A 57,671-nucleotide genomic window follows, 5' to 3' on the forward strand; every position below is an offset into this window, starting at 1 on the left:
GACCTGGGACGGGATGTGTTTTCGCGTGTGATTCACGGCGCACGAATATCGTTGTGGGTTGGATTTTTTTCCGTCATTGGTTCGATTATTGCTGGAGCATTGCTCGGACTGGTTGCGGGGTTCTATGGGAAATGGGCGGATATGCTGATCTCACGTCTGTTTGATATTTTACTGGCGTTTCCAGGCATCTTGCTGGCGATCGCGATTGTCGCAATTCTGGGCCCTTCTTTGCAGAATGCATTGCTCGCCATTGCCATCGTGAATATTCCAACGTATGGACGGTTGGTGCGGTCGCGTGTACTTAGCTTGCGGCAGGAGGAGTTTATTACATCAGCACGAACATTGGGAGCGGGCAACGGACGAATCTTGTTTCGGCACATTTTACCAAACAGTCTTACTCCACTTATTGTGCAAGGTACACTCGGAATCGGTACAGCGATTATCGAGGCAGCGGCGCTTGGATTTCTAGGTATGGGCGCACAACCGCCAGATCCGGAATGGGGCAAGATGCTTTCGGATTCACGCCAGTATATCCAAAAGGCACCATGGACGCTCATTTTTCCCGGTCTCTCCATTATGTTGACGGTACTTGGTTTCAATCTCATGGGTGATGGCCTGCGTGACACTCTTGATCCAAAGATGGCGAAGAAATAGCCGATTTCACCCAACCGTCCCGAATATCCATTCGTGGCGGTTTTTGTATTGCTGGAGCAAGTGCGTTACACTGTGAAGGGTGGTTGTCCGTATAGAAGTTTAATCGTTTTTTACAGAGTGAAATCAATCATTTTGTTAAAATAAGCCTTTCTGTATTGACACCCAATTTTCCCATATGTTATATAAAAAGAAGGGTTTAGCACTCTTTCTATATGAGTGCTAACAGAGTGACGAATACACACCACTACATATGGAATGGTTTTATCGAAAATATGGCTCAGTACGCCCATACTTTCAACTGGATCATTCAATACCCAAATTCGAAAGGAGCACTTCATTCATGGCGATTAAAAAAGAATTTCAGGCAGAATCCAAACGTTTGCTGGATATGATGATCAACTCCATTTACACTCAGAAAGAAATTTTTCTCAGAGAGTTGATCTCGAACTCCAGTGATGCCATCGACAAAATTTATTACAAAGCACTGACAGACGACACACTCGTCTTCAACAAAGAGGATTACTTCATTAAGCTGACAGTAGATAAAGATAACCGTACGCTTACGATCACGGATACCGGGATTGGTATGACACAGGAAGAGCTGGAGAATAACCTGGGTGTCATTGCGAAGAGTGGTTCCCTGGCCTTCAAAAAAGAGAACGAAGCCAAAGACGGCCATAACATTATCGGTCAATTCGGGGTAGGTTTCTACTCGGCGTTCATGGTGGCGGACAAGCTGACGGTAACGAGTAAAACGCTGGGCAGCAACGAAGCGTGGAAATGGGAATCCGAAGGTGCCGACGGCTACACGATTACACCTGCGGAGAAAGACACCGTGGGTACAGAAATCGTTCTAACAATTAAACAAAACACCGAAGAAGACTCGTATGATGAGTTTTTGGAAGAGTATCGCTTGAGATCCATCATCAAGAAATACTCTGACTTCATTCGTTATCCGATCAAAATGGATGTGACCAATCACCGTCCGAAGGAAGGTACGGAGAACGAGTTCGAGGATTACAAGGAAGAACAAACGGTCAATAGCATGGTGCCGATCTGGCGTAAAAATAAAAGCGAACTGACTGAAGAAGACTATACCAACTTCTATATGGAGAAACGGTACGGTTTTGACAAACCGCTGAAACATCTGCACATTAGCGCAGACGGCGCTGTAGTGTACAATGCGATCCTGTTTATCCCGGAGAATACACCGTTTGACTACTATACCAAAGAGTATGAAAAAGGGCTCGAACTTTACTCCAACGGTGTATTGATCATGGATAAGTGCGGCGACTTGTTGCCAGATTACTTTGGTTTTGTCAAAGGTATGGTGGATTCCGAGGATCTGTCTCTGAACATCTCCCGTGAGATGCTTCAGCATGACCGTCAGCTGAGCCTGATTGCGAAGAACATCAAAAACAAAATTAAAGGCCAATTGCAAAGCCTGCTCAAAGACGAGCGCGAGAACTACGAGAAGTTCTATCAAGCGTTTGGTCGTCAACTGAAATACGGCGTATACAGCGATTATGGCGCAAACAAAGACACATTGCAGGATCTATTGCTGTTCACGTCTTCTAAAGAGAACAAGCTGGTGAGCTTGGATGAATATGTTTCCAGAATGCCGGAAGATCAGAAGTATATCTATTATGCTGCGGGTGAGTCCATCAGCCGGATCGAAAAACTGCCACAGATCGAAGGGGTGTTGGAAAAAGGGTACGAAGTGCTCTACTTCACCGACGATATCGATGAATTCGCGATCAAGATGATCATGAACTACAAGGAAAAAGAGTTCAAATCGATCTCCAGCGGTGATCTGGGTATCGAAGACAGTGCAGAGAAGGAAGAGAACGAAGCACAGGACAATGACAACAAGGAATTGTTCGAAGCCATGCAGGCTCAATTGGCAGGTAAAGTCAAAGCGGTGAAAGCGTCCAAACGCCTTCGCAGCCATCCCGTATGTTTGTCCACAGAGGGCGAACTGACGATCGAGATGGAAAAGGTGCTCAAAGCTATGCCGAACAGCGGCGATGTTCAAGCGGACAAAGTGTTGGAGATCAACGTGAACCATGATGTATTCAAATCGTTGAAAGACGCTTTTGCGCAGGATAAAGAGAAGCTGAGCTTGTATACGAGCCTCTTGTATCACCAAGCATTGCTGATTGAAGGATTGCCGATTCAAGATCCGGTAGAGTTTACGAATGATATCTGCAAAGTGATGGTGTAAGTCTGTTAGATATAAGATATAAAATTTAGTTTGCAGTTTGACCCGACAGGACGTTATTGGCCTGTCGGGTTTTCATATATATGGAGGTTCTTAATTCTATGCACAGACACTAGTCTCGCAGGGTATAATAAATAGAGAGAGTGTGGTACATCAGTAGTTGATGTAAGAAGAGATGACATGACAGACGGATTTTGCTTTTCGAAACCGCAGATGTTGTGTATAATCACTCAAAATAGAGACAGTCGGCTAGGAGTGATTCACATGCAATGGCATGATCTGAGAGAACATAGACAATACCCTGAACTTACGAAACTGGAAGGCTCTCGTGCGGCGTATGAGCGCGACTATTCGCGATTGATTCATTCCCCAACGTTCCGGAGATTGCAGGGGAAATCACAAGTGTTTGGTGCAGGCACAGGGGATTATTACCGGACACGTCTGACCCATTCCCTTGAGGTGGCACAGATTGCACGAGAAGCGGCGAGAAGTCTGCTACGGCATTACCCGGAGGTAGATTGGGGCCGGGCAGAGAGCCCTGGACTGATCATAGATTCGGAAGTTGTAGAATGTGCAGCGATCGCACATGACTTTGGTCATCCACCTTTTGGACATAAAGGGGAAGAAGTGCTTGATGGTATTTTAGACGATCTGATCAACAGCGAGACGAAGAAGATTATGAAAAAAAGTCGGGCAGCAAAAGCTCCTAAGGCTGAATCCGACGTGCGAGCAGAGTTGAAACGGAAATATGAGCATTTTGAAGGCAACGCACATAACTTCCGCCTGATCATGTATTTGGAGAAACGTGAAGATATCGATGGACTGAATTTGTCGGATGCTGTGCTGCTAGGGATCAACAAGTACCCGTACCCTGGAACAGAAAGCAAAAAAGGCATGTACCACCACGAGTGGCAGTACATTCGTGAGATTCGGGAGCGCTGGAACATCCCGGCAGGCAAGAAAACGCTTGAAGCACAACTGATGGATCTATGCGATGATATTGCGTATTCCGCACATGACCTGGAGGATGGCATTAAGGCAGGCAAAATCGAGGTGCATGAGCATTTTCTGCAAGACCAGCATATCAACAGGCTCATCGTAGACAAAATTACTACACTTGAAGATCTGTTCTGGAAGGGCTGGACAAGGGAAGCAATCGCGGAAAAAGTGGAAGAAGTCCTCGCATCGTTCCTGCGCATCTGGAATGAGAAAATGCCTTTCTGCGAGCATGATTACTCGCGTACTCGTCGTGAGGTAAAGGCCTATTGGGTCAGTCTTTTCGTAGGCAGTCTAGGAGTCATCGATGAAGGGGATTGGAAAAAAGTAACCTTTGTCCGCGAAGGCGTAGAAGACCTCGACATGCTGCGCACCGTGAGTGTACTCAAGAGTTTCGCCTGGGTGACGATGATTCGGGATCTGCGTGTTCAGCGCTTGCAGAAGCGCAGTGAGTGGATGATTAAACGGCTCTGGGATGCATTTCTCGATCCAGAAACTTCAAAATCCATCATTCCTTCCGATTGGTTGCAACGATATGAGAAGGATCAAGCCAAAGCGCAGCCAATCTGGACTTGGGAACATATGGTGATTGATTATATTGCTGGGATGACCGATGCATTTGCTGAGAAAATTTATAATGAACTTTACGGCCTGAAGGTCGGTTCGATCTATGATCTGGACTAATGCAGGAAAGAAGTGGGGTATCGACACCCAAGATCGTTCTGGAGAAAAGTTTAGTCTGGGCGTGTTGGATCTCGTTCCTAGACTGAATGGGGCATCCGCTGAGCACGCTCTTCAGCAAGCAGTACTGTTGGCTCAACAAGCTGAAGCATGGGGATATAGACGATACTGGACTTCTGAGCATCATGATATGGCTGAACTTGCTTCTGCTTCTCCTGAGGTGCTGCTGTCTCATATTGGTGCAAAGACAGATACCATTCTGCTTGGGTCGGGAGCCGTTCTTCTTCCGCATTATAGTCCGCTCAAGGTTGCGGAGTCGTTCCGCCTGCTGGCCTCGCTCTATCCGGGACGGATCGAGCTTGGATTGGGAAGAGCGCCGGGCGGAGGGCCTCATGCAACGATGGCGCTTAGTGGAAATTATTTGCAGCATGTCTCCGATCTGCCCGCCAAACTGGCTTCGCTTACCGAGTTGCTGGAAGATCGTTTTGCGTATGAGGATGTTATGGTTACAGCGCGTCCGGTCCCGGAAATTCCATTATCTCTATGGATGCTAGGTACCAATGTCAAAAGCGCAGTATATGCTGCACAGTTTGGTATGGGTTATGTTTTTGGACAGTTCATGAGTGATTCGGACGGGGTGGAGGCTGTACGCCGTTATCGAGAGGAATTCGTGCCTAGTGCCGGGCTGAAGGAACCCGAAGTCATGGTGGCAGTCAGTGCAATGTGTGCGGCAACGGAGAACGATGCTATACATTGGAGCATGGAGATAGCGAGCCAGCGCAAAGGAAATCGTGACACAAACGAGCGAGAAAATAACATGGATACGGTCAAGGGCAGCTCTCAGAGTAATTCTTCCAACAAAGAGGATAAAGAAGTGCAACGGCATGTTGCCGGCACACCCGAACAAATATGGCAATACATTCGGCAAGCAGGGCAACGGCTAAATACCAACCGCATACTCGTGGTAACGGCTGGTCCTGATTATGAACGCAGGCTGGAGTCCTATCGTTTGCTAGCTGGGCTTCGGTGAAATTGTTGAATCGTTTTTGAAAAAGAGATAAATGTAGAATGAGTTAAAGGGCAAATTGAATCTGATTAAACCTAATCAAGTGTTAGGTGATGCTAAGGTGGCTATGAGCTGCAGATCTGAATAATACAGGTCTTGCAGCTCATTTCTCATTCAATAAAGTTCAACAAAATTTCACGGATTACAGCGTCTAACGACAAAAGAATGCTATAATACTTTATCGCTATCATGCAGATATATTATATTAGAGTGTAATTTGCAAGGGGCCAATAGATGGGTTTAATTGCGAGAAAAGCACTAAATTGTAAATGTGGCGAAAGTTGTCATTAGGAGGAAATTATATGTTTAGCCGATTTAAAATCAAGAGTATCGGTCTGCGTATCAGCATCGCGTTTTACTTGTTAATCCTCTGTTTAATCATTTTAAGCGTTACCATTATTGGCCGAATGAATTCAATTGAGACCAATACAAATGATATTACAGGTAACTGGATGCCTTCCATCCAAGAAATTAACCGATTAAATTACACAACGGAGCATATTTTGTCCCTAAGTTATCGTTATTTTGACGCTGAATCAGCTGACAGGCCAAAGATTAACGAAGAGCGTACCAAATTTATTCGTGAAACTGCACAAGCTATAACCATTTATGATAAACAGAAAAAGTCTGCGGAAGAAACGGAACATTGGACAGCGTTTAAGGAGAAGTGGGAAGGATATCTGAAAATTAACTCGCAGGCGATTCGATTGAGTGACGAAGGAGAGACGCAACTTGCTAAAGAAGTAGCTGACAAAGGTGCAGAATCCTTTGATACCATGCAAGTCGATCTGGATTATCTCGTCAACTATAATCAGCAGCAATCGGATATTTCGGCAGCTCAAACGATTCGTTCCGTTCAAGATGGCAGGTTGTCTGTGATCATAGGTGTGCTTGCGATGATTATCATTACTGCCATATTTGTTCCTGTCATCCGTACACAGGTGGTTAAACCTTTGCTTCGTGTCATCAGTGCGGTTAAATTGATCGCGGAGGGTCAATTGAACGTGCAGGATGTACATACCAAACATGAAGATGAAGTGGGTGCCTTGGCGAAAGCAGTCAATGAGATGAAAGGTAACCTGACCTCGATCGTGCTCAATGTAAGGCGTGTAGCTGAATCGGTAAATCGTCAGAGTAGCGAACTGGCCATTGCTTCGGAAGAAGTGAAGATCGGTAGTCAGCAAATTGCAATCACAATGGAGGAATCGGCTAAGGCGGCTGAGAGTCAGGCTCAGACTGCTGTGGAGTCGGCTCGCACAGTGGAAGATTTGAATATTCATATTCAGCAGCATGCGGAACAGGGGAATCAGCTTCGTACGATGTCCAATCAAGTGTTGGAGCAGGGACAGAGCGGTCGCAAATCGATGGAAGAATCCGTGCAACAGATGCAGCAGATTGCCAGCGCAGTGTCTTCCTCAATGAGCAAAATGGAGCAGTTAAACCGTAAAAATGAAGACATTTCCAAACTGGTTCTGGTCATTCATGACATCGCTCGTCAAACGAATTTGCTGGCGTTGAATGCTTCGATTGAGGCGGCACGGGCTGGAGAGAGTGGACGCGGTTTTGCTGTTGTAGCATCGGAGGTCAGGAAATTGTCTGAGGCAGTTCAAGCTTCCGTTGAAGAAATTACGACCATCACTCAGGATATTCAGCAAGATTCACAGGGTGTAGTGAACGAGTTACGTGTTGGTGTTCAAGAAACGGAATTAGGGCAGGAGCGTATACTTGCTTCAGGCCAGTTGTTCAGAACCATCAATACATCAGTTGAAGGTATGGTGGAGGTTATTGGTACCATGTCAGAAGGACTTTCAGGTATGGAAGAGAGCAGTGGCCAGATGAATGATTTCAGTCAGCAGATTTCTGCAGTGTCTGAACAATCGGCGGCTAGTGTGGAGGAAGTCTCTGCTTCGGCTGAGGAACAAGTCGGTTCTATGGAGACCATCAGCAGTAATATTCAAACGTTAAAAGAGTTGTCTGACGATCTTCTCACATCCATTGAAAAGTTAAAAGTATAAGCCGTTCTTTATAATAGAAGAAACAGGGTAAAACGATTGTTTGAACAAGGTGGATTTGTCGTCAAAGTTTGAGTTTAAGACCAGGTCCTAAAAATGAAGTTGAAAGGGATATCCAGCAATGGGATCCCTTATTTTTTTGAATTGAAAAGTAGAACCAAGAAATGAGGGGGATTATGATGGCAGCTACATATATATACATCTTTGCCTGTCATGAAAATGAACGTGAGTTATGCCATCTTGAATTAAGTACATTGCTTAAGGCAGATTCAGAAATGCGCATTACCAGCGGTTCTTATATTAGGTCTGAGCGATGGATCCCGCCGGGAAGAAGTCCATTTATTCATGGACGGCTGAATGTATTGGGTGAAGGAGGCTCGATTACTGAGCTGCTACCTATAGCGCGAAACATTCGTTTACAGCAAGATGAGACATTTAAGGTGGTTTGTCTGAAGGCAGGGGATACTCCACCTGACTATGCTCAGGCACGGAAGTTTGAAAAAGACATCGGGATGTGCATCCATGGGAAGGCTCAGATGAAGCGACCTAAAGTGACTTTCGGACTAATCAAAACAGGCCAAAAATGGATCTTGGGTCAGTGGACAGAATCGGACAAATCGTGGCAAATCCATCAGCAGAAGCCGCAAAACTACTCTACAGGTTTCGGTGCCACCTTAGCAAGGGCGCTGGTAAACGTTGCTGTTCCAGTGGTGGAAAACTATCGATTGCTTGATCCATGCTGTGGAATGGGAACGGTGGTCATTGAAGCTTTATCGATGGGGATTGATACAGTAGGCAATGATCTTAATTCACTTGCGGTGCGCGGGGCAAGAGTTAATTTACCTCATTTCGGATATGATGCCAATCGAATTACTTTGGGAGACATGAGGGATTTGGAGGGGATGTATGATTCGGCAATATTCGACATGCCCTATAATCTTTGTTCTATTCTTCCCGATCAAGAGCAGCGAGAGATGCTCCAAAAATTACGCAAGTTATGCAAACGAGCTGTCGTTGTTTCCACAGAGTGGGTGCAGGCTCACTTGCTGGAAGCGGGATGGACGATAGAAAAGTACATAACGGTGCGTAAAGGCACATTTGTACGCCATGTCTGGGTATGTATGTGATGATCGGGATATGTATGCAAATATACGATAGAGTGCATAATAAACACTCCACGAAGGAAGAAAGTATCCCTTGTGGAGTGTTTTTTGTTCCGATTTGATTCAGCATGATCAGCCATCATGTTGAACAAGTTGCATGGGAACGGATGTTTGTGTTAATATTTATGACTATAATCGACAAGGTTGAGCGGAAGAGTTTTACCAGCAACGTAGGCTTCCAGATTTTTGATGAAAATATCGAGAGCGCGATGGGTATATTGTTCCGTGCTTCCTGCGATGTGAGGTGTAATTAACACATTGTCCATGCCCCATAGCGGGTGGTTTGCTGGAAGAGGTTCCTCTTCGAATACGTCCAGAGCAGCGAAGGCAATTTTACCGCTCTGCAGGGCATCCAGCAACGCCTCCGTGTTTACGCTGGGGCCGCGACCTACATTGACAAAACATGCATCAGTTTTGAAATGGTTAAAGGTTTTCTGATCGTAAATATGCCGGGTTTCGTCGGTCAATGGCAGAATGTTAATTACATAGTCACCTTGGCTGATAGCTTCATGGAGTCCAGACATATCATACATACGGTCTACATGGGGTACGTCTTTTCCAGAGCGTCGTACTCCAATTGTACGCATGCCCAGTGCTTTTAATACACGGGCTGTTTCTGTACCAATCTCGCCGACTCCGACGATCACAGCTGTCTTACCATGCAACTCTGGCAGTGCTTTGCCGGGATTTTTCCATTCAGCTTGCTGCTGATACAGCATAGCTTGTCTCAACCAGCGGCTGTGGGATAACATCATGCCCAGAATGATTTCTGTAATAGGAATGGCATGAACGCCGTTGGCGCTGGTCACCTGAATATTTTTATGTTGTAGCTCCGCGAATGGGAGATTATCTACACCGGCTGACCAGACCTGGATCCATTTCAAAGGGCTGTCCTGATGCAGTGCATGTTCAGTAACAAGGGGGGACCAGCCCAGTATGATTTCGGCCTCTTTTAATTCAGTAGGTTCCAGATCCTTTGCTTTACCCACTTTGATCGTGTATCCTGGCGCCGCCTGCTGGATCTGTTGCTGTTGTTCTTCGGATAAAGATGGAAAACATACGATTTTACCCATAATGTGTGTGCCTCCTGAGATCGATGAATTAGTCTTGTCAAGTGTATCAGATTCAGTGCATCAAGTGCATGGAAATGGAAAATGCAGGAATGAAGTCTGATATGCAAAATCCATATTGTGTGTCACTCTATATTTACCCAGCTTGAAATGATATGCATAGTTATGGAATAATAGAGCGAACTTTAGAGAGGTGTATGCAATGATTGCCCAAAAACTTCAAGAACATGCCTCCAGACGGGAACGTCTGTTTATTGCTGTGCGTCTGCCTGAATCTATTCAGCAGTTTCTTTACATGCAGGCACAGTTAATACGGAACAAGCTTGATTTTCGTAAGTGGACAGACCATAGAGATTATCATATTACCTTGCAATTTCTGGGAGATACATTGATGAGTGATGTCGGTCATCTTCGAGCAGCTCTGCACAAAGTGGCCGCCGATGTTCAGACGTTTGACTTGCAGCTATCGGAATGGGGAACGTTTGGTCTGGAGAAAACGCCGAAAGTTCTCTGGAGGGGTGTTAACGGAGATATAGAGCGATTACATCACTTACAGCAACAAATTGTAAAGGCTACAAAAAGTTTAGGTTTTGAAGCCGAGTTAAGACCTTATCGTCCACATGTTACTGTAGCCAGAAAATATCTTGGATCACTTCCTGGTATGGATCATTATGGAGTTTCCGAAATCGTTACAGAACATGTTTCACATGGAAATTCATGGTCAGTAGACGGTTTTGTACTTTATGTGACAAGGCTTGGACAAACGCCAATGTATGAGACGGTGGATACGTTTTCATTTTCCTGAAAAACTTTTAAATGCCATAAACTCACATTGACATTGTGTTTATCCCTATGTAATATTAGCCATCGTTATTCAAATTCTTTTTTTTTGGTTACTAAGATTAGGGAATTGTTTCGATAGGAGGAATCTTCGAATGGAAATTATAAGTAAGAATCGTTGGGTAGCACCGATGTTGTCTGTGCTGCTTGTATGTATAGTGGGGGTAAATGTCGTTCAAGCGACGGGGAAGTGGAATGAAGCGAGTGAAAGTAAACAGATGACGGAGCTTGCGTCTTCGGCGCATAATAGCCCATCATTGCCGCAAGAGCAGAGGCGCATGATGGAAGATGGGACAAGTCTATCTTCTGACACGTCTGGACAATCCGTAACATGGACTAATGCATTGCCGGCAAAAAACTGGCTTTTGACTGCTCAGGAAGAGCGCGAGCAACAGGAAGCTGCGGCTAAACAAAAAGCCCAGGCTATAGCTGAAGCGAAAGCAAAAAAAGAAGCTGCTCTGAAATTGGCTAAAATGGAACATGCCAAAGCGGCGGCTGCGATGTCAACTCCCCCCCAAAAACTTTACTTTACGCGGACCAAACTTTTGAATCAGGAAGATGCAAAACTCGCAACCTGGTCTTACAGTGTGTCCGATAAAGAGCTGCATCTGCTACAAAAAATAGTCATGGCAGAAGCGGAAGGCGAACCGTACAAAGGCAAAGTGGCAGTTGCCAACGTTGTCTTAAACCGGCTACGGTCAGCCAATTTCCCCGATACCATTTACAAGGTCATCTATCAAAAATCACAGTTTAGCCCTGTGGCGAATGGACGACTAAAACGGGTAACCCCGAATGAAGATAGCATCAAAGCTGTGAATGCTGCGCTGAACGGGCAGAAGGAAGTGTCTGATGATACGTATTATTTTTTATCTTTGACACTTGCTGATGATTTGACAGTGGCTCGTACGAAGAAAGAAGTAAAAACGATTGGGCATCATACTTTTTACAAGTAAAAGGCCTCAAAATTCTGCAAACAGGCAGGGTAGTTAACTATGTGAGCGTCACATAAACCCTGAATTTTGTGAAAATGCAGTTTTATTTCGGCGTTTTTGTGATCATCTTTAGTTGTAATTTACCCATTTTTTTGGTAGATCATACGATGAAATGCAACAAAAATAAAAAAGGTTCCCCTTCATTTTCAGAAGGGGAACCTTTTTGGCATTTTCGTATAGTTTAAGTACTTGATTGATTGTTTGTTGAATATTACGTCCTCAGACCGATGCTGTGGCCTCTTAGAGGGATTATAAAGGGAGTCTGGTACCAGACAAAGGTCTGGTTGCAATACTCGCTGAGAAACGCTCTAGAGACGTAGTTGTAACTTCTGTCGTTGCAGGGAACAGCAAATCGTGAACAGCTTGAGCACAACAGGTCGGATCATAAGCAGGTGAATGTCCTGTTATATACCTTTTGTTCTTCTTAGGCAGACTACCCTGGTTGGGCTGATTTTCAGACAACTCCCGGAATCGATTCGTTATGACATCCTTAGAGTGAATGATCTCTCCATATCCGGCTTGTACAAAATATTCGCAGTTCTCCTCTTCCTGTCCTGGCAGTGGAGGGATAAAGAGCATTGGAAGGCCTTTAGCCATCGCTTCCGTACATGTCATGCCGCCTGGCTTGGTGATCAGGACGTCTGAGACATCCATGAGTTTGCTGACTTCCTTCGTGTATCCCAGAATACGGATGTTGGGATGCTGGAAGCATGGGATTTCTTTCATTTTGTCAATCATCTTTTGGTTGCTTCCAAGGCAGAAGATTAATTGAACCCTGTCTGCCCAAGATGCGAGAGTTTTCATATGTTCCTCGTCAAAAGAAAGCCCCCAACCGCCCCCCATAAGCAGAGCTGTTGGCATATTTTGCAGTCCCATTTCTTCTCTGAGCTGCACCTTATCCCCGGACTCCCAGAAATCAGGATGTACAGGAATGCCTGTAATCTGAATCTGTGAGGAGGGAACCCCCCGAATCTCTAACAAGGCTTTAACTTGAGGAGTGGAGACCAGATATTTGTTTACCTCAGGGTTGATCCACGTTCCATGCACGTCATAATCCGTAATTAAGGTATATAGTGGAATATTTAGTCCTTGGCGCTTAAGTCTGGAAATAACCGCGTTGGGAAACGGATGTGTGCAGATCACGATATCCGGCTTTAATTGGGATACGACCTGCGCCGTCTGGGTATAGAAGATACGGTGCAACGCCAGTTTGGTTAAGCCGTTCAAAGATTTGTTGTACTGTGTGCGGTACAACAGGCTGACAAGTTTGGGTTGAACCGATAGTGTCTTTCGATATGCAGAAAAGATCAGCGGAGCGACGGTCGGATTCAAAAATTTCCCAAGTTCAATAACACGACTATGAACATGAGGACTAACTTTTTTGATGCCATGTGCCAGAGCATGAGCCGCCTGTGTATGACCAGTACCGAATCCTTCTGATAATAAGAGCACTCTTGGTTTTCGCATGAGTTCACCTTTATTCATAAAGTTTGAGTTAAAATTAAAATTTTGAATGAGAACAGTTTCGTACGCTTTAAGTAGGGACAGTTATGCTAGGTTTGTTACTAATGAATATACAGCAAAACACGGAATCATGTTTCATCCAAAAATATTTACACCGTATAACCTGATTTGAGACAGCAAACTTCAGTTATATGCGGATTGTTTGAGTCATCTTACACTATAGACGACGACGCTGACAGTTTCCACTGCATTTCGGTTAAAAAATATTAATACATTTTTTTATTGTTAGGCTTGCAATCTTATTTTTAAGATGATATTGTAGTTTTTGACCAAATGACCATTTTGTATTTTCGGTCATTTCATAGAGAGCGATAGTAAGAATCACTCGTCATATTTATATGAAGCAAGGAGGGGATAAGATGGCTCCGATCGACAGGAGACAGCAGGTGATTCATGCAGCCGCCCAGTCGTTTGCCATGTTTGGATACAAAGCGACTACGATGGATCAAGTGGCCAAGATTGCCAATGTAGGCAAGGGTACGATCTACACCTTTTTCACGAATAAAGAGCAGTTATTTGATCAGATCCTGGTGGAAGTCATTCAGGAGATGAAAAACATTGCGCAGCGTGAAGTGCATCAGGAAAGTGCTTTTTTTGATAATCTGTTTCGTGTGCTCGATGCGCTGTTGGAATTCCGCCGTGATCACGAGTTACTCGTGAAGTTGTCACAGGAGTTGAAGGATTTTGGGACATTGCAGGCCAAGGAAGGTCTGGAAAAAGTGGAGAAAGTCATTTCCGATTTTCTGGCCCGTGAATTGGAGAAGGCAAGAGCTGGGGGAGAAATACGCGATTGTGATCCGCAAGTCGTCGCTTTTATGATGATTCGATTGTATATTGCATTAACCTCAGACTGGAGTAAACATCATGATCCGCTTAGCAAAGAGGAAATCAAGAACTACTTTCGTCTTTTCTTAATGGAAGGCATAGCTGCAATCACCCCGGTTAATTGAAACTTGTCGAAGGACAAGTTTGTTTTTTGCTCTGGATTGACCGTTTGAGAGATTTGGTCATCACGTATTTCGGTAAAAATTCCAGAGATTTTCATTCTGTTTTCATATTGGTTATTCCTGCTGTCTAGCAGAGAGATTAAGGGGAGAAAATGACATGAAATCATTAAACGTGTTTTTCAAGGATTTGGGATCAGCCGTGAGAAACCCGAAGGTGTTGATCCCTGTAATTGCCATATTATTTATACCGATCCTTTACAGCGGCATTTATTTGGCGGCTTACTGGGACCCATACGGTAATGTGGATAAACTGCCTGTAGCCGTAGTTAATCTGGATAAAGGAGCCGAACTGGAGGGGAAATCACTTCATGTCGGTAAGGACCTTATCGATGAGCTGAAGAAAAATGAAGATTTCAAATGGGACTTTGTCAGTGCTACTCAGGCAAAGGACGGCATGCAAAACGACAAGTATTACATGCAGATTACGATTCCAGAGAACTTCTCTTCCCAAGCCACAACATTGCTTGATGATAAGCCTGCACCAGCAGAATTGATCTATGAGCCAAACGGTAATTATAACTTTGTAGGTGCACAGATCGGTAAAACGGCAATTAAAGACCTAAAGGCTAAAGTTTCAGCCAAAGTTACAGAGTCTTATGCAGAAACGTTGTTAGACAAGTTCTCCGAAGTGTCGGACGGCTTGGCTGAAGCAGGCAACGGTGCCGGAGATTTGAAGACTGGTGCTGGAAAACTCGACGACGGGGCTGTGAAACTTAAGGATAATCTGGCTAAGCTAGCATCCGGCACGTTGAAACTTCAGGATGGATTAGCACCGTTAAGTAACGGAGTTACTGCACTGCATAATGGAGCTTCGAAACTTGAAAACGGAACGACAAGTCTGGTTTCAGGTTTACAGCAACTTCATGAAGCAGCTACGGGTCAGCTGCAAAGTGGTGCTGACCAGTTGAAGAACGGCAGCGACAAGCTGGCCTCTGGCCTTCAATCTTCATTGGATGGCACAAACAAGCTGCAAGCAGGTCTGCAATCATCCGAACAAGGCAGTGCGAAGCTGTCTGACGGTCTTCAATCGGCAGTGCAAGGCAGTGGAACATTGGCAACCGGCCTGCAATCCGCTGTGGATGGCAGCAATAAAGTTGCCGATGGCGCACAGGGAGTAGCAGCCGGATTGAAACAACTGGCCGCAAGTAACCCGGAACTGGCCGCAAGCGCTGATGTTCAAAAGCTGATTGCAGCGAGTCAGGCTGTTGCTGACGGCAGTGCACAGCTGCATGAGAGCGAGCAGAAGCTGGCACAAGGTGCGGATCAACTCCACCAAGGTAATCAGCAACTGGCTACGGGTGCAACTGAACTGCATGGAGGTCAACAACAACTGCTTGCAGGTGCAGCTCAACTGGTTGACGGACAGAAGCAACTGCTTGCTGGTGCTGGACAGCTTAGTCAGGGTGGAGCAAAGCTCTCCGACGGCTTGAAACAATTCAGCAGCAAATTGGGTGAAGCAGCCACTGGCGGTACACAACTGGCAGCTGGTGCGAAACAGCTAGGTACAGGTACGGCTGCATTACAGACAGGTGTTGGTAAACTTAGCGGCGGTGTTTCATCTCTGGCTGACGGTTCCAAACAGCTGGGTGATGGAGCCGGTAAACTGGCTAATGGTCTTACAGAACTGAAAGACGGTTCTGGTGAACTGGCCACGAAGCTGAAAGATGCAGCTCAGAAAACATCCGAAGTGAAGAAAACAGATGAAGTTGTGAATATGTTTGCAGAACCGGTGAGTTCTTCCGAGAACAAGGCAGAGAACGTAAGTAATTATGGAACAGGCATGACACCATTTTTCCTGTCCATCGGTCTGTTCGTAGGATCACTGATCTCTACTATTGTCTTGAAAATGCGTGAAACGTCTGTACCTGGAGCAACAGGCTGGAATCGTTTCGTAAGCCGCACACTGATATTTGGTTCGGTGAGCATCTTCCAGTCCGTTATTGTAGCGAGCTTTATGCTTTACGGTCTCGGACTGGAGACACATAGTACAGGACTGTTTTATCTGTTTACGATTATAACGGGTCTGACCTTCATGCTGATCGTTCAGGCGCTGGTTACTTGGCTTGATCTGCCTGGACGTTATGTGATCATCCTGCTATTGGTCTTTCAGCTTGCAGGGAGTGCGGGTACATTCCCAGTAGAACTGATTCCTTCATGGCTGCAATCCATTAGTCAGTGGCTGCCGATGACACACAGCATTATGGGCCTCAGAGCGGTTGTCTCCAGTGGTAACTTCAATGTGATGTGGCATCAGGCTGAAATACTTAGCATCTATGCAGCTGTATCTGTGCTGCTGACGCTGACGTACTTCCTCCTGAACGGCCGACGTACAAAGAAAGAAGCTGAAGTAGCAGAAAGCGGTCAGCCTTTGACAGTTTAATGAATGAAGCAAGAAGATAATTCGCACAACTTTCTGCAAAAAAAGTTAAAGCATATGTATCGAAATTATGCAATATAGTAGTCAAATAGTGCAAATGGCCTGCGGCGCGAAAATAAGCTGCAGGCCATTTTGTATTCAATGCTATGAAAATAGAAAGTTATATTGGAAGCTGGAGCATGAAAATTGCGAAAATATGGTCAAACGTAGGCTGGATATGGAACGATTTTCTTTTATCAGCAATTAAAATCAGTTGTGCTCTGCTATAAAACGTGTATAATTATTCGAAAAAGAGATGTTTTTAAACGTCAACACACTAAAGCTGTACTGCAAAACAATTCTTATCAGAGGTATTAAAAAGTTTAAATTGCGCTGATGTTAGGTCGGTGTTAAAATAATAGAACTATATCAAAAAACGTCGCTCCATCTTGAGTAGTCGTGCCAGCGGCTACGTGTTGTTGTATATATGCTGTTACCGGATTACCGGCGTCAGTCCTTCGCAATAATCGCGGTCCTTACCGCAATACCAGGCTTACAACAGATGGCTCAAGCTGTCACCTCTCCATCTCAGCAGGCAGGCTTATCTCAAGCGAAATGCCGGCTCCTCCCGTTTCATTGTTGCCTGTTGTTATGTTCTTGATCTTTCCGAAATACTTCATTATAGAAAGGTTGCGTTCCATGAGACACATCGGATTACCTCCAAAACAAGGTCTGTATGACCCACAATTCGAAAAAGATGCATGTGGTATGGGTTTTGTTGCCAACATCAAAGGAGTACCTTCACACGATATCGTTAGTCAGGCACTGACCATGCTCAGTAATATGGAGCACCGTGGGGGTCAGGGAAGTGAACCGAATTCCGGTGACGGAGCAGGCATCCTGATTCAGATTCCACATCGTTATTTTGCAAAGGAAGCAGAGCGACTCGGTTTTGCATTGCCTGAACAGGGATTTTATGGCGTAGGCATGCTGTTCTTGTCTCATGATCCGGCAGTTCGTACTGCACATGAAGAGAGCCTGAAGAAGATTATTGAAGAAGAAGGACAGACCTTCCTGGGCTTCCGGGATGTACCTACGTATGATGAGATGCTGGGCCGTTCTGCACTGGCAGCGAAGCCTTACGTACGTCAGGTATTTATCGGAAGATCGGATGAAGTGAAAGATGAGCTTGCATTTGAACGCAAATTGTATGTCATTCGCAGACGTGCTGAACTGGCCATTCGTTATTCCGCAGACGAGGCGGAAGGAGAATCCTTCTACCTGCCGAGCTTGTCTTGCCGTAAAGTGGTCTACAAAGGCATGCTGACAACCGAGCAGGTGGGCAAGTTCTATCTGGATCTGCAGGAAGAACTGGTTGAATCCGCGATTGCACTCGTACACTCCCGTTTCAGTACGAACACCTTCCCGAGCTGGGAACGTGCTCACCCGTATCGTTTCATGATCCACAACGGTGAGATCAATACAATGCGTGGTAACGTGAACTGGATGCATGCGCGTCAGTCCTTGTTCGAAAGCGAACTGTTCGGCGATGACATTGCAAAAGTAAAACCGGTCATTAATCCGGACGGTTCAGATACAGCAATGTTTGATAACACGCTGGAATTCCTGTATCTAAGCGGACGCTCCCTGCCACACGTGGCGATGATGATGGTTCCTGAGCCATGGAGCACCGATGAAGGTATGGACCCTGCGAAAAAGGCGTTCTACGAATACCACAGCACAATGATGGAGCCATGGGATGGCCCTGCGGCTATGGCATTTACGGACGGTTTACAGATCGGGGCTACGCTTGACCGTAACGGTTTGCGTCCTGCCCGTTATTATGTAACGAAGGATGACCGAATCATTCTTTCTTCCGAAGTCGGTGTTCTGGATATCGCACCGGAAGACATTCTGTACAAAGATCGTCTGCGTCCAGGACGGATGTTGCTCGTAGATACTCAAGAGGGCCGTATTATCTCTGATGAAGAAGTCAAAGCGCTCATTGCTTCAGAGAATCCTTACGAAGAGTGGCTTGAAGAGCACTTGATGGATCTGAACGAGTTGCCGGAAGCACCGGAGCTTCCAGACCCTAAACATGACAATGTTACGCAACTTCAACTTGCATACGGATATACATTTGAAGAACTGCGCAAAGTGCTGGAGCCAATGGCATCCACAGGAATGGAAGCTACAGGCTCCATGGGTTATGATGCACCGCTGGCTGTTCTGTCCGATCGTCCGCAACGCCTGTATAACTACTTTAAACAGATGTTTGCACAGGTAACCAATCCGCCGATTGATGCGATCCGTGAAGAGATCGTTACCTCTACAGCGACAACGATTGGTCCGGAGCGTAACCTGCTTAACCCTGAACCGGAGAGCTGTCGCCAGATTCGTCTGGATACACCGGTATTGTCTAATGAAGACTTTGCGAAGATCCGCCACGTTCGTCGTCCGGGCTTCCGTTCCATGACGATTCCGATCTTCTTCACCGCAGCAGAAGGAGCCGAAGGGTTGCGTAAAGCGATGGACTTGCTCTTTGAAGCAGCAGACCGGGTCATCGACAAAGGACACAATATTTTGATTTTGTCTGACCGCGGTGTGGATGCCGAGAATGCAGCAATTCCGGCGTTGCTGGCTGTTGCAGGTCTGCATCACCACCTGATTCGTCAGGGTACAAGAACAAAAGTCAGCATTTTGCTCGAATCGGGAGAACCGCGTGATATTCACCACTACGCATTGCTTCTGGGTTATGGCGTAAGCGCGGTTAACCCTTATCTGGCATTTGAAACGCTGGATGATATGATTCAGCAAGGTTTGCTGCGCGGCATTTCCCATGAGAAAGCCGTGAAAAACTACATTAAAGCCGCAACTAAAGGCGTTATTAAAATATTGTCCAAAATGGGTATCTCAACGATCCAATCGTATCGCGGTGCTCAAATTTTCGAAGCGGTGGGTCTGAAATCAGATTTCGTTGACCGTTACTTCACTTGGACACCTTCACGAATCGGTGGTATCGGTCTGGAGGAAGTAGCAGCAGAGGCGCTGACACATCACAACCGAGCTTTCACAGATAAGGACGGCAATGATAAAGTGCTGGATTCCGGCGGTGAATACCAATGGCGGAACGACGGGGAAGAGCATTTGTTCAACCCGCAAACGATCCACACATTGCAACACGCTGTACGTACGGGCGATTACAAGCTGTACAAAAAGTATTCCAAACTCGTACAGGGTGAGAATGATCAACTGCTCACCATTCGTTCCATGCTGAAACTAAAACCGGTCGGAGCATCCATTCCGCTCGAAGAAGTAGAATCCGTAGAAAACATCATGCGTCGTTTCAAAACGGGTGCGATGTCCTTCGGTTCAATCAGTAAAGAAGCTCACGAAGATTTGGCAATCGCCATGAACCGTGTGGGTGGTAAATCCAACACTGGTGAAGGCGGAGAAGACCCGGCTCGTTTCGTGAAAGACAGCAATGGGGATTCCCGTCGCAGTGCGATCAAACAAGTTGCATCCGGACGTTTTGGTGTAACTTCCAACTATCTGGTCAATGCTGACGAGATTCAGATCAAAATGGCACAAGGGGCTAAACCAGGTGAAGGCGGACAACTGCCAGGCCGTAAAGTATATCCTTGGGTAGCAGAAGTTCGCGGCTCTACACCAGGTGTAGGTCTGATCTCACCGCCGCCGCATCACGATATTTATTCGATTGAGGACTTGGCAGAATTGATCTATGACTTGAAAAATGCTAATCCGCGTGCCGAAATTAACGTGAAGCTGGTATCAGAAGTCGGTGTCGGAACGATTGCTGCAGGTGTAGCTAAAGGTCGTGCGGACATTATCCTGGTCAGCGGTTACGACGGCGGAACGGGGGCATCTCCTCAAGGTTCCATCCGTCATGCCGGTATGCCGTGGGAGCTTGGACTTGCAGAGACACATCAAACGTTGATGCTGAACAATCTGCGTGATCGTGTTGTTCTTGAAACAGATGGCAAAATGCTGAACGGGCGCGACCTGGCTATTGCTGCGTTGCTTGGAGCAGAAGAATATGGTTTCTCTACTGCACCACTCGTAGCACTGGGCTGTATCATGATGCGTGTCTGCCAAATGGATACTTGTCCAGTTGGTGTGGCAACACAAAATCCGGAACTGCGTAAAAACTACATGGGAGATCCTGAACATGTCGTGAACTTTATGCGTTTCGTCGCAGAAGACATGCGTGAGATTATGGCTGATCTTGGTTTCCGTACCATTCAGGAAATGGTTGGACGTACAGATTGCCTCGAAACGGTAGAAGCTGTGGATCACTGGAAGAAAAAAGGTGTGGATCTGTCTGTATTGCTGCATGTGCCTGAACTGCCGGAAGGCGCTGCACGTTACCGTACACAGCATCAGAATCACCAATTAGAAGAAACGCTGGATATGCAACAACTCGTGCCACTCGCACAGCCAGCTATTGAATCCGGTCAACCTGTTGAAGCGGTTCTTCCGATTACCAATGTGAACCGTGCAGTGGGTACCATCCTAGGTAGTGAGATTACACGTAAATATGGTCTTGCTGGTTTGCCTGAGGATACGGTTAAATTTAAATTTGTTGGCTCAGCTGGACAAAGCTTTGGTGCTTTTGTACCAAAAGGCATGACGCTCACGGTAGAAGGAGACTCCAACGACTACGTAGGTAAAGGATTGTCAGGAGGTAAGCTGATTGTTATGCCTTCACCAAAAGCGACATTCGAAGCGGAGAACAACATCATTATCGGAAACACCGCTTTATATGGGGCGACTAGTGGGGAAGCGTATATCCGCGGTATTGCCGGAGAGCGTTTCGCTGTACGTAACTCAGGAGCCAAAGTGGTTGTTGAAGGTTTAGGCGATCATGGCTGTGAATACATGACAGGTGGGCGTGTCGTAGTACTCGGCGATACAGGTCGTAACTTTGCAGCAGGGATGTCCGGAGGTATTGCTTACGTGTATGATCCAAAAGGCGCATTCCTGCAACGCTGCAATCTGGAAATGGTTCTTTTGGAGCGTGTCGAGGATGCTTCTGAAAGTGAAGATTTGCTTGGCATGATTCAACGGCACGTAGCACTTACGGGAAGTGCTGCAGGTCAGCGTATCCTGGATACATGGCAGGATTCCCTGAATCAATTTGTGCGTGTCATTCCGAAGGACTTCAAACGTATGACGGAACAGATCGAGCGGGTACAGGCGACAGGTCTGACAGGTGAAGCCGCTTTGCTGGCCGCATTTGAAGCGAATATGCGTGAGCTTGCGCGCACCGGAGGTTAATGTTTCGTTTATTTTCCTAATTAAAAGAAAAGCTTTAAAACAAAAGGAGTCTTATAGCCGCCAGAACGGCGTTATAAGGCTCCTTTTTGCTTTCGACAAAATTAGAACCCGCTCAAAAAACGTTATCGCCATGAGACGACAACATCGAGGAACGTTCTAAAGTATAATTAGGTTTAGTTTTTGGAGTGCAGAGAAAGTATTAAGATAAGAGAGGTTAGCGGAATGAAGATGAAGCATCCAAACATGGGCGATTCTAAGCCGACAGGTAACAAAGTCGAAGCAACCCGGATGGACATCATGAAAGTTTTACTGCAATGTGGAATCGACCCGGAGCGTTTGAAACATTTCGTATCCTCCGACAACAAGCGTACATGAACCAGTGCACACCAAGGAATGGAGGGAATTATGATACACAAAAAGGCCCAGAAACCGGAGCAGGAAGTACTCGGAAACTGGGTTTTCTTTTCGGGTATCGTATGATTAATCCATACTGCGTTCCATTCGTACAAAAGCGATAAAACGACGAGCTTCTTCCTCCGTTAAAGGTTTACCATCAATCATCAGATCAAAGCGCTCTAACACTTCCTTATCTGACAATTCAAGCGCATCCACGAATTCACGCACGTCTTCATCCATAACCATATCACTTTGCTTCGTACGTCCAATCAAATAATCAATGGACACATCGAAAATGTCAGCAAGCCGCGTTAACACCTCGAAATCCGGTTTGCGCCGGTTTTTCTCGTAGTGGGAAAGAGCCGCTCTGGTAATATGAATGGAGTTCGCAAGTTCTTCTTGAGTAAGTCCCCGCTGTTCTCGTAATTCAGCAATGCGATTTCCGTAGCTCATAAGCTATTTCCCCCTGAACACCATCATATATATTGAAACAATCCTGAGCCAAGTTTTTGATCAGGGAAGCTTTCCTGCAAAGGTACTACGCCTCATTCGTCTCATATACTTCACTTCTTAAATAGGTCTGTCTAAGGACAGCTCATATTGTCGTAAATCAAAAGAACCATGTCCAAATACCGCTTGACATGATACGTATTGTATCGTAAATTGAACGTATGGAGTTACAAAATGTATCATTAAATAGTATTTTAAGTATTTCCTCATGGACTGAGCGTTATACCTGCTAAAAGTAAAAGAGTCTCGCCCATGCTGGCCAATCCATTCTAAAGGAATGAAATCATGAATTCAAAAATTCTTCAGGAATGGGCCGATCTGAAACCAAATGTCCATATGTACATTCAGGAGTTTCATGGGAAAATGGTAGATCGCAAAAGACGTCCCGTCCTGTTGCTTGGTATGGATACACAAGCGATCACTTTCCTGAGCGACCTGAACTTACCCGTATTATCAGAAATGGTACTAGGTTTGGATGTAGAAGACAGCCGTGTATGTGTCAGGCTTCATGCCAAACTGCAATGGAAACAGCCTTTTGGAGAGTTGATATTGTATCATTCAAACTTGCATATTCAGAAAGAGCAAACACTATATATAACTGGACAGTTAAACAGAATGCTTACTGAAGTTGAATTTGAGGCGGTTCCCCGTTCTACATATGGGAATGCAGCAGATCCATCTCCACAGTTAAAGCCGTATCGTTACATTGATTTTACCATATAGGATGAGGGTGAATCTGAACAATTTCTGAACAAGCATGTACTTAACGCCATTTTACTATATTTCGTAGCGTTATGCATTAGTTCTTTAACACCAAAAGCATTTGCGCAATGAATAAAGGGGCGAGGAGGAGCATACATTGAGGAAGTTTGGATATGGTTGAAATGCACTGCCACATATTATTCGGTCTGGATGATGGTCCTGTTCAAATGGAGCAGTCCGTTGCGATGGCTGAGAAGGCAGTAGCTTCAGGAATTACCTCCATTATTGCAACTCCGCATCACCTGAACGGACATTACAACAATGAACCAAAGGTAGTCAATCAGGCTGTTCATATGTTTCGTGCTGAGCTTGCCAAACGAAATATCCGTTTGCAGATTGATCCCGGTCAGGAGATCAGAGTGCACGATGGGCTGATTGAAGACTTGTATGCAGGAAAGTGCTGCACACTGGCCGGTAGTCGTTACATGTTGCTGGAGTTACCCTTTGGTCATATTCCCTCACAGTTCCCCGGAATACTGCACGAACTGCGAATCGCGGGAATTACCCCTATTATCGCTCATCCGGAACGTAACCTTGTCATTTTGAAAAAGCCATTGCTGCTGTCCGATTATTTGATTCAAGGTGGACTATGCCAGCTTACGGCGGAATCATTCACTGGGCTTTTCGGGCGAAAAGTTCAGAAGTGGTGTTTTCATTTTTGCAAAGAAAACGGGTTTCATTTCATTTCATCAGATGCACACGATACGAAACATCGAACGTTCAAGCTGGATGTTGTATATCCGTTGCTTGAACGGCGGTTGGGCCGTGGCTATATTCAACATTTTCAAGATAATGCACGATCCATTTGCAATAATCAACGTATTTCAGCTGTGATACCAGCCAAGAAAAAGCGAAGCTTTTTGTTCTGGTGAACAGCTGCTGATGTACCAAATACATAGTCACATATCATGGCTGACTTATATGGGAGGAAAATCGAATGGAACTCAAAGAGTATTTACACATTTTACGTAAACGCATCTGGATTATTGTTGCCTTCGTAGCTGTGGCTTGTATTGGTGCAGGTGTCAAAAACTACTTTTTTACTGTACCGATCTATGAAGCAGGCGCCAAATTAATCGTCAACCAGGCATATAATGCCCAAGGTGTTCCGAGTTTGGATATTAGCACGATTCAGACGAACATCAAAGTGATCAACTCCTATATGGAGATTATTAAATCTTCTGCAATCCTCGATAAAGTGGCATCGACATACCCCGATCTTGGTATGACCGGGAATCAATTAGGGCAGAACATCCAAGTTTCCACCGCCAATGAGTCCCAGGTTATGAGTCTAACAGCTACGGGGCTATCATCCGAAAAAGCCGCAAAAACCGTAAACGCAGTTGCGAAAGTGTTTAAATCTCAAATCCCCGTAATTATGAAAGTAGACAATGTCACGATCCTAAGTGAAGCGAAACCTACGGATTCCTCCAATCCTATTAACGTCAACCCCATCATCAATATTTTGATTAGCTTTATTGTCGGACTGCTACTGGCAGTAGGGTTTATATTCCTGCTGGAATATTTGGATGACACCTTGAAAACGGAAGATGAATTGGAGAAAGAATTAAATCTTCCTGCACTTGCTGTCATCTCCAAGATTAGAAAAGAAGAGAGCCGTATATCCAAACAGTCATCCATATCTCAAAAACAGGTAGGTGATGGACAGTATGTCACGATTAACCAATGAACGAGTAGGCCTAGTAACGATGGCTAATCCCAGATCTAATTCCTCCGAAGCTTATCGAAAGCTACGCACCAATATTCAGTTTTCATCCATAGACAGTCAGATTCAGACGATCATGATTGCCTCGGCATCATCAGGTGAAGGGAAAACAACGACGATTGGTAATTTGGCAGTCACTTATGCGCAGGAAGGCAAAAAGGTTCTGGTGATGGACACAGATTTACGTAAACCGGCAGTACATCTGATGTTTAATATACCCAATCATGTAGGACTGACCAGTGTGTTATCAAGTCAATACCAAGTGACCGAAGTGCTTCGAGAAACCGGAGTAGAAGGTTTACATGTTTTGTCTTCCGGGCCGATTCCTCCTAATCCTTCGGAGATGATTGGTTCACGTAAGATGACGGCACTCCTTGAGGGTTTAAAGGAAGAGTACGATGTTATTTTGTTCGATACACCGCCGGTTCTGACCGTGACCGATGCATTAATTATCAGTTCCTTGTGTGATGGTGTCATTCTTGTGGTGAATGCAGGCAAGGTGAAAAAGGATCTGGTCAAAAAGGCGAAAGCTCATCTTGAACATGTGAACGCACGTATTCTGGGCGCTGTGCTGAACAATGTGCAGATACCCAAAAGCCGCAATAATAGTTACGGGGAAAAATAACAGGCGTGAGAATTTAATTCCCTTTTTAAATCATCTTAAAAGGTCATGTCTACTATACCTCTATCATGGTAGGCACTCGGTCACACTGTGGGTAGTGTACCTTAGACGTGTATCGTCAGGGGTGTGATGTGAGGAGGGGTTCAATGCCCTATTATGAATCATTTATTTCATGTTTTCATGGTTTTATGAGGTCAAATAAAAAAATGGATAGGGTGATATCTATGACAAAGGTGAGAAAAGCAATTATCCCTGCTGCTGGATTGGGGACCCGTTTTTTACCTGCTACAAAGGCAATGCCTAAAGAAATGCTCCCTATTGTGGACAAACCGACTATCCAGTACATCGTTGAAGAGGCAGTCGCTTCCGGGATCGAAGATATTATTATCGTGACGGGCAAAGGAAAACGTGCGATTGAAGATCATTTTGATAGTGCGTTTGAACTGGAGCATAACCTGCTTGAGAAAGGAAAGCTCAGTTTGCTGGAAGAAGTCCGGAAGTCCTCCAACGTGGATATTCATTACATAAGACAGAAGGAAGCCCTTGGACTTGGGCATGCGGTCTGGTGTGCCCGTAATTTCATAGGCAATGAACCTTTTGCTGTACTGCTTGGTGATGATATCGTCGTTTCAGAAGTACCGTGCCTGAAACAGCTAATCCAGCAGTATGAAAAGGTAGAGCAGTCGGTACTTGGCGTGAAAACGGTAAGTCCGAGTGAAACATATCGCTATGGGATTATTGATCCACTGCACACAGAAGGACGCTTATCTTCTGTAAAGAGTATGGTTGAGAAGCCGCCACTAGGTTCGGCACCGTCCAACCTGGCAATTATGGGACGATACATTTTGACTCCGAAAATTTTCGAATATCTGGAAGAGCAAAATGTAGGCGCAGGAGGCGAAATTCAGCTTACAGATGCGTTGCAAAAGTTGAATATTGATCAAGGAATCAGTGCCTATGACTTTGAAGGTTCCCGCTTTGATGTAGGGGAGAAGCTGGGGTACATCCTTACAACTTTAGATTTTGCACTCAAAAATAAAGAGTTGCGCGCACCGGTGTTGATGGCGATTGAAGAGATTCTAATGAAGGAACAAATGAATCAAATCCTTGTAGCTGGAGGGGATAGTCTGTGAAGCTATCAGGACCGGAATACTTTGGGAGTGGGGAAACCTTGGTTAAAGAGGGGAATGCCGCAGTACTTGAGCAGCCATACTCACAACGTGTTGGCGGGTATACGGATGTGATGAAGCCATTGGTCGATTTTGTTATCGCCATTCTGTTACTGCTGATCACATTACCGGTCATGCTGCTTTCAGCTATTTTGATTAAACTGGATTCCAAAGGGCCCGTGATCTTTAAGCAGGAACGGTACGGGAAAAACGGAGTCAAATTTAACATCTATAAATTTAGAACGATGCGTACGGACGCACCGAAATATGGCCTTTCGCCAACGACCAGTCATGATCCGAGGATTACACGACTGGGCAGAATATTGCGCAAGACGAGTCTGGACGAACTGCCGCAGCTGCTTAACATTATCAAAGGGGATATGAGTTTTATCGGCCCGAGACCTGAAATGAAACGGATTGTGGAGGAATGTTATACCGATCTGGAGCGCAGACGGTTTCTGGTGAAACCGGGAATTACGGGATTGTGGCAGGTGAGCGAGGCTCGCAAGGAGCCTATTCACCATAATCTCCAGTATGACTTCCACTATATTTCCAATGTCTCTATGAAAATGGACATCACCATCATTTTTAAAACCATCGGCGTCATGATTAAAAGCAACACCTTTTGACCATTTTGGATCATAATTTGGAGTGTGATGTAATGAAACATATTGTAGTGACAGGTGCTGCCGGATTTCTTGGCTCTCATCTCGTGCAATCCTTAATTGGCCAGGGTCATCAGGTTACAGGGATTGATAATCTTTCAACAGGTATGATCCGCAATCTGGCAGAGGTTATGGAGAACCCTCATTTTGTATTCCATGAAGCAGATGTTACACTTCCCGATACAATGGATTTTTTCGTTGATCAGCAGGTACATGAAATCTATCATCTGGCTTCGCCTGCTTCACCGAAGTTCTATCAAGCAGATGCCATCGGCACGATCTGGGTGAACACGCGAGGAACCTATCATATGCTGGAACTGGCCCGGGTCAAAGGTGCCAAGTTTTTGTATTCCAGTACAAGTGAAGCCTATGGCGATCCCGAGATTCATCCGCAGCCGGAGAGTTATCGAGGCAATGTAAATACGTGGGGGCCACGAGCCTGCTATGACGAAGCCAAACGGTTGGGCGAAGTTTTTTGTTATGAATACTACACGAAACAACGTGTTTCCGTGAAGGTTGCGCGTATTTTTAACACGTATTCTTCCGGTCTTCGTAATGATGACGGCAGGGTGATATCTAATTTTGTAACGCAGGCGCTGACAGGTCAGGATATTACGGTGTATGGGGATGGTTCACAGACCCGATCCTTCTGTTATGTGGATGATAACATCCGGGGGTTACAAGCTTTCATGGCAGAAGATCGGGCTGATGGAGAGATTATTAACATCGGCAATCCTACAGAATACACAATCCTTGAGGTTGCTCATTTGGTGAAACAACTTACGCAATCGGACAGTAGGGTTGTATTCTTGCCTTTACCTGAAGATGATCCGAAGGTTAGACGTCCAGTGATTGATAAAGCTCGTGAAATATTAAACTGGGAGCCGGAGATTGGTCTGGAAGAGGGATTGAAACGCACGATAGAGCATTATCGATCGATGTTGCAGGTACAGGAAACTGGATAACACTGAACTGCTAACAATGAAGCTGAATAAAAGCGAGTTGAGAACCGTGCAAACTATATTGATTGCTCACAGTTTATACCCACCCCATATTATTGGGGGAGCCGAGATATCGACACAAATTCTGGCCCAGACGCTGGAGTCCAGTTATGACGTGAAAGTCATTACCGTAGGTGGACACAAGGAGGGCGGGGTGCAGACGGATACAGTGAACGGGATTGAAATCTCGCGGCTACCGTTTAACAATCGGTATTGGATCGGTGATACAGCAAGGCAGGCCAGCACTTCTGACAAAGTATTATGGCGCATCCAGGATATTTTTAATGTGAAGCAATACCAGCATATTAAACAATATCTGATGAGGAAACGTCCTGCCCTGATCCACACTCAGAATATTCCGGGACTAAGCCTTGCGATCTGGAAAGCGGCTTTTGAACTGAACATTCCGGTTGTGCATACGTTGCGGGATTTTTCGTTAATTGAGCCCATTGCAATCTCGGCATACTCCAGGTTCTACAGACAGATTTCCAAACATTACAGCCGCAGGGTTTCTTCTGTTATTGGCATATCCGAGCATGTGCTTAACAAGCATATCGAACTGGGATTTTTCGCGCACGCGTCCAAACATGTCATTCATAACATTGTTGAGCGTGATGATCAGGTTCAGCATGTCAATGCGGGGAAAACGGTTCGTCACCAGCAACCCCTTCATGTTGGATATTTTGGACAATTAACCGAGGTCAAGGGTGTTCAGTATCTGATTGAAGCGGTGCAAAAACTCGATCAGCAGATCGTGGGAAAGCTGTTCATCCACGGGGATGGTCCTCTGCTCCATACATTACAAGAACTCGCAGGGACTGATTCCCGGATCGTGTTCGTGGGCAAAATCGATAAAAAGGAGATCACTTCCCAGATGAAAAAGATGGATCTTACCATTGTACCTTCCACCTGGGATGAACCTTTTGGCAGAGTAGTCATTGAATCGTATCAAGCAGGTACGCCAGTCTACGCTTCTAAGGTTGGGGGTATGCCCGAGATTTTGCTGGATGCGGACACCTTCTCCTTCACCGCTCATCGTGCCGATGCGATCCGTGATGCAATCCTCCATTACTATTCATTATCTGAAGCTGAAAAAAACGAATTAATGCTACGATGCTGCGAACACAGCCTATCCTTTAATGAAGATTATCTTCTCACCAGACATGCGATCATCTACGAGAAGTTAATTGGAGGTGAAGGTTAAGATGTACATGAATCCTCTGAACGTCAAATCGTCATCATTAGTTCAAGCGAGGTCTGCTGCTCCTACCTCTTCCATCATAATATTGATTCATGTCTTACTCCTTTATTTGTCCATTTATGGCCTGGTTTCGATCTACGTCGATAATATTGTGATTCGTTCGTTAAAGGATGCAGGCATGTTGCTGCTTGCGGTATATACGCTTGCCCGGGTATATCGCCAGCAGATTCATTTTCTGAATCTATTCCTGTTTATACTGGCCTCCCTCATCGTGCTCGGATCGTTAAATGTTCTTGTCGGTTCCAGCATGGTCACGTTAGTCTATGGAATCAAAATCACGCTTTTACCGCTGGTGATGCTGTTTGCAGGCATGTTTATGGCCGAGCAGGGTGGAATGTACGCATTTGCCAGAACCAATCTGGTTATTTTTATTATGCTCATTGCAGGATGGTGCGCCCAATATGCGCTGGGTATAGAAAAGTTAATCACTATGGGATTCGTATACGGCGTAAACATCAAAAACTATCTTGAGGGTGTGCCGCGTCTATCCTCCATTACGTACTCGCCTGATGGTTATGCGTATGCATTGGTAATGACAGGCATCATTGCAGAGCATACCAAGATGGCAGTGAAACATCGCAGCTTTCGCCTGATGATCCAGTTGCTGACGATCGGTTTTTTGCTCTTATCTACGATTCGATCAGCTTTATTACTCTGGTGTGTATATCAAGTGGTTCTTTTTTTACTTCAGATTCGAAAGTACAGCAAAAAGAATATGTTAGTTCTGGCGGTTGTTTTTCTGACACTGCCAGCGGTTGTGTTTTTCGGAGGCAGGTTGCTACAGTCCAAAAATCTGCTCTCCAGTTCATCCCTGCTGGATCGGTTACAGATATGGGGAAGTAGCCTAACCTCGCCATTCACCATGAATGGCATGATCGGCAACGGAATTGGTTCGGTTGGTGCTGCCAGCCGGCGCACACATATGATGGGTCTGAACTCCAGTAATTTTGCAGTGGATAACCAATACTTTTCCTTGTACGAACAGACAGGCTGGATCGGGCTTGTCTATTTTTTGATGTTATTCATGTGGCTGTTGATCACACTGGTTAGACGAATGAATGCCTCACCTTACCCGACAGTTTCCAGACTTCCTCAGGTGGCTATAGCCCTCGGCGCAGGAGTGGCTACGGCAAGTATGACAACCAACGTTCTTGAGTTGTTCCCTGCGAACGTTTTTTTCTGGATGTTCATAGGCATGGCACTATATCAGCATCGTAATGCAGGTGATATACCATATAAAGCGGGTGAGTGAATATGAAGATTTTGCACATCGGAGAATATGTGGTCGGTGGTGTAGCCACGTATGTAAACGAGCTGGTGTCCTACCAGCGTAACCGGTTTGAGGTTTATGTATTGATGAGTGATTATAACTCAGCCAAGGATTTTGATCTGGAGCCAGAACATATTATTCGTTACAACTACAAGCGCCATCCAAAGCACTTTTTCTCAGCGATGAGACAGATTCACCAAGCTATTCGGCGGATTGAGCCGGATATCATTCATGTACACAGCTCATTTGCGGGTATGCTCGCAAGGGGCTTGTTTTTTTTCACCCCGCGCAAAGCGAGTATCTTCTACTGCTCACATGGCTGGTCTTTTTTGATGGATACCAAACCTTTGCATAAAAAGGCTTATTTCTTGATTGAAAAGATACTGGAATTCAAAACAGACTATATCGTGAACATTTCAAAATATGAGATGGAGCAATCGATTCGAATGGGCATGTCTCCAGCCAAATCCCGATTCGTATACAGTGGCCTGCGTGATCGCAAGCCCCGCAAGGACGAAGAGTCGTCGCAAGTCATTGTGCAGAAGCATGAGAAGGAAGAGCAGGTCAGCATGATTCGGCTCTTGTTTGTGGGCAGATACGATCGGCAGAAAGGACTGGATCTGTTGCTGGACGCATTCAGGCAATATCCCGAGCTGCAGCAGCGTATTCAGTTATACATCATCGGAGACAGCGTGTTGGAAAAGAACGAATGGATCTTTACCGACAATATGATCCGGTTAGGGTGGGTCAATAATGCAGAGATTGATCACTATTACGAGCAGTGTGATGCGATCATTATGCCTTCCAGGTGGGAAGGGTTACCCCTGGTCGCGCTGGAAGCGATGAAAAACCACAAACCCGTCATCGCAAGCAATCGGGCCTCGTTGCCAGAACTGGTGACGCATGGCGTGAATGGCTACATCTTTGAACTCGAACGACTCGAAGGGTTGAGAGAGATACTAATGCAGCTCGACAAAGAAACGCTGGCAGCCATGGGTGAAGCGGGACATCAGGTGTATAAAGAAAAGTTCAGCTCGGATCGAATGAATGAGGAATTCGTGAGTCTCTATTACGAAGCGAGAAATGTAGAAGTTAGCTTCCAAACCGCCGGGCCGGCTTCCCGTTTGGAAATTTCAAAGAGAAATGGAGATTAACATGAATACAATCTATATCAATGCCCGTTTCCTGACACAGACCGTTACCGGGGTTCAGCGATATGCCATTGAACTTGTGAAGGAAATCGATAATTTGATTGACGCTGGAGAAGTAGACGGTACGAAAGTAGAGTTTTGTCTGCTCTCACCCGCGAATGTGGTTACACATCTTGAACTGAAACATATCCGGCACCGGATTGTTGGCAGATTGAAGGGGCATGTGTGGGAACAGCTGGAGTTGCCATTGTACGCGAAAAAAGGGTTGCTGATTAACCTGTGTAACACAGGACCGGCATTCAAACGCAATCAGGTCGTGACGATCCATGATGCTTCCGTATTCAGTTATCCGAAAGCATTTTCCTTCGCATTTCGATCCTGGTATCAGTTCTTAACGGTGCGCTTAGGCAAGATTTCGAAAAAGGTAATTACCGTATCTAACTTCTCCAAAGGCGAGCTGATTCAGCATTGCAAAATTGCCGCGCAGAAAGTATCCGTTACGCATCTGGGCATCGATCATATTCATCATAGGCAGGCGGCTCAAGGCACACTTGAGAAATATGGGATTAAATCCCCGTATGTACTGGCCGTAAGCACAATGAACCCTTACAAAAACTTTAAGCTGATCTTGGACATTTTACCTGAGGTAAAAGCGCAAAATTTGAGTGTGGTCATCGTCGGGTCCAAGAACAGTAAGGTGTTCAGCAATCATGCCGTGAACGATTCGGAAGGTGTGAATTGGGTAGGGTATGTGACGGATGAGGAGTTAAAAGCGCTCTACGAACATGCCACCGGTTTTATTTTCCCCTCCTTGTACGAAGGGTTTGGCTTACCGCCACTGGAGGCGATGGCGCTTGGTTGTCCGGTTATCGTGTCTTCTCGCGGCTCGATCCCGGAAGTGTGCGGAGAGGCGGGACTATACTTTGATCCTCATCACCCGCAGGAAGCAGCTTCACGTCTGGTAGAGATGATGTCTGATCCCGAGCTCGGACAGCGAATGTCCATTCAGGGTAAAGAGCACTCGGCCTTCTTCTCCTGGAACAAATGTGCCAAGGATACAGTCAGCATTATTATGAGCACGGTGTAAGCATGCCAAATGTATTGTTGTGAGGGAGATAAAGCTATGAACAAAGTGTTTGTCGCGATTGATTTCCCGCCTGAAAAGGGAGGGATTCATGATTATGCCTACGGGCTTATATCACAGATTCCGGCAGAAGAGACAACGGTGCTGACCAATAAAATAAATAACACCGCGGAGTCAGAGCAGTTTGACCAGAAGCATGATTTTGAAATAATTCGGAAACGGATTTTTTCAGAATCCAATAAATGGCTGATGATTCTCTCGCAGCTCGTTCTGGTCATGCAGCTGATTCTGTTGAAATGGCGCAAAAAAACAGATGAGATTCATTTTGTGAATATATTCCCGGTTGGCCTAGCTGGCCCGTTGATGAAATTCCTTTTCAGAGTAAAATACTTCCCCTACGTTCACGGCCTGGATGTGATGGGGATGGTTAATAGCCGATTGTTCCCACTTCTGTTATTCATTCTGAAGCGTGCGGACAAGGTGATTGCCAATAGCCAATATACGAAGTCGAAGCTGGTGGAACTGGGGATTTCGGAGCCTCAGATTGTCATTATTCCACCGGGACTTAACGTGAACAAGCTAAATGCGGATACAGGGAGCCAGGGGGATTTACGGGATAAGTATGGTCTGCATGGCAAAAAAGTGATGATCACCGTCTCGCGAATTGTGGAACGCAAAGGTCATGATGTCACACTGAAAGCCGTGAGTCAGGTTATTACGCATATTCCTGATCTGAAGTATGTTATCTGCGGGGATGGGCCGTATAAGGGAGAGCTTGAACGACTGGTAACTCAGTATGGACTCGAATCTGTCGTTGTGTTTACAGGACGTACGACGGATCAGGAGCTTCATCAGTTATATGAATGTGCGGATCTCTTCATTATGCCAAGTCGGGATATCAAGGAAAAGGGTGATGTGGAAGGGTTCGGAATTGTATTCCTGGAAGCCAACTATTATCGGTTACCTGTCATTGCAGGCAACAGTGGCGGTATTCCCGACGCCGTGAAGGATACTATCACCGGTTATCTCGTAGACCCGGTTAATGATCAGGAGATTGCTACGCGTATCGAACAATTAATGACGGACGAGGGACTGTCCAGAACGATGGGGGATAACGGGTACGACTGGGTGGTCAATCATTGTCTGTGGTCGCATCGCGGACAGTTGTTGAAGCAATTGGCCTAATGGATAGTGCCGCAATCTTCATGTCCTAATGGGGAGGATTAAGGATGAAAATATGTATCGTTACTCACAGGGTTGTTAAAGGGGAGGGTCAGGGCAGAGTTAATTATGAGATTGCAATCGAAACCCTAAGACAAGGCCATGAAGTTGTTATGATCTCCAATGAGGTGGAACCGGAACTCCTGGAATATGAGGGAGCTACATGGATTAAAGTTTTTCCTTCGCTCAAGTTACCCCAGCTGTTACGATACCAAATATTTGCCTTCAAAAGTGCCACCCATATTCGCCAATTAAGAAAAACAAAGCAAGTTGATCTTGTGATGGTCAATGGTTTTATCACCTGGGCTAGAGGGGACATCAATGCGGTTCACTTTGTGCACAGTACATGGATAAAATCCCCCGTACATAGCTTCCGTGTACACCGCTCATGGAAACGATGGTATTTTGGTCTGTACACGCTGGTGAATGCGTATCTGGAACGATTCGCCTTTCGTAAAAGTGGCAGAATCATTGCGGTTTCAGAGAAAGTAAAGCATGAATTGATTCAATTAGGCACGCATCCCGATAAGGTGCAGGTTATTCATAATGGAGTGGATGTCCATGAATTTTACCCCAGTGATGCTGGAGAGAAGAGCAGAATGGATATTAACTCCGGCCGAGTCGTAGGTTTATTTGCAGGTGATATTAGCAGTCCGAGAAAGAATCTGGATACGGTATTGAAATCGATGGTGTCTGTACCTGAGTTAGAACTCGTTGTGGCGGGATCTACAGATCGAAGTATTTATCCTCAAATGGCTAAAGACTTAAACATAGAAGATCGGGTCCATTTTCTGGGCTATCGGAAAGATATGGGGTATCTCATGCGCAATGTGGATCTTTTTATTTTCCCCTCGCGTTATGAGGCTTGCAGTTTGGTCGTGTTGGAGGCTCTTGCCTCAGGTATTCCTGTTGTTATCACGAAGGAGTCGGGAGTAACTGAAATGATCAAGAACGATCATGAAAGTATCCCTCCCGGTGTCATTTTGCAAGATGCCAATGATGTAGATGGGCTGGCAGTCATTCTCAACACGTTAATGCAGGATAAAGCCTATTTGAATGAGATGGGCAAGGTATCCAGAGAAGTGGCTCTTCGAAATGATTGGAAGAAGATGTCTCTTACCTATTTGGAGAGCTACGAAGACTACTTAAAACACAGTGGAAGCCATGCTGGAAGAATGAAACGAAAACAAAGCATTGAGGTGGAATTATGAGAGCATCGGTAGTCATATGTACACATAACAGAGCGAAGGATACCGTTGAAGCTGTCCAAAGTGTTCTAGCTCAAGAGGATCATGATATTGAATTTGAAGTACTGGTTATCGATAATAACTCCAAAGATAACACCAAGGAATTATTTCAGAATGCCGATTGGCCTAATCAAGTTCGCTACATCTTTGAAAGTAGGCTTGGTCTATCTTATGCTAGGAACCGTGGCATTCGAGAAGCGCAAGGAGAATTTATCATGTTTCTGGACGATGATGCGCTGGCCTCTTCTTCCTGGATTCGTGAAGTCATTCAGGTGTTCGAACGGGATGAGCGGATTGGCTGTGTAGGCGGAAAAATTGATCCGATCTGGGAAGGCGGCAAGCCAGATTGGATTCCAGATGAGATTATAGGCCTGTATACGTTGATGGACTTTTCGGATCAGGTTACCGAGATGAAGCCGCCCTATTTCCCCTTTGGGGCAAATGTGTCTTTTCGAAAAAGCGTGTTTGATTCCATTGAGCCGTTTCGCGAAGACTTAGGGCGTGTAGGAAATAATTTGCTTTCAAGCGAAGAGAGTGAACTCATCAGCAGAATTCGAGAGAAATACGCCATATTTTATACGCCATATGGGTCAGTACAGCACAAAATTTCCAAAAGCAGATTAAATAAACGCTGGCTCTTGCGGCGCATGTATTGGCAGGGAATCAGTGATGCAACACGTTACAACAAGAGCGGCTGGGGTGTGTTCAAACATATTGTTCGAATTGCACAAGCAGGGCTGATGATGTTGTTATATATGAATAATGTACAGAAGGTCATGAGCCAATTAGTCAAAATATCTTATCGGAACGGCACGATTGTAGGGTCTCTCCGAAATGGCAGAGGGCTGAACACCTGATGAACATGGCGATTGCCCGAAAACCAAGGCAGCGAAGCATTATTCAGACCATTGTCATGACCAGCATGGCGAATATTCTCATTATGGCTGTGACCACGTTAACCTCAATTATTACAGCCCGTATGTTCGGAGCGACGGGGAAAGGGGAACTCGCTGCCGTTTTATTTTGGCCTGCATTCATTTCGGGTTTGGCCGCATTTGGCCTGCCCACTTCGTTAATTTACAATGTCAAAAAGAACAGTCAGCAACTCCCTGTTTATATCAGTATGAGTTTTGCCGTTCAGATTCCGATTAGTATCATCGCCGGGTTGATTAGTTGGTTTGGTATCCCTGTCTGGTTATCTGGATATTCAGAATCTGTCATTACTATTGCACGATGGTATACCGTATCCATGGTTCCAGTGATGCTGTTCATGGGTGTGCTTGCAGCCGCCGCACAAGGAACCGACAAGTTCCATATTTATAATCTGTCGCGCTTGCTGGCTCCCTTATTGAATCTGGTAGGATTGGTACTATTGTGGATAGCCCAGGTATTAACCGTGGAAAGAGCCATTATGATCAGCTTAGCCAGCACTATACTGGTATTGACCTGTTATATGATTGCGATGCGTCAGCAAATATTCAGTTCCGTCAGCAAGCTGGTAGCTCAGATTCGAACAGGGATTCATTTATTCAGCTATGGCCTTCGTGTATATGGTGTAGAGCTGCTGGGCACGTTGTATAGCCAGTTTGACAAAATTATTATTTTGGCTCTGCTGACGCCCAAAGATTTCGGATTATATTCGGTTGTGTTTGCCCTGTCACGTATGTTTAATGTTGTGCAGACGGCAATCACCAATGTCATTTTTCCAAAGGTAGCCGGCATGGAGCAGCAACAGGTGTTGTCTCTTGTTGGCAGAGCTTTTCGCATTAGTATGGTACTTATGACGATCATCATCATACCGAGTATGCTGATTGGTCGTTTTTTTATTGGTTTGTTGTTTGGCCCGGAATTTCTGGAGGCCAGCGGTGTATTTTATCTGTTATCTCTGGAGTGTATTGTTGGCGGAGGATCATGGATTCTGGCTTCCGCATTTAATGCGCTGGGGAGACCCGGCGTTATCGTGCTTCGGCAGGTCATTGCGCTTGCTGTGACGATCACGTTGTTTTTTGTGCTTACACCGATGTTCGGGCTATACGGTTTAGGGCTGGCGTTGTTACTTGGTTCCTTTGTCCGTATGCTGATGTCGTTAATATCCGTAACGATTATTTTCAAAATGCCGATGCACAAAATGTTGTATAACAATGAAGATATGGCCTTCCTCAAGCAAAAATGGAGAGAAAAAAATCTTATTAAAGGAGCCAGAAGAGATGTCAAACGTGCAAAAGATTCATCCCATGGATGAGTTGAAAAAACGACTTGAATCGATCCTTGAGGTTGTACCTCCTCATTCGAAGATTTACTACATTGATTATCCGGTCTATAGTAACGGTGGCGATATACTAATTATGAAGGGAGCGGAAGCCTTTTTTAAAAGCAATAACATCAGGGTTTCTGCAAGATACAGTGTGCATGACTTTCATGAGAACATTCGCATCCCCGATGATCATATCATCGTTCTTAGCGGGGGAGGTAATTTCGGAGATTTGTATGATGCTCACCAGAACGTGAGAGAATCAATTGTTAAAAATTATCCTAGGCACAGAGTCGTTATTTTGCCGCAAACTATTTTTTATAAAGAAGAATCCAATATTCACAAAACCGCTGATCTTTTTAACCAGCACAAGGATCTCCACTTGTATGTACGGGATGAGTCATCTCTTCAACTGGCTACGACGTACTTCCAACATTGTCACGTAAAGCTTCTTCCAGATATGGCACATCAGCTTTGGCCTATCGAAGTTAAGCGAACACCAACCAGTGAGGAACTTCATTTTTTTAGAACCGATATTGAGAAAAATGCAGAGCAAACGGACTCGAAATTAGATGGAGATTACCTGGATTGGCCCACATTGTATAACAAGTACGAGCGAAAGCTAATCTACTATATCAGTAAAGGATTAAAGAAACCTGCTTCGCGAGCCATTTTCCAATTCATATGGATGAAATATAGCGACTACCTTGTGAATAAGGCTATACGCTGCTTCTCGAATTATCGCATGATTCACACATCCAGGTTACATGGTCACATCCTGTCTTGTCTAATGGCGAAGCCTAACCTATTAATTGATAACTCTTATGGGAAAAATTCGGGATATTACCGGATATGGACACATGAAGTGAACACAGCCAATATGGACTCTTCTTCCAAGGCGAGTGCTCCACCCGTGCCTAAGTATATGGAATCAACGGTAACCGTGTAACGAACGAGAAGTTGTCCCGTATCATCTTAAAATATATAGAGTGGAGTGGTTGCATTGAGAATCGTACTTCTCTCCGGTGGATCGGGTAAGCGATTATGGCCTTTGTCCAACGACACGAGATCTAAACAATTCCTGAAAGTGCTTGAAGGTGAGGATGGGCTGACGGAATCCATGGTACAGCGCGTATGGAGACAACTGAAGCATACGGGGCTGAGCGAACAAGCAACGATTGCAACGAGCAAACCTCAGGTGGAGATTTTGCGAAGTCAGTTGGGGTATGAAGTGGATCTGGTCGTTGAGCCTGAACGAAGAGATACCTTTCCTGCAATCGCCTTGGCGGCTGTATATTTATATTCCGTGCAGGGAGCCAGCTTAAATGAAACGGTAGCGATGCTTCCGGTTGATCCCTATGTGGAGGAGTCTTTTTTTTATAAGGTAACAGAGCTTGAGGACATATTAGATGACTCCGGTGCGGAGCTTGCGTTAATTGGAGTGAAGCCAACGCATCCTTCGGAAAAGTATGGTTACATCATTCCAGAGCGGTCTGAAACCAAAGAAGAACAACGTTATGCTAAAGTATCCCGTTTTCAAGAGAAACCCCGTGAAGCTGAAGCCGCAGAGATGATCGAACAATCTGCCCTTTGGAATTGCGGGGTTTTTGCATTCAAACTCAACTATTTGATCAATCTGCTCATCTCGCTTGAACTGCCCATCCAGTATGAAGAAATGCTGAAACAATACGGGAGATTGCAGAAAATCAGCTTTGATTATCAGGTGGTGGAGAAGGCTGAGCATATTGTGGTTACACCTTATGAGGGGTATTGGAAAGACCTTGGTACATGGAACACGCTGACAGACGAGATGAGTACCAATATTGTGGGCAAGGGTGTCATGACGAACAGCACGGTGAACACACATTTGATTAATGAATTAAACATTCCGGTCTGTGTGCTGGGAGTATCCAACTTGATCGTGGCAACAAGTCCTGATGGCATTCTCGTCAGTGAAAAAGAGGCAAGTCCTCAGATCAAAGAATTGTTGAAAGACAGCGCTGAGCGCCCCATGTATGAAGAACGTCGCTGGGGCTGTTACAGAGTGCTTGATTACACACGCAATAAAAAAGGCGAAGAAGTATTAACCAAACGCATCATCATCGAGCCCCATAAAAACTTTTCGTACCAGTACCATCTCAAACGAAATGAAGTATGGACCGTTGTCTCAGGAGAAGGTGAATTCATTATGGACGGCGAGCTCAGACCGCTCCATCAAGGAGATGTCATTGTGATTCCGGCAGGGGGGAAACACAGTGTCAAAGCGTTGACCGAACTCGAAATTATTGAGGTGCAGATGGGCAGTGAACTGGTGGAAGAGGACATCGTTCGCGTTGAGATGGAATGGGAAGATATTATCCAAAATTGCGTGAATTGGGGGAAAACAAGATGAATATTGCGGTGATTGGAACAGGTTATGTGGGCCTGGTATCAGGGGTTTGTTTTTCGGAGATTGGAAATCAGGTGATCTGTGTAGATAACAATGAGGAAAAAGTACAAATGCTGAATGAGGGCATCGTTCCGATCTACGAACCTGGTCTTAAAGAGTTGATGACTTCCAATATGCAAGCAGGTAAACTGGCTTTCACTTCAAACATCGGTGAGGCGATACACCAATCAGATATTGTCTTTATTGCCGTGGGTACACCTTCTCTGCCAAATGGCGAGGCCAACCTTAGTTATGTAGAGCAAGTAGCATACGAAATTGGTACACATCTCGAAAGCTACAAAATTATCGTGACCAAAAGTACAGTTCCTGTAGGTACCAATGACCGTATCCGCGATCTGATTCGCAACATATCCTCCCAGCCATTCGACGTGGCCTCTGTTCCCGAGTTTTTGCGAGAAGGCTCCGCAATCAAGGATACGCTTAACCCCGACCGGATTGTCATCGGCACCAGCAGTGAACGGGCCATCCAGACGTTAAAGAAACTTCATCGGCCCTTAACAAGCAACCTGATTATTACAGATATCCGCTCAGCGGAGATGATTAAATACGCATCCAACGCATTTCTGGCAACCAAAATATCATTTATTAATGAAATTTCGAATATTTGTGAGAAAGTTGGCGCCGATGTTACACGTGTTGCAGAAGGCATGGGGTACGATAAACGCATCGGGTCTGCTTTTTTGAAGGCAGGTATCGGTTATGGCGGCTCTTGTTTTCCTAAAGATACACAGGCACTGATTCAGATAGCAGGTATGGTGGATTATGATTTCAGACTATTGAAATCCGTGGTGCAAGTCAATCAGGACCAACGCATGCAAGTCATCTACAAGCTGCAGGAAGCGCTAGGGTCACTCGCAGGAAAAACGATTGCCATCTGGGGACTCGCCTTTAAACCGGATACGGATGATGTGCGAGACGCACCGGCCATTGATATTGTTCAACATCTTATTGATGCCGGAGCAACGGTCAAAGCTTACGACCCGATTGCAACGGATAACTTCCGTAAAGAGATCGACATTGCCTCCATTTCGTGGGAGGATAGCCCGCTTCATGCTGCTCAAGACGCGGATGCACTATGTGTGCTGACAGAATGGAAGGAGTTTGCCCAGGTTGATCTGACAACCTTAGCCCAAACGATGAAGGAGCCTGTGATGATTGATGGTCGTAATGTGTATAGTGCTGAGCAGATTCAAGCATCTGCCTTCCACTATTATTCTGTCGGACGTCCAGGTCTTGTGAAGCTGGAAGGGAAAGCGACAGCAATTATCTAATCTGCCAGTGAATATTAACAATATGAGTGAGGAAGATCCCCATGAAAAAGTGGATGAAATGGACGGCATGGATCGTTTCCCTTTTGATCATCGTTGTATTCGGTTATGCGATCTATCTCTATCAATCGGTTAAATCAACTGCTGATCAGATCTATGAGCCTCGTAATCCGGTACAGCCTGTTTCGATAACGGATGCGAGAGGTGGACAACAGGTTGAACTCAATCGTAAAGAGCCTTTTAATGCATTAATTCTAGGGGTAGACGAGCGCCAGAATGACAGAGGTCGTTCGGATACGATGATTGTTCTTAGCGTGAATCCGGGGAAAAAGAAAGTGTTGATGTTTAATATTCCGCGAGATACAAGAACGGAAATTGTAGGACGTAACACCGAAGACAAGATCAATCATGCTTACGCTTTTGGTGGCGTGGATATGTCACTGGCAACAGTGGAGAAATTTTTGGGAATTCCTATTCATTATTATATGAAAGTAGATATGGAGGGGTTTTCTAAAATCATTGATCTCGTTGGGGGTGTGGATGTAAACAACCCGTTTGCTTTTGATTATGAAGGCCAACGATATGAGCAAGGCAATATTCATCTGGATGGTGTGGCTGCACTCGGGTTCTCCAGAATGCGTTATGATGATCCGAAGGGAGATTTGGGACGGAATGATCGTCAGCGGGAAGTTCTGAAGCAGATGCTCAAAAATACGATGCAATTCTCCAGTGTGCTTCACCTTCAGAATATGCTGGATGAACTAGGTACCCATGTCAGAACGGATCTGACATTTGACGAGATGAAAGAGCTACTTCTCGATTATCGTAGCGACCTAGAAGAGATTGATACGGTAGAGATCAAGGGAAAGGGCGAGAAAATCAACGGTATTTATTATTATATCGTAGGTGAGAAGGAAAAGGAGCGCATTCACGGAATAATAAAGCAACATTTGGAGCCGTAAAGGCAACGTTCGTGAACAGCAAGGAAAGTGGTGGGAATATTGATGAAAGCGGAGGAAAGAGAAACTAGGAAACAAAAACATCAACGGAAACATCGTTCGTATAGAACTGTGTTTTGGCTAATGCTGGCTGGGGCCTGGATTGTGATGATCTGGCTGATGTCTTCCCAATCCTATCAACAGCAAAATATTCAGCCGTGGCTTCAGCGTTTGACCAAACAGGTGCACATCGGGGTTACATTGCCCGATGTGCACCTGTTTTATAATGGGCACGAGTATTCATTAAGAGAAAGACCATATGCGTTCGTAGAATTCCTCTTTCGCAAGACTGCGCATCTATTAGTCTACGCTGTACTCGCAGTGTTAATCTATGGCAGTCTGCGTTACAAACGGGTGCGCGTCATAACATGCATTGCGGTGGCGCTGATGATCGTTGTGATGATCGCCTCCATCGATGAGTACATTCAACAGTTCAGTCCCAATCGCACAAGTTCAATTCGTGATGTGGGTGTAGACTTGATTGGGGGATGCAGTGGTATTGCAATTTACACAGGAATTCGAACTCTAGTGAGGAGAAAATAATTGATTTCCCAGGAAATGCAGTTGGAAACGTATAGCATGGCTTCTACTTGTTTGCAAACCATCATACATATGGGGTAGGCAGGACAAGGGGGCTGGAATATGTTGCGAAGAAGAAATCGTAATGCATTACTCAAAAAAATCGGACTTATTTTATTTGTAGTGCTTTTGCTGTGGCTGATTATTCGAAGTGTACCTGCGTTGTTTCGTGCAGATGCGCCTACAGAGGCTGCTGCTGTGGCAGAGGAGTTTTACAAGTACGAGCAAACGGGTGACTTCGGAAGTTCTTGGGAGCTTTTTCATCCTCTAATGAAAGAGCGATTCCCGAAGAGTGCCTATGTGCAGAATAGAGCACACATCTTTATGCAACATTTTGGTGTGCAGACGTTTGAACTGGAGATGGAATCGCCGGAGCGGGAATTTGATGTGGAGATCATTCAAGGCGTAAAGCCCTTTTCCGAAGCTTACAAAATAAAAGTTAAACAAACGTATTCCGGAACCTTTGGAAAATTTGATCTTGTTCAGATGTGTTACCTTGTGCAGGATGGTAAGCAGTGGACGCTGCTATGGTATTATCCAGATGAGAGGAAACACAACACCGAAACTTCATCATGAGGCGCGATAGGATGTAATATCAAAGTAAAAAAGAAAATATTACATACGATGTGATGTAATTGGAGGTTGACCACGCCGAATTGTATCATTAGTCCCTAATCAAGCGCTATAAATGCGAGACTTTTGTCGCGTTTATAGCGTTTTTTTGAATTTCCAACCTAATTTTGTGCTTAAAAAGCTTGACAATAGTCCTGGTGTCAAGTAAATTACGAATTAGGATACAAAATGTATCAATTTTCAGCGTCTAACGACAAATAACAGGGACTAGAGACTCCCTGTGAGGGGAAGGTATTCCATTGAATGAAACGGGCCGCTTTTACTGTGTCAGTTGTGGGATGATTGTGTCGGTCGCTAGAGACGCTGCCCAGAAGTCAGAGGGCAATGGAGGCAATCACGTGTTTCGTACTGGATTTTACCGGAGTGAAATGCCGCTTGGATGCTGTGAAGCGTGTGTAGTTGAGTCAAAACGAGAAGGTAAGTCCCAGTTTGCAGGACAATTTACTAAAGATTATGATACACTATGCTCATATGAGAAACGGGTATGAAATAAGCCCGTCCATGAAGGAGAGGATTGAATGCAGCAGGAGCCGGTCGTCCGACTTCAAGGCGTCAGTAAAATCATTTCCTCCCGATCATTGGTCAGCGACCTGACCCTGGATATTTCTCCGGGGCAGGTTTTTGGTTTTTTAGGACCGAATGGCGCGGGGAAGACAACAACAATTCGAATGATGGTAGGTTTGATGTCCATTAGTAAAGGAGATATTTTCATCTCTGGACACAGTGTGAAAAATGAGTTTGAACAGGCGATAGCCCAGGTAGGAGCGATTGTGGAAAATCCGGAGATGTACAAGTTTCTGACCGGATATCAGAATCTGGTGCATTTTGCCCGTATGTCACCTGGTGTTACCAAGGAACGTATTGCAGAGACGATTGAACGTGTAGGCCTGACAGCGCGGATTCATGACAAGGTAAAAACCTATTCTTTGGGTATGCGTCAACGTCTTGGCGTAGCACAGGCTATCTTACATAGACCCAAGTTGCTTGTTCTGGATGAGCCAACGAACGGTCTCGATCCTCAAGGGATAAGGGAACTAAGGGACTATTTGCGGCTTCTCACCCATGAAGAGGGAATCACAGTCTTTGTCTCAAGCCATCTATTGTCCGAGATGGAATTGATGTGTGACACCGTAGCTATCATTCAGAACGGTAAACTGATTGATGTTCGGAATCTGCGAGATGAACAAGGTTCAGATACACTAGTCGAAGTTGCTTTTGAAGTAGATGATGCAGAACGTGCTGTTCAACTTATGGAGGGAGAGGCAGTTATCCAGGGCAAGGTTATCGTGATGTCTCTCTCACGGGAACAGATTCCTGATGTCAATGCCAAGCTGGTTCGTGAAGGTGTGCAGGTTTACGGCATTCGCAGTGTGACACGTACGTTGGAAGATCAATTCTTGCAAGTGACTGGAGGTGGCGGTATTGGGTAGTTTCGGCAATCTGCTGCTGAATGAAAATATGAAAGTGTTCCGTCGTGTGCGTACCTGGGTTATGTTAGCTATCCTTGCTCTGATATCGCTGCTAATGCCCGTGTTAATGAAGCAGGGGATGGGGACAAGTGATGTGCTGTATTGGCAGCCGGCAGTTACAACAGTTCAGATCGCATTTTTCCTGAATACGATTTTCTGTGTCGTCGTTGCAGCGGAATCGGTGGCCGGGGAATTTACGTGGGGAACCATCAAACTGTTACTCATCCGTCCATGGTCACGCAGTAAAATTCTGGCTTCCAAATATCTGACGGTAGTGGGCTTCAGCATATTAAGTACGCTATTGGTCATTGGTATGGCCATGCTCAGTTCTTATATTCTGTTTTCCCATGATGTTTCGGTAGAGAGTGGTGTACTGGCAGGCGATGCGTTTACGAGATGGAGCTATCTGTATATCGACCTTTTCATTACACTCGCGATTGCCTTTATGGTTTCTTCTGTATTTCGCTCGGGTGCGCTTGCAATCGGTCTGTCCCTGTTCATTATGTTCACGCAAAATATATTTTCACTGATCTTCAATCCGGATCGTTATGAATGGGCTAAATATGTTCTGTTCAACAATATGGATCTGAGTAAATATATGGACTCACCAGGTATGGGCTTAATGAATGGTCCAAGTGAAGGGATGACTCTGGGGTTCTCCTTAGCCGTTCTCGGTGTATATTATGTCGTCTTTATGGTGATATCCTGGGTAGTATTTAACAAAAGAGATGTGGCAGGTTAACTCCTGCCTCTTTTTTTGTTTGCATGTGGCATGGCTGTCTATTCAGGGTACATACTGGTATTGTAAGGTTAGAATAATTGTAAGGTTAAAATCATATTATCGTCGCAGTCACTTTGGCATGGCAGCGCATGGGGGGATCACGTTTCTTGATTAACAACAAATTTTACCGCATATGCACGGCAATTATTTTACTATTGCTGATCGTGTATTTGGGGGATAAAGTCAACTTTATTTTCCGCCCTCTCACTTCGCTGATTCATATCATTATTATCCCGCTGCTGATCGCAGGATTTTTCTATTATCTATTGCGTCCGCTCGTAGACTTCATGGAACGGCACAAAATCAAAAGGGCACTGTCTGTCTTAATTATTTATGTCGTTGTGGGACTCCTCATCGCAGGATTCAGCGTTCTCGTGTGGCCTTCGTTGCGAGAGCAGTTATGGAATTTTATCGAGAATACACCTAAGCTTGTTTCTTCCCTTGTAGAGCAGATTAAAGCACTGGAAAACAATCGTTTTCTTGCTCGTTACCTGCCTGAGAATTCGGACTTGTTTACCAGGTTGTCCGAGTATTTAAGTCAAGGAATTACGCAAGTTACGGATTATGTCTCTGGTCTGTTTTCTGTTGTGTCCAACCTGGTCATTATCTTGGCGACATTCCCGATTATGCTCTATTACATGCTGAAGGAAGGCAGCAAATTTGGAACCAACCTAACGCTGTTATTGCCGAGACATTATCGAAAAGACGGGGAAGAAACGGTGCACGAAATAGATGAGGCTCTGAGTAATTATATTGTAGGTAGGGTTATTGTTAATGTGGCGCTGGGCATTCTCATGTTTATCGGTTTTATTCTCATCGGGTTGCCTTATGCATTATTATTAACGGTGGTTTCTATTATCCTGAACTTTATCCCTTACGTGGGAGCGTTGCTGGCGGCGATTCCTGTTGTGATCGTTGCTTTTATCGACTCGCCTTCCATGGCACTCTGGTCTCTGATCATTATTGTCGTTGCACAGCAGATTCAGGATAATCTGATCTCCCCTTATGTATATGGCAAACAACTTGATATTCATCCGTTGACTACGGTGATCCTGTTGCTCGTTGGAGCCGACCTGGGCAACATTCTGGGTATGATTATTATCATTCCGCTGTACATGATTCTTAAAATTATATTTAGGAAAATTCAGAATCGCATTGTTGAAGATCGAGCAGAAGCCTAATGTGTGGCGAGACAGGTCTGGCTGGGCTGTGATACTAAACGTAGACTGTACAGGATGACACAAGAGGGGGCTCGCTTGTAATATCTCTAAATAACCCATCATGACTTGAGAGCGCCCTGAGATGCTTCACCTGTAAATATCAAGAAAAGGTCTGTCCATGTCGGTAATGACGTGGACAGACCTTTTAAATTAAACATTTTTTTCTTTCTCGTCTTCATCGGTGTAGTCTGACATGTTCAGTGGTTCTTTCGGGACGACCGCGACTTTGTAGAAGCGATTTTTATCTTTTTCCAGCAGGACGAAGGTCAGATTCTCATATTCGTAATCGTCCTGTTCATTCATCTCTGGACGGTGGCTGTAGAGCCATCCACCAATCGTATCCCACTCGTCCGCATCAAGCGAAGCTAGGAACATATCGTTAACCTTGGACAGCGAAACCTTACCATCCATGATGACATAATGCTCATTCACGATCTGAATCTCTTCTTCTTCATCTGCGTCGAACTCATCGCGAATCTCACCAACAATCTGCTCCAGTACGTCTTCAATCGTTACAATACCCGACGTGCCCCCGTACTCGTCGACAAGAACAGCAATATGCACGCCATCCTTCTGCATTTTTTTGAGAAGGTCCTTTACCGGGGTTGTCTCATGAACGGCCGACACGGGCTGAATTAGGGAAGACAGGTCGACAGGTTCATCATTACCATACAGTTCTAAGAAAAATTGTTTCGTATTAATGATACCGATAATATCGTCTTTACTCTCATTAACGACTGGAAAACGAGTGTATTGTTCTTCACGAATAATTTCGAGATTTTCTTCGTTCGTTTTATTTAGATAAAGGCAGACCATATCAGTCCGGGGAACCATGATCTCTTTGGCCAACATCTCATCAAATGCAAAAATTCGGCTAACATACCCAAATTCAGCCTGATTGATCTTACCACTCTCAAAGCTCTCATTGATAATGATCTGGAGCTCTTCTTCGGAGTGCGCGTCTTCATGTTCTGAAGCAGGCTTGATGCCAAACAATTTGACCAGTTGGTTCGCAGAGCCGTTTAACAGCCAGATAAAAGGATACATCACTCGGTTAAACAAGATGATAGGGCCAGACGTCAGCAGTGCGACAGTCTCGGCTTTGCGGATCGCTATCGTTTTGGGTGCAAGCTCACCCACAACAACGTGCAAATAGGTGATCGCAACAAAGGCAATGACAAATGACAAGAATGAAGAGAGTGCATCTGGGATACTCATGCTTTCGAACACCGGATGCAGGATTTTCTCTACCGTGGGTTCACCGAGCCAGCCTAGTCCGAGAGACGTAATTGTAATCCCGAGCTGACAAGCAGACAGATATCCGTCCAGATTGGCGACGGCCTGTTTTACAGCGAGCGCCCGTTTGTTCCCTTCTGCAATCATTTGATCGATCCGGCTCGGACGAACCCGTACCAGTGCGAACTCCACTGCCACGAAAAATGCCGATAACCCTATCAAAAATGCAACCAAAACCAAATTTAACGCATACCTCTCACTGTCCATTCACTACTCTTCTCCTTTTATGTAATAAGTTTTAACGAGTATTATATCTAATTTTACGTAAGAAGACCACCTTTACCGAAGAAAAGAGGAAGAGTCTGGAAAGGGAGAGATGCAAAACGGTGTTGAAATTAGGTTATGTAAAGTTTTATCTAAGTATTCGTTACGAATAAGGTCGACATTGGGTATCTATGATTAGCTGGGAACATTATCGTCAAAGCTGGTTAGAATGAAACAAGGCAAAGCTGGTGAGCGAGATAACGGAATATTACAAAATAGATAATTAAAATATTAGAGCGTATGCACTAAGGGGGAGGCCGCATGTTCTGGCTGTTCATTATTTTACTTGTTTTTATTTTTCAAGCGGCTACGATTCTTTTGCTGGAGTTCCGCAATCCGGCCAAAGCAGTGGCTTGGTTGTTCATCTTATTTTGTGTGCCTATAATCGGATTCGTTGTGTACTATTTCGTGGCACAGGACTACAGCAAACGCAAAAAACTGCGAAAGGGAGGGTCTCGCATCTTCAGGGAGATGCGCGAAACGATCTGGAAACAGGCGCACATTATAGAAGAGGTTGCCCAAATGCCGGGGGATCGATACAATCACCAGCACCGTTTATTCAACCTGTTAACCCATTTGTCCGAGAGCCCGATTACGGGATGTAACCGGAGCAAGGTGCTCACAAATGGGGAAGAGGCTTTTGCAGCTATGCTTAGAGAGATGGAGAAGGCGAAGCACCATCTGCATGTCGAGTTCTATATTTTCAGAGATGATGTGATCGGTACTCGCTTTCAAGAGGTGATGATCCGTAAAGCCCAGGAGGGAGTTAAAGTCAGGTTCATTTGCGATGGGCTTGGCAGTCATAACCTGAGCTGGAGTTTTATCCGCAAGCTTCAAGATGCGGGTGTTGAGTTTCATTTTTTTCTGCCGCCGCTCATTGCGACGATTGATCGCAGAGTCAATTACCGAAACCACCGTAAAATTGTAGTTGTGGATGGGAAGGTTGGTTTTGTGGGTGGTATTAACGTCGGAGATGACTATCTGGGTCAATACCCGGAGGTCGGATTTTGGCGAGATACCCATGTGCAGATTGAAGGAGATGCTGTCTATTTCCTGCAAAGCACGTTTCTTAACGACTGGAAGCTGGCCTCGGGAAAACGGATTATGGAGCCGCAGCTCGGAGAATTGTTTCCACCCCATATTTGCAGCGGCGGAGAACGGATTCAGATTTTAGGCAGCGGACCCGATCAGGATTGGGATGCCATTCAGGAGATGTGTTTTGGTGCAATTTCAGTAGCCTGCGAACGTATATACATTACCACCCCGTATTTCATTCCTGATCCAGCTCTTTACGAGGCTCTCAAGACCGCCGCAGTCAGTGGGGTGGATGTGCGAATTGTTATTCCGTATCAGTCCGATTCACGGCTAGTGCATCTGGCATCGCTTTCTTATGTTGAAGAGTTGCTTCGTGCCGGTGTGAAATTTTATCAATACCGCAAAGGTTTCGTGCATGCCAAAGTAATGATCGTTGATGAATTATTGGCAACAGTAGGCACGGCCAACATGGACATGCGCAGTTTCTTTTATAATTTTGAATTGACGGCTGTATTGTTTGAAAGCTCTGCGATCCATCGTCTGCTGCATGATTTTGAACGTGATCTAGAGGAGTGCAGCCAAATAGATACCTTCGCATTCCAACATCGTTCACGGCTGCAAAAAGGGGCTGAAATGCTTTCTCGCATGCTTTCTCCGCTTCTTTAGCTGATTTAGGGCAGATTTCCGAAGATAAATTCACTTTTTTTGAATTTATCTTCTTTTTGCTAAGTATTTTGCTCCAATTTGATCTTTTATGATATAATAGTTATATAAATCATGTCGTGATGAAGGAGGGGAGTCTGGGGAAACAGGCTCCCTTTTGCTCTCTTTTGGAAGTGTGATCCGGCAAGCAGTACATCTTGAATCTATTTTATATCGCCTTTAGATGCCCGTTTTGATGTTGGGTTAAAGTACATGAAGAATACAGTTTGGCTGATTTTCTACATGGAGCTTCCCCGTGGAGTAATTTAATGGATATATAAAATGGATTCACATTCTGATTTTACGGGGGGGATACCATGTCCAATGTAACGGTGAAAGAACTAACAGCCAAGCAAGCCGACCGCGGCGTCAAAAGCTCGGTGTTTACGCTGAAGTTTCTGCAGCGTATTGTAATGATCCTGATCGGTGCTGCACTCATGGCTGTATCGCTTGAAGTATTCCTAGTGCCAAACGGCGTCATCGACGGCGGTATCACGGGGATCTCGATTATGGTGTCAGAGCTTACACATCTGCCGCTGGGGATATTTCTGACTCTGCTCAATATGCCTTTTCTAATCCTTGGTTACAAGCAGATTGGCAAGACCTTTGCATTATCTACTTTGCTGGGAATCGTCGTGATGTCTATTGGAACATCGCTGTTGCACGAAGTTCCAGCACTAACACCGGGTGAACCGCTTCTGGGTGCTGTATTCGGCGGATTGATTCTGGGTGTGGGAGTAGGTCTCGTTATTCGTTCTGGTGGTTCACTGGACGGTACAGAGATCGTAGCTATTCTGTTTAGTGAGAAATCACCGCTGTCTGTGGGACAGATTGTTTTGATTATTAACGTATTTATTTTCGCGGGTGCTGGATTTGTATTCGGCTGGCCAAACGCTCTGTACTCGATGATTGCCTATTATATTGCCATGAAGATGATTGATATTGTGAATGAAGGGTTGGATCAGTCCAAGTCGGTCTGGATCATCAGTGAGAAGTATCGTGATATCGGTTCCGCGTTGACGGATCGTCTCGGACGTGGTGTAACGTATCTGGACGGAGAAGGCGGATTCAGCGGGGATGAGAAAAAGATCATTTTTGTTGTCATCACTCGTCTGGAAGAAGCCAAGCTGAAGTCCATAGTTGAGGATTGGGACCCGCAAGCTTTTGTAGCCATCGGTAACATTCATGATGTGAAGGGCGGGCGTTTCAAGAAAAAAGGCATCCATTAGCGAAGCGCTTGATTTGACACAAGGGTAAGTTAACAACAAAAGAAAGCACCATTGTTCTGCTACATCAATAGCCGATATCCTGAATTACAGGGTATCGGCTATTTTTTCTTCAAATGTTTCAGAATCAGTTCCATAGGTTGCGGAGGCACGGCTGCTATCAGGTCCCCAACGGTTGTCAGACGTTCAATAATGTTCATAAGATGAAAATCCTGAATCGAGACATCACGGCGCACCTCATCCCAAGTCAGCGGTGTGGAGACGGTTCCCTTTGGCTTGGCGCGAGGTGTATAGGGAGCAGCTAATGTTTTGCCGCCATAATGCTGGAGATAATCAAAGTAAATTCGATCACCCCGATCTTTTTTGAGCCGTTCCAGTGTAAACAATTCAGGATGCTTTTGCGTGACATATTTACCTACAAAATGACCGATATCCCGTAACTCATCAAATGTTACACCAGACGTAATTGGAACAATAATTTGAACACCTGTGGCGCCAGAGGTTTTGGGAACGGATTGCAATCCAAGGGAAGACAATGTTTCACCTACAATCAATGCGGCCTGCATGATCCGCGGCTCATGCTCCATCGAAGGGTCGAGATCAATCATCCATTCACAAGGAAGCGTACTGTTAATCGCATGAAGCGAAGGATGGAATTCAAGTGCTGCTAGATTCCCTAACCAGAGCAGTTCAGGTAGCCCGTTCATGACGATGTAGCGGATGCCTTCATAGTTCTGTGTATCAACGAAATCAGGTACGGGCTCTGGTGCATTTTTCTGATAAAAAAACGTGTCGTTGGCGCCATGAGGGTATCGAATGGTTGTCAATAAACGGTTGCGGGTGTATGTCAGTAGATAGGGAGCAAGAGCAGCCAGTTTTTGCAAATAGATAGCTTTGGTTATCCCTGCTTCTGGCCATAACAGTTTGTCTGGATTCGTAACCGTGAGTTCTACACCTTCGATCATGATGGAACCTTTAATTTTGTGTGGCACACTGTGCATCTCCTTTCAGTGGAATTAAGGGTAGAGCTGGCTCGCCAGGCAGTCCTCCCGTGTCACTTCTGCAAAAGTTTGGATGCTAGGATGACGAAGCGTTTGATGATGGGTCAGTTCCATGTACTGCACCTTAAGCCCAATCTTGGGTTGTACCCAAGTTGTCTCTGCGCTTCGCTCAGGGATGTTATGGAATGGTCTATCTTTTATGATAAGTGGTTGCACCTGTGAAGTGAGTTCCCGCCAGCGATTGATGTTCAACTTCCCTGTACCTACATGACCAATATAGATAAAATGAGGTCCGTCAAATACGCCGACTGCAACGGCGTTTACGATTCCATCGCGATACGTAACGCCCCCGATCATGGCGTATAGATCATGCATGATCTTCACTTTCTGCCAGCGTGAGTCCTTGCCGCCGATCCCGTAAGTGCTGGTGAGATCCTTGCAGACGATACCTTCCATCTGATGTTGCCTCATGACGTGAAGCAGAGCGGGTGCATCGGGTGCGTTGGTCACTTCCTGAACATGATTGCTGGTACGTAGCACTTGGTGAAGCAGCTGCTGGCGAGCAGATAATGTCTGATCTGTGACCCACTTCCCGTCGTAATAAAGAATGTCAAAAACCATATAAGTAATCGGTATCTGCTGTTTGGCTTGAGCAATGTTATGCGGCTTGCTCATGCGATCCCGGCGGAGTACATGGTAAAAGGAAGGACGTCCCGAATTTGGATCGAGTGCGATGATCTCACCATCCAAAATGTAAGAGGTACCCTCACATAGATCGCGCGGTTCTACTAGTTCTGGATACTGGGTCGTCCGGTCGTGTAATCTGCGATTGACGAGCCGTAATTCTTGTCCGTTCTCATAGGCGAGCATGCGTACACCATCCCACTTAATCTGGGCAATCCATTGGGAGCCTGCGGGTAAAGAGTCCCGGGATACAGGTTCGAACGGTATAACAGGTTTGATCATGTGTTACTCCTTTCCTTATGCCAGCCGCATATTAGGTTTAAACCAAATACGTGGAGGGCATTAATGTTTTTGCAATTTATGTTTCAAATGATGGATCAGGATCAGCAGCAGCGGGAGAAAAATGCCACAGGTCAAATCCCAGTCAATCCAGTATGGAATGATCACTTTCAGATAGAATGTTTCATTCGGAGAGATCAGGATGGAACACGTTAAAATAAGCAATGCCGCTGGGAAGATGAGATTTCGATAGCTGGACAAGCGAAACAGATGAGCGAGTCCAAGCGCAAAGCTGTAGAAGAAGAGCACACTTTTGAAAAATACAGCGATAACCCAGACGGAAGCCATAATGGCTTCAATTCGTTGCAAAAATTTTCCGATGTTAATCAAGCGTGACAGATTAAACGACGTAAACCAGTAATGCTGTGTCATGAATGGTCCCAAAATAAGCAGACACATGCTTATGGTCAGCGTTAACATTAATCCGCCAATCATACCCATGAGCAAAAAATCTCTTTTCAGATGAGGGCGCTGTTCCGTGTAAGGCAATAACATCATGAAAATACATAATTCACAGTACGGATATGTAAGTACAGCAACAAAGCCTTTGAAAGGATCGAGGAATCCCCGACCAAGGATAGGTTTTATATTGTCGAGCTCTGCTTTGGGGAGTAGACATAGTGTGAGAATAATCAAGAACAGGACAACGATAGGCAACAAGATTTCAGCAGTTCTTCCGATGTTAGGGAGCCCTGACCGCAATCCCCAAACTAGAGCACAGATGAATGTCAGGTGTAACACCCATAATGGCGAATTTCTCAGAATGTCCGTCGTCATAAAGTCTCCCATTTCACGGATAAACGTCGATGCACCAATCAGAAAATAAAAAAGATAGAATGCGCTGACAATAGCACCTACCCAAGGCCCCAGCACCCGGAGTACATGTTCAATTAAATTCAGACGCGGATCCAAGCGATATACGGCAAACATGATCAGAAGTACAACCATTCCGCCTCCTACGCCAAGTAAGGAAGAGATCCAGGCATCTTGCTGAGCATAAGATGTGATCATCGTTGGGAAAAAGAGAATCTGCTCACCGATTGTGCAAAGGAACATCAGCGAAGCAAGTTGCCTGACGGTCAAACGTCCCTTTTCAATCATTCCAATAAATCTCCTTCGTCTGACAATGTTTAAGTCTAGGTTAGGATGTACCAATATTTACGGTTTTATCAGAGGTATAAAAAAAGCCCGACCTTTTACCTCCCGAAGAAGCTTTGGAGGAACGAGGGTCAGGCTTTTTTTGCAGTAACAAGTTTGGCCAAGAGAAGGAATGCAGAATTAAGTCGGCAGAGTGAATGGATGGTAACAGCTTGCGTTTAAAGTAAAACGAATTGGCTTTAGGCCTCTGCAGTCAGGCGGATTCCGATGTTTTGCGGGTCTGACGCGTACCATGCATCTCCATCCGGGCTTACTTCAACACCTGCCTGGCGCAGACGTTGAACGGCCTGCTCAACTTCATGGTTATGGGCATACACAATGGTGAAATAGTCGATTCCCGTAGCATTAGCAGGATTAATCGGAGCGTTCACTCCAGCCCAGATATTCAGCCCCAGATGGTGATGGTACCCTCCGGCAGACACAAACAGTGCTGACATGTTGGCGAAGTTGCCTACAACATCAAATCCGAGAATACCGGAGTAGAAGCTGCGGGCTTCTTCCAGACTGCGAACGTGAAAGTGAACATGACCGATAACGGTGCCAGCTGGCAGGCCGCTCCAAGTTTCACTTGCCGACAGATCAAACAAGCTTTGCACATCCACTGGATCGCTTGCCATGACATAATTATTGTCAGCATCCCGTTTCCAAGTATCGCGAGGGCGGTCGGCATAGATTTCAATCCCGTTCAAATCGGGGTCAGAGATATAAAAGGCTTCACTCACCAGGTGATCTCCTTGACCGATATCGATCCCGGATGCGACAAGATTACGAATGGCAAGTCCAAGCGACTTGCGGTCAGGCAAAAGAATGGCAAAATGGTACAAGCCGGCATGGGAGCGCTCAGGCAATGTAATGCTGTTGCTCACTTCTTCAAGGCGAAGAAGGACGTTCTTTCCGCCCGCTGTCATTGTGGCGATATGATCTTGGCGTGTCAGCAGTTTGAGGCCAACAACGTCCGTATAAAACTGGATGGATCGATCCAGATTGCTAATTTTGAGACTGACTTCACCTAAATGGGTTGTGGCTGGAATTTGATAAGTAGTACTCATGGTTAGTTCCTCCTTATAATGCTTTCTCATGTGAACAAATCACAAATTATGATGTGGGAATATTAAATATTGGAACGAGTTGCATATCGATATAAGGGTGAGAGCCTTGAAGCATATGACTTGAAAATGAAACAACACTATACAAATACAAATAAGTTACTTTTCATAAGTTAATATAAAATATTTACCTCGTTTAGTCAATAACTTAGGCAAAATTGTTTCACCAGAAGTGTCAGAAATGTCTGTGTAATTGGGGATGGTCATAGGAGCGAGCCGAGGATGGTGATCTATAAGATTCTTCCACCACTTGCTAACGGACCGTTAGGGCAGCCATTGGATCATGTTGATCCAATTACGGTCCGTTAGACACAAGTGGGACCCGAGTCTTCCTACTTCACCAGCACGCTTACGCTTTGGGTTTAGCTGGGGCTTTTTTTCGTTTCGGAGCAGCAGGGGGAGCATCGGTTTCTCCTCCGGCAACAGCCTGGGCGGTTGTTTTGCGCGTAGCGCGTTTTTTAGGTTTAGCCGTGGATGTCCCAGGGTCTGAAGGAATTGGCTTGACGGCTTCAATACTTGCTTGAAGGGCGGCCATAAGATCCATCACATTAGCTTCCGGTTTGGCTGGAGCAATCTTGATTTCTTCACCAGCGACCTTGTGTTGAATGAGGTCGAGCAGCTTCGCCCGATAATCATCTGTATATTTACCAGGTTCAAACGGAGTCGAAAGTTGGTCGATTAGCAGTTTCGCCATCGTGAGTTCTTTTTCGTTAACATTTTGAACTTCAGGGAGGTTAGGAACCTGAGACACGGGACGGATCTCATCCGGGTAAAAAATAGTTTCCATCGACAAGCAGTCCTCTAGAACACGGATGGCCGCAAGACTGCTTTTGGAGCGAATGGAGATTTTAGCAATGCCTATTTTACCTGTATCCCGCATGGCGTTCATGAGAAGCTGATAGGCATTACCCCCAGCCTGATCAGGAGAGAGGTAATAGGTTTTTTGAAAATAGATGGGGTCAATCTCAGTCAAATCCACAAAATCCAGAATGGTAATGGTTTTGCTGTTGGACTCGTTTAAGGCCTCAAGTTCTTCTTTTTCAAAAAGAACAAATTTGCCCTTCTCATATTCATAACCTTTGGTGATCTCTTCCCATTTGACTTCGACCTCACAGGAGGGGCACTGACGTACATAAGCGAGCGGGCTTCCACAAACGTTATGAATGTAACGCATGGAGATATCTTTGTCCTCGGTAGCCGAGAACATTTTGACAGGGACATGCACGAGACCAAAACTGATCGCACCT

At 45.3% G+C, this 57,671-nt stretch carries 47 protein-coding genes (2 of these 47 cut by a window edge); 38 read left to right on the top strand and 9 right to left on the bottom strand.

The genetic code is table 11. The features are described 5' to 3' along the window. The 6 genes from nikC to ABIE27_RS21525 all read left to right on the top strand — a co-directional run. Positions 1-654, top strand: partial view of a nickel transporter permease gene (gene nikC / locus ABIE27_RS21500; protein WP_123063208.1) — the 3' portion only. The gene continues 246 nt to the left of window position 1, outside the view; 654 of the gene's 900 nt are visible here — the last part of the coding sequence; the start codon falls outside the window, past its left edge; it ends in the stop codon at positions 652-654. Between the two features lie 340 nt (positions 655-994). Beyond that, positions 995-2,878, top strand: a complete 1,884-nt coding sequence (gene htpG / locus ABIE27_RS21505; RefSeq protein WP_123063209.1) for a molecular chaperone HtpG — start codon at positions 995-997, stop codon at positions 2,876-2,878. Between the two features lie 261 nt (positions 2,879-3,139). After that, positions 3,140-4,555 carry a deoxyguanosinetriphosphate triphosphohydrolase family protein gene (locus tag ABIE27_RS21510; RefSeq protein WP_123063210.1) on the top strand — a complete coding sequence of 472 codons (1,416 nt, stop codon included), beginning with the start codon at positions 3,140-3,142 and terminating at the stop codon, positions 4,553-4,555. After that, positions 4,542-5,582, top strand: coding sequence for an MsnO8 family LLM class oxidoreductase (locus ABIE27_RS21515; protein ID WP_429351446.1), 1,041 nt, complete (start codon positions 4,542-4,544; stop codon positions 5,580-5,582). Before ABIE27_RS21510 ends, ABIE27_RS21515 begins: the two co-directional genes overlap by 14 nt. 338 nt (positions 5,583-5,920) lie before the next feature. Beyond that, positions 5,921-7,633, top strand: coding sequence for a HAMP domain-containing methyl-accepting chemotaxis protein (locus tag ABIE27_RS21520; RefSeq protein ID WP_123063212.1), 1,713 nt, complete (start codon positions 5,921-5,923; stop codon positions 7,631-7,633). Between the two features lie 176 nt (positions 7,634-7,809). Further along, positions 7,810-8,757, top strand: a complete 948-nt coding sequence (locus tag ABIE27_RS21525; protein WP_429351447.1) for a TRM11 family SAM-dependent methyltransferase — start codon at positions 7,810-7,812, stop codon at positions 8,755-8,757. Positions 8,758-8,909: 152 nt separating this feature from the next. Here ABIE27_RS21525 and ABIE27_RS21530 read toward each other — a convergent pair whose 3' ends face one another. Continuing rightward, the gene (locus ABIE27_RS21530; RefSeq protein WP_429351448.1) at positions 8,910-9,866 is read right to left on the bottom strand and encodes a D-2-hydroxyacid dehydrogenase; all 957 of its coding nucleotides are present in this window, start codon (positions 9,864-9,866) and stop codon (positions 8,910-8,912) included. A 199-nt stretch (positions 9,867-10,065) separates the two neighbouring features. On the opposite strand from ABIE27_RS21530, the gene thpR reads away from it, so the two are divergent. Beyond that, positions 10,066-10,668, top strand: a complete 603-nt coding sequence (gene thpR, locus ABIE27_RS21535; RefSeq protein ID WP_429351449.1) for an RNA 2',3'-cyclic phosphodiesterase — start codon at positions 10,066-10,068, stop codon at positions 10,666-10,668. Between the two features lie 130 nt (positions 10,669-10,798). Then, a complete protein-coding gene (locus ABIE27_RS21540; RefSeq protein ID WP_429351450.1) occupies positions 10,799-11,656 on the top strand; it encodes a cell wall hydrolase in 858 nt (285 codons plus the stop codon). Positions 11,657-11,944: 288 nt separating this feature from the next. Here ABIE27_RS21540 and ABIE27_RS21545 read toward each other — a convergent pair whose 3' ends face one another. Further along, positions 11,945-13,162, bottom strand: coding sequence for an MGDG synthase family glycosyltransferase (locus tag ABIE27_RS21545; protein WP_429351451.1), 1,218 nt, complete (start codon positions 13,160-13,162; stop codon positions 11,945-11,947). 416 nt (positions 13,163-13,578) lie between these two features. On the opposite strand from ABIE27_RS21545, the gene ABIE27_RS21550 reads away from it, so the two are divergent. The 4 genes from ABIE27_RS21550 (at position 13,579) to ABIE27_RS21565 (ending at position 22,255) form a co-directional block, all read left to right on the top strand. Continuing rightward, positions 13,579-14,169: a TetR/AcrR family transcriptional regulator gene (locus ABIE27_RS21550; protein WP_429351452.1), complete on the top strand. Its 591-nt coding sequence runs from the start codon at positions 13,579-13,581 to the stop codon at positions 14,167-14,169. A gap of 154 nt (positions 14,170-14,323) precedes the next feature. Further along, positions 14,324-16,606 (top strand): YhgE/Pip domain-containing protein, encoded by a 2,283-nt coding sequence (locus tag ABIE27_RS21555; protein ID WP_123063219.1) that lies wholly within the window; start codon positions 14,324-14,326, stop codon positions 16,604-16,606. A 675-nt stretch (positions 16,607-17,281) separates the two neighbouring features. Beyond that, the gene (gene gltB, locus ABIE27_RS21560) at positions 17,282-21,880 is read left to right on the top strand and encodes a glutamate synthase large subunit (RefSeq protein ID WP_429351453.1); all 4,599 of its coding nucleotides are present in this window, start codon (positions 17,282-17,284) and stop codon (positions 21,878-21,880) included. Between the two features lie 222 nt (positions 21,881-22,102). After that, positions 22,103-22,255, top strand: a complete 153-nt coding sequence (locus ABIE27_RS21565) for a hypothetical protein (RefSeq protein ID WP_205127914.1) — start codon at positions 22,103-22,105, stop codon at positions 22,253-22,255. Positions 22,256-22,360: 105 nt separating this feature from the next. On the opposite strand, the gene ABIE27_RS21570 is transcribed toward ABIE27_RS21565, so the two are convergent. Beyond that, positions 22,361-22,729, bottom strand: a complete 369-nt coding sequence (locus ABIE27_RS21570) for a helix-turn-helix domain-containing protein (RefSeq protein ID WP_123063221.1) — start codon at positions 22,727-22,729, stop codon at positions 22,361-22,363. 342 nt (positions 22,730-23,071) lie between these two features. Here ABIE27_RS21570 and ABIE27_RS21575 point away from each other — a divergent pair, with 342 nt between their 5' ends. The 24 genes from ABIE27_RS21575 to ABIE27_RS21690 all read left to right on the top strand — a co-directional run bounded on the left by ABIE27_RS21575 (position 23,072) and on the right by ABIE27_RS21690 (position 47,574). After that, positions 23,072-23,509 carry a hypothetical protein gene (locus ABIE27_RS21575; protein WP_123063222.1) on the top strand — a complete coding sequence of 146 codons (438 nt, stop codon included), beginning with the start codon at positions 23,072-23,074 and terminating at the stop codon, positions 23,507-23,509. Between the two features lie 152 nt (positions 23,510-23,661). Further along, complete coding sequence (locus tag ABIE27_RS21580; protein WP_123063223.1) at positions 23,662-24,420, top strand: tyrosine-protein phosphatase; 759 nt, start codon at positions 23,662-23,664, stop codon at positions 24,418-24,420. Between the two features lie 65 nt (positions 24,421-24,485). Beyond that, positions 24,486-25,238 carry a YveK family protein gene (locus tag ABIE27_RS21585; RefSeq protein ID WP_123063224.1) on the top strand — a complete coding sequence of 251 codons (753 nt, stop codon included), beginning with the start codon at positions 24,486-24,488 and terminating at the stop codon, positions 25,236-25,238. Continuing rightward, positions 25,219-25,899 (top strand): CpsD/CapB family tyrosine-protein kinase, encoded by a 681-nt coding sequence (locus ABIE27_RS21590; RefSeq protein WP_123063225.1) that lies wholly within the window; start codon positions 25,219-25,221, stop codon positions 25,897-25,899. The genes ABIE27_RS21585 and ABIE27_RS21590 overlap by 20 nt, the downstream gene beginning before the upstream one ends. 221 nt (positions 25,900-26,120) lie before the next feature. After that, complete coding sequence (gene galU / locus ABIE27_RS21595) at positions 26,121-27,029, top strand: UTP--glucose-1-phosphate uridylyltransferase GalU (protein WP_123063421.1); 909 nt, start codon at positions 26,121-26,123, stop codon at positions 27,027-27,029. Then, positions 27,026-27,694, top strand: a complete 669-nt coding sequence (locus tag ABIE27_RS21600; protein ID WP_205127915.1) for a sugar transferase — start codon at positions 27,026-27,028, stop codon at positions 27,692-27,694. Before galU ends, ABIE27_RS21600 begins: the two co-directional genes overlap by 4 nt. A gap of 32 nt (positions 27,695-27,726) precedes the next feature. Continuing rightward, positions 27,727-28,695 carry a UDP-glucuronic acid decarboxylase family protein gene (locus ABIE27_RS21605; RefSeq protein WP_123063226.1) on the top strand — a complete coding sequence of 323 codons (969 nt, stop codon included), beginning with the start codon at positions 27,727-27,729 and terminating at the stop codon, positions 28,693-28,695. A gap of 16 nt (positions 28,696-28,711) precedes the next feature. Next, entirely contained in the window at positions 28,712-29,935 is a 1,224-nt protein-coding gene (locus ABIE27_RS21610) for a glycosyltransferase family 4 protein (protein ID WP_123063227.1), read from the top strand. Between the two features lies 1 nt (position 29,936). Beyond that, positions 29,937-31,244 carry an O-antigen ligase family protein gene (locus ABIE27_RS21615; protein WP_429351454.1) on the top strand — a complete coding sequence of 436 codons (1,308 nt, stop codon included), beginning with the start codon at positions 29,937-29,939 and terminating at the stop codon, positions 31,242-31,244. A gap of 2 nt (positions 31,245-31,246) precedes the next feature. Next, positions 31,247-32,416, top strand: coding sequence for a glycosyltransferase (locus ABIE27_RS21620; RefSeq protein ID WP_123063229.1), 1,170 nt, complete (start codon positions 31,247-31,249; stop codon positions 32,414-32,416). A gap of 1 nt (position 32,417) precedes the next feature. Beyond that, positions 32,418-33,500, top strand: coding sequence for a glycosyltransferase family 4 protein (locus ABIE27_RS21625; RefSeq protein ID WP_161556864.1), 1,083 nt, complete (start codon positions 32,418-32,420; stop codon positions 33,498-33,500). A gap of 36 nt (positions 33,501-33,536) precedes the next feature. After that, the gene (locus tag ABIE27_RS21630) at positions 33,537-34,682 is read left to right on the top strand and encodes a glycosyltransferase family 4 protein (protein ID WP_161556865.1); all 1,146 of its coding nucleotides are present in this window, start codon (positions 33,537-33,539) and stop codon (positions 34,680-34,682) included. A 44-nt stretch (positions 34,683-34,726) separates the two neighbouring features. Next, entirely contained in the window at positions 34,727-35,929 is a 1,203-nt protein-coding gene (locus ABIE27_RS21635) for a glycosyltransferase family 4 protein (protein WP_429351455.1), read from the top strand. Beyond that, on the top strand, positions 35,926-36,822 hold the full coding sequence (locus tag ABIE27_RS21640) for a glycosyltransferase (protein ID WP_123063233.1): 897 nt from the start codon (positions 35,926-35,928) through the stop codon (positions 36,820-36,822). The genes ABIE27_RS21635 and ABIE27_RS21640 overlap by 4 nt, the downstream gene beginning before the upstream one ends. 5 nt (positions 36,823-36,827) lie before the next feature. Continuing rightward, positions 36,828-38,207, top strand: a complete 1,380-nt coding sequence (locus tag ABIE27_RS21645; protein ID WP_240036674.1) for a lipopolysaccharide biosynthesis protein — start codon at positions 36,828-36,830, stop codon at positions 38,205-38,207. Continuing rightward, positions 38,173-39,165 carry a polysaccharide pyruvyl transferase family protein gene (locus ABIE27_RS21650; protein ID WP_429351456.1) on the top strand — a complete coding sequence of 331 codons (993 nt, stop codon included), beginning with the start codon at positions 38,173-38,175 and terminating at the stop codon, positions 39,163-39,165. Before ABIE27_RS21645 ends, ABIE27_RS21650 begins: the two co-directional genes overlap by 35 nt. A gap of 54 nt (positions 39,166-39,219) precedes the next feature. Further along, positions 39,220-40,608: a sugar phosphate nucleotidyltransferase gene (locus ABIE27_RS21655; RefSeq protein WP_429351457.1), complete on the top strand. Its 1,389-nt coding sequence runs from the start codon at positions 39,220-39,222 to the stop codon at positions 40,606-40,608. Further along, complete coding sequence (locus ABIE27_RS21660; protein ID WP_123063237.1) at positions 40,605-41,936, top strand: UDP-glucose dehydrogenase family protein; 1,332 nt, start codon at positions 40,605-40,607, stop codon at positions 41,934-41,936. The genes ABIE27_RS21655 and ABIE27_RS21660 overlap by 4 nt, the downstream gene beginning before the upstream one ends. Positions 41,937-41,977: 41 nt before the next feature. Beyond that, positions 41,978-42,895 (top strand): LCP family protein, encoded by a 918-nt coding sequence (locus ABIE27_RS21665; protein ID WP_429351458.1) that lies wholly within the window; start codon positions 41,978-41,980, stop codon positions 42,893-42,895. Positions 42,896-43,003: 108 nt separating this feature from the next. Continuing rightward, positions 43,004-43,474: a VanZ family protein gene (locus ABIE27_RS21670; protein WP_151458053.1), complete on the top strand. Its 471-nt coding sequence runs from the start codon at positions 43,004-43,006 to the stop codon at positions 43,472-43,474. Positions 43,475-43,573: 99 nt separating this feature from the next. Beyond that, complete coding sequence (locus ABIE27_RS21675; RefSeq protein ID WP_123063240.1) at positions 43,574-44,086, top strand: hypothetical protein; 513 nt, start codon at positions 43,574-43,576, stop codon at positions 44,084-44,086. Positions 44,087-44,661: 575 nt separating this feature from the next. Then, entirely contained in the window at positions 44,662-45,573 is a 912-nt protein-coding gene (locus ABIE27_RS21680) for an ABC transporter ATP-binding protein (RefSeq protein ID WP_123063241.1), read from the top strand. Further along, positions 45,566-46,354 carry an ABC transporter permease gene (locus tag ABIE27_RS21685; RefSeq protein ID WP_123063242.1) on the top strand — a complete coding sequence of 263 codons (789 nt, stop codon included), beginning with the start codon at positions 45,566-45,568 and terminating at the stop codon, positions 46,352-46,354. The genes ABIE27_RS21680 and ABIE27_RS21685 overlap by 8 nt, the downstream gene beginning before the upstream one ends. A gap of 146 nt (positions 46,355-46,500) precedes the next feature. Next, entirely contained in the window at positions 46,501-47,574 is a 1,074-nt protein-coding gene (locus ABIE27_RS21690) for an AI-2E family transporter (RefSeq protein WP_240036675.1), read from the top strand. Between the two features lie 189 nt (positions 47,575-47,763). Here ABIE27_RS21690 and ABIE27_RS21695 read toward each other — a convergent pair whose 3' ends face one another. Beyond that, positions 47,764-49,116, bottom strand: coding sequence for a hemolysin family protein (locus ABIE27_RS21695; RefSeq protein WP_123063244.1), 1,353 nt, complete (start codon positions 49,114-49,116; stop codon positions 47,764-47,766). Positions 49,117-49,434: 318 nt separating this feature from the next. Here ABIE27_RS21695 and cls point away from each other — a divergent pair, with 318 nt between their 5' ends. Both cls and ABIE27_RS21705 read left to right on the top strand, forming a co-directional pair. After that, positions 49,435-50,874 (top strand): cardiolipin synthase, encoded by a 1,440-nt coding sequence (gene cls, locus ABIE27_RS21700; protein ID WP_123063245.1) that lies wholly within the window; start codon positions 49,435-49,437, stop codon positions 50,872-50,874. Between the two features lie 353 nt (positions 50,875-51,227). Continuing rightward, positions 51,228-52,139 (top strand): YitT family protein, encoded by a 912-nt coding sequence (locus ABIE27_RS21705; RefSeq protein WP_123063246.1) that lies wholly within the window; start codon positions 51,228-51,230, stop codon positions 52,137-52,139. A 98-nt stretch (positions 52,140-52,237) separates the two neighbouring features. Here the strand turns inward: ABIE27_RS21705 and ligD are convergent, their stop codons facing one another. From ligD to ABIE27_RS21730, 5 genes are all read right to left on the bottom strand, one after another. Then, complete coding sequence (gene ligD / locus ABIE27_RS21710) at positions 52,238-53,137, bottom strand: non-homologous end-joining DNA ligase (RefSeq protein ID WP_429351459.1); 900 nt, start codon at positions 53,135-53,137, stop codon at positions 52,238-52,240. Between the two features lie 15 nt (positions 53,138-53,152). Beyond that, a complete protein-coding gene (locus ABIE27_RS21715; protein ID WP_123063248.1) occupies positions 53,153-54,103 on the bottom strand; it encodes an RNA ligase family protein in 951 nt (316 codons plus the stop codon). Positions 54,104-54,163: 60 nt separating this feature from the next. After that, the gene (locus ABIE27_RS21720) at positions 54,164-55,261 is read right to left on the bottom strand and encodes a GerAB/ArcD/ProY family transporter (RefSeq protein ID WP_123063249.1); all 1,098 of its coding nucleotides are present in this window, start codon (positions 55,259-55,261) and stop codon (positions 54,164-54,166) included. A 236-nt stretch (positions 55,262-55,497) separates the two neighbouring features. After that, complete coding sequence (locus ABIE27_RS21725) at positions 55,498-56,367, bottom strand: VOC family protein (RefSeq protein WP_123063250.1); 870 nt, start codon at positions 56,365-56,367, stop codon at positions 55,498-55,500. Between the two features lie 406 nt (positions 56,368-56,773). Then, positions 56,774-57,671: the 3' portion of a Ku protein gene (locus ABIE27_RS21730; RefSeq protein ID WP_123063251.1), read on the bottom strand. The gene runs 17 nt beyond the window's last position; the window shows 898 of its 915 coding nt (coding positions 18-915); its start codon lies beyond the right edge, outside the window; the stop codon is at positions 56,774-56,776.

This window comes from Paenibacillus sp. 4624, from assembly GCF_050435065.1.
Taxonomy (GTDB): domain Bacteria; phylum Bacillota; class Bacilli; order Paenibacillales; family Paenibacillaceae; genus Paenibacillus; species Paenibacillus amylolyticus_D.

Coding starts and splice junctions, on each gene's coding strand:
- htpG (WP_123063209.1), top strand. CDS start 995: ATGGCGATTAAAAAAGAATTTCAGGCAGAATCCAAACGTTTGCTGGAT.
- ABIE27_RS21510 (WP_123063210.1), top strand. CDS start 3,140: ATGCAATGGCATGATCTGAGAGAACATAGACAATACCCTGAACTTACG.
- ABIE27_RS21515 (WP_429351446.1), top strand. CDS start 4,542: ATGATCTGGACTAATGCAGGAAAGAAGTGGGGTATCGACACCCAAGAT.
- ABIE27_RS21520 (WP_123063212.1), top strand. CDS start 5,921: ATGTTTAGCCGATTTAAAATCAAGAGTATCGGTCTGCGTATCAGCATC.
- ABIE27_RS21525 (WP_429351447.1), top strand. CDS start 7,810: ATGGCAGCTACATATATATACATCTTTGCCTGTCATGAAAATGAACGT.
- ABIE27_RS21530 (WP_429351448.1), bottom strand. CDS start 9,866: ATGGGTAAAATCGTATGTTTTCCATCTTTATCCGAAGAACAACAGCAA.
- thpR (WP_429351449.1), top strand. CDS start 10,066: ATGATTGCCCAAAAACTTCAAGAACATGCCTCCAGACGGGAACGTCTG.
- ABIE27_RS21540 (WP_429351450.1), top strand. CDS start 10,799: ATGGAAATTATAAGTAAGAATCGTTGGGTAGCACCGATGTTGTCTGTG.
- ABIE27_RS21545 (WP_429351451.1), bottom strand. CDS start 13,162: ATGCGAAAACCAAGAGTGCTCTTATTATCAGAAGGATTCGGTACTGGT.
- ABIE27_RS21550 (WP_429351452.1), top strand. CDS start 13,579: ATGGCTCCGATCGACAGGAGACAGCAGGTGATTCATGCAGCCGCCCAG.
- ABIE27_RS21555 (WP_123063219.1), top strand. CDS start 14,324: ATGAAATCATTAAACGTGTTTTTCAAGGATTTGGGATCAGCCGTGAGA.
- gltB (WP_429351453.1), top strand. CDS start 17,282: ATGAGACACATCGGATTACCTCCAAAACAAGGTCTGTATGACCCACAA.
- ABIE27_RS21565 (WP_205127914.1), top strand. CDS start 22,103: ATGAAGATGAAGCATCCAAACATGGGCGATTCTAAGCCGACAGGTAAC.
- ABIE27_RS21570 (WP_123063221.1), bottom strand. CDS start 22,729: ATGAGCTACGGAAATCGCATTGCTGAATTACGAGAACAGCGGGGACTT.
- ABIE27_RS21575 (WP_123063222.1), top strand. CDS start 23,072: ATGAATTCAAAAATTCTTCAGGAATGGGCCGATCTGAAACCAAATGTC.
- ABIE27_RS21580 (WP_123063223.1), top strand. CDS start 23,662: ATGGTTGAAATGCACTGCCACATATTATTCGGTCTGGATGATGGTCCT.
- ABIE27_RS21585 (WP_123063224.1), top strand. CDS start 24,486: ATGGAACTCAAAGAGTATTTACACATTTTACGTAAACGCATCTGGATT.
- ABIE27_RS21590 (WP_123063225.1), top strand. CDS start 25,219: ATGTCACGATTAACCAATGAACGAGTAGGCCTAGTAACGATGGCTAAT.
- galU (WP_123063421.1), top strand. CDS start 26,121: ATGACAAAGGTGAGAAAAGCAATTATCCCTGCTGCTGGATTGGGGACC.
- ABIE27_RS21605 (WP_123063226.1), top strand. CDS start 27,727: ATGAAACATATTGTAGTGACAGGTGCTGCCGGATTTCTTGGCTCTCAT.
- ABIE27_RS21610 (WP_123063227.1), top strand. CDS start 28,712: ATGAAGCTGAATAAAAGCGAGTTGAGAACCGTGCAAACTATATTGATT.
- ABIE27_RS21615 (WP_429351454.1), top strand. CDS start 29,937: ATGTACATGAATCCTCTGAACGTCAAATCGTCATCATTAGTTCAAGCG.
- ABIE27_RS21620 (WP_123063229.1), top strand. CDS start 31,247: ATGAAGATTTTGCACATCGGAGAATATGTGGTCGGTGGTGTAGCCACG.
- ABIE27_RS21625 (WP_161556864.1), top strand. CDS start 32,418: ATGAATACAATCTATATCAATGCCCGTTTCCTGACACAGACCGTTACC.
- ABIE27_RS21630 (WP_161556865.1), top strand. CDS start 33,537: ATGAACAAAGTGTTTGTCGCGATTGATTTCCCGCCTGAAAAGGGAGGG.
- ABIE27_RS21635 (WP_429351455.1), top strand. CDS start 34,727: ATGAAAATATGTATCGTTACTCACAGGGTTGTTAAAGGGGAGGGTCAG.
- ABIE27_RS21640 (WP_123063233.1), top strand. CDS start 35,926: ATGAGAGCATCGGTAGTCATATGTACACATAACAGAGCGAAGGATACC.
- ABIE27_RS21645 (WP_240036674.1), top strand. CDS start 36,828: ATGGCGATTGCCCGAAAACCAAGGCAGCGAAGCATTATTCAGACCATT.
- ABIE27_RS21650 (WP_429351456.1), top strand. CDS start 38,173: ATGTCAAACGTGCAAAAGATTCATCCCATGGATGAGTTGAAAAAACGA.
- ABIE27_RS21660 (WP_123063237.1), top strand. CDS start 40,605: ATGAATATTGCGGTGATTGGAACAGGTTATGTGGGCCTGGTATCAGGG.
- ABIE27_RS21665 (WP_429351458.1), top strand. CDS start 41,978: ATGAAAAAGTGGATGAAATGGACGGCATGGATCGTTTCCCTTTTGATC.
- ABIE27_RS21675 (WP_123063240.1), top strand. CDS start 43,574: ATGTTGCGAAGAAGAAATCGTAATGCATTACTCAAAAAAATCGGACTT.
- ABIE27_RS21680 (WP_123063241.1), top strand. CDS start 44,662: ATGCAGCAGGAGCCGGTCGTCCGACTTCAAGGCGTCAGTAAAATCATT.
- ABIE27_RS21695 (WP_123063244.1), bottom strand. CDS start 49,116: ATGGACAGTGAGAGGTATGCGTTAAATTTGGTTTTGGTTGCATTTTTG.
- cls (WP_123063245.1), top strand. CDS start 49,435: ATGTTCTGGCTGTTCATTATTTTACTTGTTTTTATTTTTCAAGCGGCT.
- ABIE27_RS21705 (WP_123063246.1), top strand. CDS start 51,228: ATGTCCAATGTAACGGTGAAAGAACTAACAGCCAAGCAAGCCGACCGC.
- ligD (WP_429351459.1), bottom strand. CDS start 53,137: ATGCACAGTGTGCCACACAAAATTAAAGGTTCCATCATGATCGAAGGT.
- ABIE27_RS21715 (WP_123063248.1), bottom strand. CDS start 54,103: ATGATCAAACCTGTTATACCGTTCGAACCTGTATCCCGGGACTCTTTA.
- ABIE27_RS21720 (WP_123063249.1), bottom strand. CDS start 55,261: ATGATTGAAAAGGGACGTTTGACCGTCAGGCAACTTGCTTCGCTGATG.
- ABIE27_RS21725 (WP_123063250.1), bottom strand. CDS start 56,367: ATGAGTACTACTTATCAAATTCCAGCCACAACCCATTTAGGTGAAGTC.